44 protein-coding genes, 1 tRNA gene and 1 rRNA gene are annotated in these 54,571 nt (G+C 70.9%); 29 read left to right on the plus strand and 17 right to left on the minus strand.

Annotated elements, in window-relative coordinates; genetic code table 11:
- Together rrf and ACFT9I_RS31025 are read left to right on the plus strand one after the other, a co-directional pair.
- Window positions 1-88: ribosomal RNA gene (gene rrf, locus ACFT9I_RS31020) — 5S ribosomal RNA — on the plus strand; the annotation flags it as partial.
- A gap of 111 nt (window positions 89-199) precedes the next feature.
- Window positions 200-275: transfer RNA gene (locus ACFT9I_RS31025), tRNA-Thr, on the plus strand.
- Between the two features lie 64 nt (window positions 276-339).
- On the opposite strand, the gene ACFT9I_RS31030 is transcribed toward ACFT9I_RS31025, so the two are convergent.
- On the minus strand, window positions 340-2,991 hold the full coding sequence (locus ACFT9I_RS31030) for a SpoIIE family protein phosphatase (RefSeq protein WP_382569724.1): 2,652 nt from the start codon (window positions 2,989-2,991) through the stop codon (window positions 340-342).
- A 287-nt stretch (window positions 2,992-3,278) separates the two neighbouring features.
- Between ACFT9I_RS31030 and ACFT9I_RS31035 the strand changes: the two genes are divergently transcribed.
- From ACFT9I_RS31035 to ACFT9I_RS31080, 10 genes are all read left to right on the plus strand, one after another.
- Window positions 3,279-8,828, plus strand: a complete 5,550-nt coding sequence (locus tag ACFT9I_RS31035) for a HAMP domain-containing protein (protein WP_382569725.1) — start codon at window positions 3,279-3,281, stop codon at window positions 8,826-8,828.
- A gap of 279 nt (window positions 8,829-9,107) precedes the next feature.
- On the plus strand, window positions 9,108-9,773 hold the full coding sequence (locus ACFT9I_RS31040) for a two-component system response regulator (RefSeq protein WP_382569726.1): 666 nt from the start codon (window positions 9,108-9,110) through the stop codon (window positions 9,771-9,773).
- 219 nt (window positions 9,774-9,992) lie between these two features.
- On the plus strand, window positions 9,993-12,881 hold the full coding sequence (locus ACFT9I_RS31045; RefSeq protein ID WP_382569727.1) for a DNA translocase FtsK: 2,889 nt from the start codon (window positions 9,993-9,995) through the stop codon (window positions 12,879-12,881).
- Window positions 12,882-13,091: 210 nt separating this feature from the next.
- Entirely contained in the window at window positions 13,092-13,946 is an 855-nt protein-coding gene (locus tag ACFT9I_RS31050; RefSeq protein WP_382569729.1) for a helix-turn-helix domain-containing protein, read from the plus strand.
- A gap of 163 nt (window positions 13,947-14,109) precedes the next feature.
- Window positions 14,110-15,648, plus strand: a complete 1,539-nt coding sequence (gene rimO, locus ACFT9I_RS31055; protein ID WP_382569731.1) for a 30S ribosomal protein S12 methylthiotransferase RimO — start codon at window positions 14,110-14,112, stop codon at window positions 15,646-15,648.
- Window positions 15,645-16,310 carry a CDP-diacylglycerol--glycerol-3-phosphate 3-phosphatidyltransferase gene (gene pgsA / locus ACFT9I_RS31060; RefSeq protein ID WP_382569733.1) on the plus strand — a complete coding sequence of 222 codons (666 nt, stop codon included), beginning with the start codon at window positions 15,645-15,647 and terminating at the stop codon, window positions 16,308-16,310. The genes rimO and pgsA overlap by 4 nt, the downstream gene beginning before the upstream one ends.
- Before the next feature lie 74 nt (window positions 16,311-16,384).
- Entirely contained in the window at window positions 16,385-16,939 is a 555-nt protein-coding gene (locus ACFT9I_RS31065; protein ID WP_382569793.1) for a CinA family protein, read from the plus strand.
- Window positions 16,940-17,048: 109 nt separating this feature from the next.
- The gene (locus tag ACFT9I_RS31070) at window positions 17,049-17,432 is read left to right on the plus strand and encodes a helix-turn-helix transcriptional regulator (RefSeq protein ID WP_354607356.1); all 384 of its coding nucleotides are present in this window, start codon (window positions 17,049-17,051) and stop codon (window positions 17,430-17,432) included.
- A 207-nt stretch (window positions 17,433-17,639) separates the two neighbouring features.
- Entirely contained in the window at window positions 17,640-18,110 is a 471-nt protein-coding gene (locus ACFT9I_RS31075; protein ID WP_382569735.1) for a Dps family protein, read from the plus strand.
- 143 nt (window positions 18,111-18,253) lie between these two features.
- On the plus strand, window positions 18,254-18,520 hold the full coding sequence (locus ACFT9I_RS31080) for a hypothetical protein (protein ID WP_382569737.1): 267 nt from the start codon (window positions 18,254-18,256) through the stop codon (window positions 18,518-18,520).
- Here the strand turns inward: ACFT9I_RS31080 and ACFT9I_RS31085 are convergent.
- A complete protein-coding gene (locus ACFT9I_RS31085) occupies window positions 18,481-19,233 on the minus strand; it encodes a DNA-formamidopyrimidine glycosylase family protein (protein ID WP_382569739.1) in 753 nt (250 codons plus the stop codon). The two genes, ACFT9I_RS31080 and ACFT9I_RS31085, sit on opposite strands and share 40 nt — an antisense overlap.
- A gap of 107 nt (window positions 19,234-19,340) precedes the next feature.
- A complete protein-coding gene (locus ACFT9I_RS31090) occupies window positions 19,341-24,038 on the minus strand; it encodes an ATP-dependent helicase (RefSeq protein ID WP_382569741.1) in 4,698 nt (1,565 codons plus the stop codon).
- A 168-nt stretch (window positions 24,039-24,206) separates the two neighbouring features.
- On the opposite strand from ACFT9I_RS31090, the gene ACFT9I_RS31095 reads away from it, so the two are divergent.
- Window positions 24,207-25,037 carry an AraC family transcriptional regulator gene (locus ACFT9I_RS31095; RefSeq protein WP_382569742.1) on the plus strand — a complete coding sequence of 277 codons (831 nt, stop codon included), beginning with the start codon at window positions 24,207-24,209 and terminating at the stop codon, window positions 25,035-25,037.
- A 77-nt stretch (window positions 25,038-25,114) separates the two neighbouring features.
- Here ACFT9I_RS31095 and ACFT9I_RS31100 read toward each other — a convergent pair whose 3' ends face one another.
- Window positions 25,115-26,269, minus strand: coding sequence for an aldo/keto reductase (locus ACFT9I_RS31100; RefSeq protein WP_382569744.1), 1,155 nt, complete (start codon window positions 26,267-26,269; stop codon window positions 25,115-25,117).
- Window positions 26,270-26,551: 282 nt separating this feature from the next.
- Here ACFT9I_RS31100 and ACFT9I_RS31105 point away from each other — a divergent pair, with 282 nt between their 5' ends.
- Genes ACFT9I_RS31105 through ACFT9I_RS31115 form a run of 3 tightly spaced genes read left to right on the plus strand, consistent with a single transcriptional unit; the run spans window position 26,552 to window position 28,720 of the window.
- Window positions 26,552-27,502, plus strand: a complete 951-nt coding sequence (locus ACFT9I_RS31105) for a LysR family transcriptional regulator (protein WP_382569745.1) — start codon at window positions 26,552-26,554, stop codon at window positions 27,500-27,502.
- Between the two features lie 55 nt (window positions 27,503-27,557).
- On the plus strand, window positions 27,558-28,412 hold the full coding sequence (locus tag ACFT9I_RS31110; RefSeq protein ID WP_382569795.1) for an AzlC family ABC transporter permease: 855 nt from the start codon (window positions 27,558-27,560) through the stop codon (window positions 28,410-28,412).
- Window positions 28,409-28,720: an AzlD domain-containing protein gene (locus ACFT9I_RS31115; RefSeq protein ID WP_382569747.1), complete on the plus strand. Its 312-nt coding sequence runs from the start codon at window positions 28,409-28,411 to the stop codon at window positions 28,718-28,720. Before ACFT9I_RS31110 ends, ACFT9I_RS31115 begins: the two co-directional genes overlap by 4 nt.
- A gap of 29 nt (window positions 28,721-28,749) precedes the next feature.
- Here ACFT9I_RS31115 and ACFT9I_RS31120 read toward each other — a convergent pair whose 3' ends face one another.
- On the minus strand, window positions 28,750-29,664 hold the full coding sequence (locus ACFT9I_RS31120) for a hypothetical protein (protein WP_382569748.1): 915 nt from the start codon (window positions 29,662-29,664) through the stop codon (window positions 28,750-28,752).
- A 79-nt stretch (window positions 29,665-29,743) separates the two neighbouring features.
- On the opposite strand from ACFT9I_RS31120, the gene ACFT9I_RS31125 reads away from it, so the two are divergent.
- Window positions 29,744-29,938 (plus strand): DUF3046 domain-containing protein, encoded by a 195-nt coding sequence (locus ACFT9I_RS31125; protein WP_078074743.1) that lies wholly within the window; start codon window positions 29,744-29,746, stop codon window positions 29,936-29,938.
- 25 nt (window positions 29,939-29,963) lie between these two features.
- The gene (locus tag ACFT9I_RS31130) at window positions 29,964-31,205 is read left to right on the plus strand and encodes an AI-2E family transporter (protein ID WP_382569750.1); all 1,242 of its coding nucleotides are present in this window, start codon (window positions 29,964-29,966) and stop codon (window positions 31,203-31,205) included.
- 64 nt (window positions 31,206-31,269) lie between these two features.
- On the opposite strand, the gene ACFT9I_RS31135 is transcribed toward ACFT9I_RS31130, so the two are convergent.
- Complete coding sequence (locus tag ACFT9I_RS31135) at window positions 31,270-31,914, minus strand: response regulator (RefSeq protein WP_382569753.1); 645 nt, start codon at window positions 31,912-31,914, stop codon at window positions 31,270-31,272.
- The gene (locus tag ACFT9I_RS31140; protein ID WP_382569755.1) at window positions 31,914-33,290 is read right to left on the minus strand and encodes a sensor histidine kinase; all 1,377 of its coding nucleotides are present in this window, start codon (window positions 33,288-33,290) and stop codon (window positions 31,914-31,916) included. The genes ACFT9I_RS31135 and ACFT9I_RS31140 overlap by 1 nt, the downstream gene beginning before the upstream one ends.
- 110 nt (window positions 33,291-33,400) lie before the next feature.
- Between ACFT9I_RS31140 and ACFT9I_RS31145 the strand changes: the two genes are divergently transcribed.
- From ACFT9I_RS31145 to recX, 5 genes are all read left to right on the plus strand, one after another.
- Entirely contained in the window at window positions 33,401-34,165 is a 765-nt protein-coding gene (locus ACFT9I_RS31145) for an ABC transporter ATP-binding protein (protein ID WP_382569757.1), read from the plus strand.
- Entirely contained in the window at window positions 34,159-36,729 is a 2,571-nt protein-coding gene (locus ACFT9I_RS31150) for an FtsX-like permease family protein (protein ID WP_382569758.1), read from the plus strand. Before ACFT9I_RS31145 ends, ACFT9I_RS31150 begins: the two co-directional genes overlap by 7 nt.
- A 119-nt stretch (window positions 36,730-36,848) precedes the next feature.
- Window positions 36,849-37,406, plus strand: a complete 558-nt coding sequence (locus tag ACFT9I_RS31155; protein ID WP_382569759.1) for a dihydrofolate reductase family protein — start codon at window positions 36,849-36,851, stop codon at window positions 37,404-37,406.
- Window positions 37,407-37,604: 198 nt separating this feature from the next.
- Entirely contained in the window at window positions 37,605-38,744 is a 1,140-nt protein-coding gene (recA, locus tag ACFT9I_RS31160; protein ID WP_382569760.1) for a recombinase RecA, read from the plus strand.
- Between the two features lie 9 nt (window positions 38,745-38,753).
- A complete protein-coding gene (gene recX / locus ACFT9I_RS31165) occupies window positions 38,754-39,335 on the plus strand; it encodes a recombination regulator RecX (protein WP_382569762.1) in 582 nt (193 codons plus the stop codon).
- Window positions 39,336-39,449: 114 nt separating this feature from the next.
- On the opposite strand, the gene ACFT9I_RS31170 is transcribed toward recX, so the two are convergent.
- The 8 genes from ACFT9I_RS31170 to ACFT9I_RS31205 form a co-directional block, all read right to left on the minus strand.
- Window positions 39,450-39,884 carry a rhodanese-like domain-containing protein gene (locus ACFT9I_RS31170; RefSeq protein ID WP_382569764.1) on the minus strand — a complete coding sequence of 145 codons (435 nt, stop codon included), beginning with the start codon at window positions 39,882-39,884 and terminating at the stop codon, window positions 39,450-39,452.
- The gene (locus ACFT9I_RS31175) at window positions 39,881-40,507 is read right to left on the minus strand and encodes a cysteine dioxygenase (protein WP_382569766.1); all 627 of its coding nucleotides are present in this window, start codon (window positions 40,505-40,507) and stop codon (window positions 39,881-39,883) included. Before ACFT9I_RS31175 ends, ACFT9I_RS31170 begins: the two co-directional genes overlap by 4 nt.
- Window positions 40,508-40,582: 75 nt before the next feature.
- The gene (locus ACFT9I_RS31180; protein ID WP_311307652.1) at window positions 40,583-40,669 is read right to left on the minus strand and encodes a putative leader peptide; all 87 of its coding nucleotides are present in this window, start codon (window positions 40,667-40,669) and stop codon (window positions 40,583-40,585) included.
- A gap of 33 nt (window positions 40,670-40,702) precedes the next feature.
- Window positions 40,703-42,391: an FAD-dependent monooxygenase gene (locus tag ACFT9I_RS31185; RefSeq protein WP_382569768.1), complete on the minus strand. Its 1,689-nt coding sequence runs from the start codon at window positions 42,389-42,391 to the stop codon at window positions 40,703-40,705.
- Between the two features lie 218 nt (window positions 42,392-42,609).
- The gene (locus tag ACFT9I_RS31190; RefSeq protein ID WP_382569770.1) at window positions 42,610-43,542 is read right to left on the minus strand and encodes an amino acid ABC transporter permease; all 933 of its coding nucleotides are present in this window, start codon (window positions 43,540-43,542) and stop codon (window positions 42,610-42,612) included.
- Window positions 43,539-44,207 carry an amino acid ABC transporter permease gene (locus tag ACFT9I_RS31195; protein ID WP_382569772.1) on the minus strand — a complete coding sequence of 223 codons (669 nt, stop codon included), beginning with the start codon at window positions 44,205-44,207 and terminating at the stop codon, window positions 43,539-43,541. Before ACFT9I_RS31195 ends, ACFT9I_RS31190 begins: the two co-directional genes overlap by 4 nt.
- A gap of 105 nt (window positions 44,208-44,312) precedes the next feature.
- The gene (locus ACFT9I_RS31200; protein WP_382569774.1) at window positions 44,313-45,155 is read right to left on the minus strand and encodes a glutamate ABC transporter substrate-binding protein; all 843 of its coding nucleotides are present in this window, start codon (window positions 45,153-45,155) and stop codon (window positions 44,313-44,315) included.
- Between the two features lie 38 nt (window positions 45,156-45,193).
- Entirely contained in the window at window positions 45,194-45,979 is a 786-nt protein-coding gene (locus ACFT9I_RS31205) for an amino acid ABC transporter ATP-binding protein (protein ID WP_354605626.1), read from the minus strand.
- Window positions 45,980-46,231: 252 nt separating this feature from the next.
- Here ACFT9I_RS31205 and ACFT9I_RS31210 point away from each other — a divergent pair, with 252 nt between their 5' ends.
- Both ACFT9I_RS31210 and ACFT9I_RS31215 read left to right on the plus strand, forming a co-directional pair.
- Entirely contained in the window at window positions 46,232-46,954 is a 723-nt protein-coding gene (locus tag ACFT9I_RS31210; protein WP_382569776.1) for a response regulator transcription factor, read from the plus strand.
- Between the two features lie 6 nt (window positions 46,955-46,960).
- The gene (locus ACFT9I_RS31215) at window positions 46,961-48,388 is read left to right on the plus strand and encodes an ATP-binding protein (protein WP_382569778.1); all 1,428 of its coding nucleotides are present in this window, start codon (window positions 46,961-46,963) and stop codon (window positions 48,386-48,388) included.
- Between the two features lie 63 nt (window positions 48,389-48,451).
- Here ACFT9I_RS31215 and ACFT9I_RS31220 read toward each other — a convergent pair whose 3' ends face one another.
- The gene (locus ACFT9I_RS31220) at window positions 48,452-49,453 is read right to left on the minus strand and encodes a TAXI family TRAP transporter solute-binding subunit (RefSeq protein ID WP_382569780.1); all 1,002 of its coding nucleotides are present in this window, start codon (window positions 49,451-49,453) and stop codon (window positions 48,452-48,454) included.
- A gap of 188 nt (window positions 49,454-49,641) precedes the next feature.
- On the opposite strand from ACFT9I_RS31220, the gene ACFT9I_RS31225 reads away from it, so the two are divergent.
- Window positions 49,642-50,931 carry a PP2C family protein-serine/threonine phosphatase gene (locus ACFT9I_RS31225; protein WP_382569783.1) on the plus strand — a complete coding sequence of 430 codons (1,290 nt, stop codon included), beginning with the start codon at window positions 49,642-49,644 and terminating at the stop codon, window positions 50,929-50,931.
- Complete coding sequence (locus ACFT9I_RS31230) at window positions 50,928-51,281, plus strand: STAS domain-containing protein (protein WP_382569785.1); 354 nt, start codon at window positions 50,928-50,930, stop codon at window positions 51,279-51,281. Before ACFT9I_RS31225 ends, ACFT9I_RS31230 begins: the two co-directional genes overlap by 4 nt.
- A 304-nt stretch (window positions 51,282-51,585) precedes the next feature.
- Here the strand turns inward: ACFT9I_RS31230 and ACFT9I_RS31235 are convergent, their stop codons facing one another.
- Window positions 51,586-52,101, minus strand: a complete 516-nt coding sequence (locus ACFT9I_RS31235; protein WP_382569787.1) for a cupin domain-containing protein — start codon at window positions 52,099-52,101, stop codon at window positions 51,586-51,588.
- Between the two features lie 139 nt (window positions 52,102-52,240).
- Here ACFT9I_RS31235 and miaB point away from each other — a divergent pair, with 139 nt between their 5' ends.
- Entirely contained in the window at window positions 52,241-53,767 is a 1,527-nt protein-coding gene (gene miaB, locus ACFT9I_RS31240) for a tRNA (N6-isopentenyl adenosine(37)-C2)-methylthiotransferase MiaB (RefSeq protein ID WP_382569789.1), read from the plus strand.
- Window positions 53,768-53,843: 76 nt separating this feature from the next.
- Entirely contained in the window at window positions 53,844-54,569 is a 726-nt protein-coding gene (locus tag ACFT9I_RS31245) for a class III extradiol dioxygenase subunit B-like domain-containing protein (RefSeq protein ID WP_382569791.1), read from the plus strand.
- Window positions 54,570-54,571: the final 2 nt, after the last annotated feature.

Consider the following 54,571-nt stretch of genomic DNA (forward strand, 5'->3'; position numbering starts at 1 on the left):
CGGTTACATTCCGAACCCGGAAGCTAAGCCTTTCAGCGCCGATGGTACTGCAGGGGGGACCCTGTGGGAGAGTAGGACGCCGCCGAACAATCTTTAGCCTCAGCCCCCGGACCTCACCGTCCAGGGGCTGAGGCATTTCTGCGTTCATGTCCAGGTTTTCAGCACGCGGCGCTTCGGGTATGCTTTCTCTCGTTGCCGCGCCCCAATAGCTCAGTCGGTAGAGCGTCTCCATGGTAAGGAGAAGGTCTACGGTTCGATTCCGTATTGGGGCTCCAGCACGAAAGAAGGGCCCCGCCTGATGGCGGGGCCCTTCTTCGTTGTCCGACGTCCGTCGATCCGTCAGTTCTTCTGCGGCTCCGGCACGCGCATCGCCAGGATCGCCATGTCGTCCGACGCCGGTTCCGCCGCGAACCTCTCCACCGCTCGCAGCACGCGGGACGCGACGGCGCCGGCCGTGAGGCCCGTACAGCCCGTCAGTACGTCGACGAGGCCGTCGTCGCCCAGCATCCGCGTTCCCTCGCGGCGTTCGGTGACGCCGTCGGTGACACAGAGGAGGACGTCGCCCGGGTCGAGGGTGACCATCTGCTCGTACAGCTCCAGGTCGTCCATGACGCCGAGCAGCGGCTGCGGGTCCGCCGCCGCCTCCACCGTGCCGTCCTGGCGCAGACGCAGCGGCAGCGGGTGGCCGGCGCAGACGACCTTGAGGACGGCGCTGCCGTCCTCCTGGGGCCACAACTCCCCGTACAGCAGCGTCAGGAAGCGGCTGCGCGCGCCCTCGTCGAGGATCGCCGCGTTCAGGCGCTCCAGCACCGCAGGCCCGCTGAATCCCTCGCGGGCGAGGAGCCGGAGCGCGTGCCGGGCGAGGCCCGTCACCGCCGCGGCCTCCGGGCCCGTACCGCAGACGTCGCCGATGGCGAAGCCGTACGCGCCGTCGCGGATGGGGAAGAGGTCGTAGAAGTCGCCGCCCACCTCGTTGCCTTCGCCCGCCGCGCGGTAGATGACCTCCACCTCGACATTGGGCACCTGCGGCAACTCCGGCGGCAGCAGGCTGCGTTGGAGGGACTGACTGATCGCCATGCGCTCCGAGTAGAGGCGCGCGTTGTCGAGCGCGAGTGCCGCTCGGCGGGACAGGTCCTCGGCCAGTTCCAGGATCTCCTGGCGGAAGTGGTCGTCGGACGGCTTGCCGAGGGTGAGCATCCCGATCACGCGGTTACGGGCGACCAGTGGCAGTACGACGGTCTCTCCGCCCACCGCGGCGGCCGTGGCGAGCGTGGTTCCGATTCCGGAGGAGACGGGCGTGGAGGCCCCTCCCAGCTCCCTCATGGACGTACGGAGCGCCGCCTGGTGCGCCGCGTCGGCCGGGCCGGTCCAGACGCGGGCGCCCGGAGTCGGGACCGGCTCGGGCGGGTCGATCTTGGAGAGCAGGGCCTTCAGGCCGTCGATGCGCTCCTCGTCCTCGTGCAGCACGTAGGAGAGGTACGGGTCCGACGCCTGGTCGGCGATGGTGTAAACGGCGCACCAGGTCGCGAGGGTCGGCACCGTCATCTGGGCCATCAGCGCGAGCGTCTGGTCCCGGTCGAGGGTGCCGGCCAGCAGGTCGGAGGCTTCGACGAGGAAGGAGAGCGAACCGCGCCGGAGGCGTTCGAGCTCGCCGAGCCGGGCCGACTCGACGGCCAGGGCGATGCGGTCGGCGGCGAACTGGAGGCGCAGCGCCTCCTCGTTGGAGTACCGGCCCGCCGATTCGGCAGCGACGCCGAGCGAGCCGGTGAGCCGGCCCTCGACCTTGAGCGGGACGGTGACGACGGAGCGCATGCCGGTGCCGTTGAGCAGCGGGACGGCGCCTGGGACGATCGCGAGGTCCTCGTGGACGGCGGGCATCCGGGCGGAGCCGTACCGCCCCGTGCCGGCCTCCACCGGGACACGGGCGAAGCGCTGCCGGGCCGAGGGGAGGCCGGTGGTGGCCCGTACCTCCAGCTCCGTCTCGTCGTCGGTGGCGAGCAGGAGGAACGCGGAGTCGCCTTCGAGCATGTCGCGTGCGCGCTCCACGGTGCGCTGGAGCAGGCCGTCGAGGTCCTCGGGCGCCGGTGAGCCGATGAAGACCTCGAAGGGGTCCACGGTGCGGCTCTCGGCGCCCGCCTCGGTGGCGGGGGCGCGCTGCGGGGTCTGGATGACGGCGCGTTCGTCGTCGCGTACGAGGAGGCAGACGGTGGACGGCTCGCCCTCGGTGTCGCGCACCCGGAGATGGGAGGCGTACACGGGGATGACTCTGCCGTCGCTGCCCCGGATTCCGTAACTGCCCTCCCAGCGCGACAGCAGCAGCGCCTCGGCGATGCCCGTGCCGATGCCCGGTGTGTGCGGCCAGGCGGCGAAGTCGGTGAGGGGTTTGCCGATGACCTGGTCGGCGGGGTAGCCGAAGAGGTGTTCCGCGTCCTCGTTCCAGGTCGAGACGGCGCCGGTCCTGTCGATCTGGACGACGGCGACCCTGACCCGTTCGTCGGTGACGGGGAGGAGCGCGTTCGGGATGACGGGGCCGGCGGACCGGGCGCCCACGGGGCGGTCGGGCAGGTCGAGCTGGAACCAGACCTGCTTGTGCGTCGGGGTGTAGTCGACGCCCCAGCTGGAGGCCAGCGCCGCGCAGAGGAGCAGTCCGCGGCCGTTCTCCCGGTCGGGGCTGCCCAGTGACAGCCCCGTGCCCTGCATGGGGACCTCGCGGTCGGGATAGCGGTCGGACACCTCGACGCGGACGCCGTCCTCCGTACGGAGGCAGAGCACATCCGCGGAGGTGCCGGCGTGGATGACGGCGTTGGTGACGAGTTCGCTGGTGAGAACGACGGCGTCGTCGACGACGTCGGAGTAGCCCCACCCCTGGAGCGTGTCACGGACAAAGGCACGGGCGGTCGCGACGGACCGCCCGACAGGGTCGAAGCTGGCAGCCGCCCGCGCGGTGATCACAAAACTCCTCGTACGCGTCTCGACGCCCGGCTCTGCCATGATGCGGCCCCGCCCTCCAGATGCCCGGTGGTAGTACGTTCGCCACACCGCCCCCGCCGGGCAGACCGGGACGGTTGGACAGCCGGATGCCAGGTTACTTACCTTCGCTGCGAGGGTGGATGCCGGTCACCACTGTTTCCACCCACCGGGGGTGGGGACGCTATGCGAAGCTGCCGAACTGTTATCGCCAGGTTCAGCCATGGTGAAACACTGGGCAGGATTCCAGAGACGGTTCGAGTAAACAGGTCTGAGCAGTCAGTACGGTCAACCCCCGCGGGAGGGACACGGTGGAGTCTGGCGTGGCGGCGCGTGGCAACAGCACGCGCGCAAAAGGCGGACGGTCCCGGAACAACGGGGCCATCGAGGTCGATGCGGCGGCTCTGAACAGACTGCTGACGGCCCTGGTGGCGATGCGCGACGGTAACTTCCGTAAACGCCTGACCGTCTCCGGTGACGATGTGATGGCGGAGATCTCCGCCGTGTTCAACGAGGTGGCGGACCGGAATCTGCATCTCACGGGCGAGCTGGCCCGTGTACGGCGCATGGTAGGCCGTGAGGGAAAGCTCACGGAGCGGCTGGAGACGGGCGCCTGTGAGGGGTCCTGGGCCACCGCCATCGACGCGTCGAACGCGCTGGTGGACGACCTGGCGCGCCCCGTGTCCGAGGTCGGACGGGTGCTGTCGGCGGTCGCCGAGGGTGACCTGGAGCAGCGGATGGAGCTGCGTTCGCACTTCGCCGAGGGTTCGGCGGGGACGGAGCGCCCGCTGCGCGGCGAGTTCCTGAAGGTGGCCAGGACCGTCAACAACCTGGTCGATCAGCTGTCCGCGTTCACCGACGAGGTGACGCGCGTGGCGCTGGAGGTCGGTACCGAGGGCAAGCTCGGCGGTCAGGCCAAGGTGCGGGGTATGTCGGGTTCGTGGAAGGACCTCACGGATTCCGTCAACACGATGGCGTACCGGCTCACGGCTCAGGTACGTGACATTGCTCTCGTTACGACGGCCGTCGCCAAGGGTGATCTGTCGCGCAAGGTCACCGTGCATGTGGCCGGCGAGATGCTTCAGCTGAAGAACACCGTGAACACGATGGTGGACCAGCTGTCGTCGTTCTCGTCCGAGGTGACACGGGTGGCCCGCGAGGTCGGCACCGAGGGCGAACTCGGCGGCCAGGCCACCGTGCCCGGCGTGGCCGGTGTGTGGAAGGACCTCACCGATTCGGTGAACACGATGGCCGGCAACCTGACCAGTCAGGTGCGTGGCATCGCCGAGGTCACCACCGCCGTCGCGAACGGCGATCTTTCCCAGAAGGTCACGGTCAGCGCGCGCGGCGAGGTCGCGCAGCTCGCCGAGACGATCAACCAGATGACCGAGACGCTGCGTACGTTCGCCGACGAGGTCACACGGGTGGCAAGCGAGGTCGGCGGCTCGGGTGTGCTGGGCGGTCAGGCGCAGGTGCCGGGCGCCGCGGGCACCTGGAAGGACCTGACGGACTCGGTCAACACCGTCTTCCGCAATCTGACCACCCAGGTGCGGGACATCGCCCAGGTGACGACGGCGGTCGCGAACGGTGACCTTTCTCAGAAGGTCACCGTCGACGTGGCCGGCGAGATGCTCGAACTGAAGAACACCGTCAACACGATGGTGCGGCAGCTCAATTCGTTCGGCTCCGAGGTGACGCGAGTCGCCCGCGAGGTCGGCGTCGAGGGCCAACTGGGCGGCCAGGCCGAGGTACCGGGCGCCGCGGGTACGTGGAAGGACCTCACCGACTCGGTCAACACCGCGTTCCGTAACCTCACCGGCCAGGTGCGGGACATCGCGCAGGTGACGACGGCGGTCGCGAACGGCGATCTTTCCCAGAAGGTGACCGTCGACGTCGCGGGCGAGATGCTCGAACTGAAGAACACCGTCAACACGATGGTGGCGCAGCTGTCGTCGTTCGCCGACCAGGTGACGCGGATGGCGCGTGACGTGGGTACGGAGGGCAGGCTGGGCGGCCAGGCGCGGGTGGACGGCGTCTCCGGTACGTGGAAGGAGCTGACCGACTCCGTCAACTTCATGGCCGGCAACCTGACGGACCAGGTGCGGCAGATCGCCCAGGTGACCACGGCGGTGGCGCGCGGTGATCTGTCGCAGAAGATCGACGTGGACGCCCGGGGCGAGATCCTGGAGCTGAAGAACACCATCAACACGATGGTCGACCAGCTCTCGGCCTTCGCCGAGCAGGTGACCCGCGTCGCCCGCGAGGTCGGTACGGACGGCAGGCTCGGCGGTCAGGCGCAGGTGCCGGGCGTCGCCGGTGTCTGGCGCGATCTGACGGACTCCGTGAACGGCATGGCGGGGAACCTGACCTCCCAGGTCCGCAACATCGCGCAGGTCGCCACGGCGGTGGCGCGCGGTGATCTGTCGCAGAAGATCGACGTGGACGCGCGCGGCGAGATCCTGGAGCTGAAGAACACCCTCAACACGATGGTCGACCAGTTGTCGAACTTCGCGGAGCAGGTGACCCGGGTCGCCCGCGAGGTCGGTACGGAGGGCATGCTCGGCGGTCAGGCCGAGGTGCAAGGTGTCTCGGGCACCTGGAAGGACCTCACCCAGTCCGTCAACTTCATGGCGGGCAATCTGACGGACCAGGTGCGGCAGATCGCCCAGGTCACGACGGCCGTCGCCAAGGGCGATCTGTCGAAGAAGATCACCGTCGACGCCAAGGGCGAGATCCTCGACCTCGTCACGACCGTCAACACGATGGTCGACCAGTTGTCGAACTTCGCCGACGAGGTGACCCGCGTGGCCCGCGAGGTGGGCACGGAGGGCATCCTCGGCGGCCAGGCGCGGGTGCGGGGCGTCACCGGCATCTGGAAGGACCTCAGCGACAACGTCAACACGATGGCCAACAACCTCACCAGTCAGGTGCGGAACATCTCGCGGGTCTCGTCGGCCGTCGCCAACGGCGACCTGACGAAGAAGGTCACCGTCGAGGCGCGCGGCGAGGTCGCCGAGCTCGCCGACACCGTCAACATCATGGTGACGACGTTGTCGTCGTTCGCCGACGAGGTGACGCGAGTCGCCCGCGAGGTGGGCACCGAGGGCGAGTTGGGCGGCCAGGCGCGCGTCCCGGGCGTCTCCGGGACATGGAAGGACCTGACCGAGTCGGTGAACTCGATGGCGTCCAACCTGACGGGTCAGGTGCGCCAGATCGCCACGGTCACCACCGCCATCGCGAAGGGCGATCTCACCAAGAAGATCGACATCGACGCCCGCGGTGAGATCCAGGAGCTGAAGAACACCATCAACACGATGGTCGACCAGCTCTCCTCGTTCGCCGACCAGGTCACCCGTGTGGCCCGCGAGGTGGGCACGGACGGGCAGTTGGGCGGCCAGGCCCGGGTCAGGGACGTCGACGGCACCTGGCGCGACCTCACCGAGTCGGTGAACGAGATGGCCGGCAACCTGACCCGTCAGGTGCGGGCGATCGCCGCCGTCGCCACCGCGGTGACCCGCGGTGATCTGAATCTGAAGATCGACGTCGACGCGGCGGGCGAGATCCAGGTCCTCCAGGACAACATCAACACCATGATCGCCAACCTGCGTGACACCACCCTCGCCAACGAGGAGCAGGACTGGCTCAAGGGCAACCTGGCCCGTATCTCCGGTCTGATGCAGGGCCGCCGCGACCTGGACGACGTGGCCTCGCTGATCATGAGCGAGCTGACGCCGGTGGTCGCGGCGCAGCACGGCGCGTTCTTCCTCGCCATGCCGACCGGCACCGGCTCCGAGCTGGGGACGGGCGGCGGGCGCGACGGCTCGTACGAGCTGTGCATGCGCGGCAGTTACGGCTACTCGGCCGGTTCCATGCCGACCTCCTTCCGGCCCGGCGAGACCCTCATCGGTACGGCCGCCGAGGAGAAGCGCACGATCCAGGTCAACGTGCCGCCGGGCTATCTCAAGATCTCCTCGGGGCTCGGTGAGGCGTCACCGGCGTACGTGATCGTGCTGCCGGTGCTGTTCGAGGGCAAGGTCCTCGGTGTGATCGAGCTGGCGTCGTTCCAGCCGTTCACCCAGATCCAGCGCGACTTCCTCAACCAGATCGCCGAGATGATCGCGACGAGCGTCAACACCATCAGCGTCAACACCAAGACCGAGGTGCTGCTCAAGCAGTCGCAGGAGCTGACGGAGCAGCTGCGGGAGCGCTCGGCGGAGCTGGAGAACCGGCAGAAGGCCCTCCAGTCCTCCAACGCGGAGCTGGAGGAGAAGGCGGAGCTGCTGGCCCGTCAGAACCGCGACATCGAGGTGAAGAACACCGAGATCGAAGAGGCGCGGCAGGTGCTGGAGGAGCGCGCCGAGCAGCTCGCGGTGTCGATGCGCTACAAGTCCGAGTTCCTGGCGAACATGTCGCACGAGTTGCGTACGCCGCTGAACTCGCTGCTGATCCTGGCGAAGCTGCTCGCGGACAACGCGGAGATGAATCTCTCGCCGAAGCAGGTGGAGTTCGCCGAGACGATCCATGGCGCGGGCTCGGACCTGCTCCAGCTCATCAACGACATCCTCGATCTGTCGAAGGTCGAAGCGGGCAAGATGGACGTCAGCCCGACACGGATCGCGCTCGTGCAGCTCGTCGACTATGTCGAGGCGACGTTCCGGCCGCTGACGGCGGAGAAGGGGCTCGATTTCTCCGTACGGGTCTCACCGGAGCTGCCGGCGACGCTGCACACCGACGAGCAGCGGCTGCTCCAGGTGCTGCGCAACCTGCTGTCCAACGCGGTGAAGTTCACCGACACGGGCGCCGTGGAGCTGGTGATCCGGCCCGCCGGGGCGGATGTGCCCAACGCGATCAGGGAGCAGCTGCTGGAGGCCGGTTCGCTGCGTGACGCGGACGCCGATCTGATCGCCTTCTCGGTCACCGACACCGGTATCGGAATCGCGGCGAGCAAGATGCGGGTGATTTTCGAGGCGTTCAAGCAGGCGGACGGTACGACGAGCCGTAAGTACGGAGGTACGGGTCTGGGCCTGTCCATCAGCCGGGAGATCGCCCGGCTGCTCGGCGGCGAGATCCACGCGGCGAGCGAGCCGGGCCGCGGCTCGACGTTCACGCTGTACCTGCCGCTGCACGCCAGTGAACTGCCCCCGCAGGGCTACCCGCAGCTGGCTCCGGGCATCGACCCGCAGCGCGGCAACAGCGACTCCGCGGCCCTGTCGCCGGAACAGGCGCGGCTGGACCGGCCCGCGGCCCCCTCGGAGGCCCGTACGGGGCCCGCGGCGCTGTTCCGGCGCCGACGCAAGGCCCTGGGCGGTCCCGAGCAGCTGAACTCGCTGTCCGGGCGCCCAGGGGGTCCGTCCGGGTTGTCGGGCACCGGGAACGGCTCGGCCGGCACGGCCAACGGCTCGCGGCCGTCGGGTGGTTCGGGGGTGGACGAGTCCTGGGCGGCCGACGCGCAGGACGCTCCGGAGGAGCGGCGTACGTTCTCGTTCGGCGGTGAGAAGGTGCTGATCGTGGACGACGACATCCGCAACGTCTTCGCGCTGACCAGCGTCCTCGAACAGCACGGTCTGTCGGTGCTGTACGCCGAGAACGGCCGTGAGGGCATCGAGGTGTTGGAGCAGCACGACGATGTGACGCTGGTGCTGATGGACATCATGATGCCGGAGATGGACGGATACGCGACGACGACGGCGATCCGCAGGATGCCGCAGTTCGCCGGGCTGCCGATCATCGCGCTCACCGCGAAGGCGATGAAGGGCGACCGGGAGAAGGCGATCGACTCGGGCGCATCTGACTATGTGACAAAGCCGGTCGATCCCGATCACCTTCTGTCGGTGATGGAGCAGTGGATGCAGCAGAAGTGACACGGAAGTGATGTCGGGTGCGGCTTCAGAAGTGAGTGGCGGCTGTGCGAACCTGTGGGAGAAGGTGAGTTCTTGTGGCCGATCACGTGTGGGCCACAGGTAATCGGGGAACTTTCCGAGCTCCTGTGACGTTTTTGCTACGTGCACAGTGACATCGCGGTGACAGGGTGTGGCGACAGGCGGGGTGCGGCTACCATGACCGGCACAAGGACGGACGGCGTAAGGGAGTCGTCCCCTGGGGCGGCGCCCGGTGCACAGCCGGGGCGAGGAGGGCGGGCCATGGTGCAGAAGGCCAAGATCCTCCTGGTCGATGACCGGCCGGAGAATCTGCTGGCGCTGGAGGCCATTCTCTCCGCGCTCGATCAGACGCTGGTGCGGGCATCGTCAGGGGAGGAAGCGCTCAAGGCGCTGCTGACGGACGACTTCGCGGTCATTCTGCTGGACGTCCAGATGCCCGGGATGGACGGTTTCGAGACAGCCGCGCACATCAAGAGGCGTGAGCGGACGCGGGACATCCCGATCATCTTCCTCACGGCCATCAACCACGGTCCGCACCACACCTTCCGGGGCTACGCCGCCGGCGCGGTGGACTACATCTCCAAGCCGTTCGACCCGTGGGTGCTGCGCGCGAAGGTCTCGGTCTTCGTCGAGCTGTACATGAAGAACTGCCAGTTGAAGGAGCAGGCCGAACTGCTCAGGCTGCAACTGGCGGGAGCGGGCGAGGTCAAGGAGCCGGCGGGTCTTCTCGCCGAACTGTCCGCCAGACTCGCCGCAGTTGAGGAGCAGGCCGAGGCGCTCTCCAAGCAGCTGGACGACGAGTCCGCCGACGCGGTGGCCGTCGCCACGGCCGCACATCTGGAGCGCAAACTGACCGGACTCCGCCGGGCGCTGGACGCCCTGGAGCCGGGCAGCGGAGGCGGCTCCCCGCTTCCCTCACCGAACTGACCGGGTACGTCCCGGGCTCCAACGGGCCCGTGGGCGGCCCGTTTCGGTCTGTCCTGAGGTCCGGCCGAAGTTCGGCCCGAGGTCCGGCCTGAAGTCCGCCCCGGGGTCCGGCTCGAAGGGCTGAGGGCGCGTCAGTTTCGGGCCGACGGTGGGCGACACGAACGGGTGAAGCGGTGGGCACACGTGTCCGTCGCCTTTCACACCGGTAACCTCACCCCCATGGCCTCACGTACGTCCGGCAAGGGTTCCCAGGGCACGGCGGGCACCGCGAAACCGCGTGCCGGCCGTCCGAGCGGTGCCGCGAAGAAGGCGGCCCCCGCCGCCAAGGCCGCGGCGAAGAAGACAGCACCTACGAAGAAGGCACCGGCCAAGAAGGCTCCCGCGAAGAAGTCCGCGGCCAAACCGGCACCCAAGCCCGCACCGTCCCCGACGAACGGCGTCTACCGCCTCGTACGCGCCCTCTGGCTGGGTCTCGCGCACGCGGTCGGCGCGATGTTCCGCGGCATAGGACGGGGCGCGAAGGGGCTCGACCCGGCGCACCGCAAGGACGGCATCGCGCTGCTGCTGCTCGCGCTGGCCCTGATCGTCGCCGCCGGTACGTGGTCGAACCTGCGAGGCCCGGTCGGCGATCTCGTCGAGATGCTGATCACCGGCGCCTTCGGCCGGCTCGACCTGCTCGTCCCGATACTGCTGGGCGCCGTCGCCGTCCGGCTCATTCTGTATCCGCAGCGGCCCGAGGCCAACGGACGCATCGTCATCGGCCTCTCCGCGCTGGTGATCGGTGTCCTCGGGCTCGTGCACATCGCCTGTGGCTCGCCGGGCCGGGACGCGGGTACGGAGGCGATGCAGGACGCCGGCGGACTCATCGGCTGGGCCGCCTCCATGCCGCTGATCTTCGCCATGGGCGAGGTGCTCGCCGTACCGATGCTGGTCCTGCTCACCGTCTTCGGACTGCTCGTCGTCACGGCGACGCCCGTCAACGCCATCCCGCAGCGGCTGCGCCAGCTCGGTGTCCGGCTCGGCATCCTCGATCCCGCCCCGGCCGACCGCGACGACGAGGAGCACGAGCGGGAGTACGACGGCGACGACGAGCGGTACGACGACCAGTGGCGTGAGGCCCTGCCCGCACGCGCGCGCCGCTCCGGGGCGCGGCGTAGCGAGGCGCCCGACGAGTACGACCCCGACCGGGCCGAGGCCGAGGCGCTGGTACGCCGCCGGCGCCCGCGCAGGCAGTCGGTGCAGCCCGGCCACGACCGGCCCATGGACGCCGTCGACGTGGCCGCGGCCGCCGCCGCGGCGCTGGACGGAGCCGTACTCAACGGGATGCCGCCCTCGCCGATCGTCGCCGACCTCACCCAGGGCGTCTCGGCCGACCGCACGCGCGACGCCGCGAAGGCACGGCCGGGGGAGCGTACGCGCGGGCCCGGCAGCCGGTCGGGCGCGGGGTCACCGGCCGGGCCGGGGGAGCGCTCCGTACCCACGGCGCGCGAGCCGGAGCCACGTGGCGCCGCGGCGGCGCAGTCGCTGCCCGGTGCCGTGGCCGACCTGACCAAGCCGCCGCCCGCGCAGGACCGGCCGCTGCCCCCGCGCGCCGAGCAGCTCCAGCTCGCCGGCGACATCACCTACTCCCTGCCGTCCCTGGACCTGCTGGAACGGGGCGGCCCCGGCAAGACCCGCAGCGCCGCCAACGACGCGGTCGTCGACTCGCTGACCAACGTCTTCATGGAGTTCAAGGTCGACGCGACCGTCACCGGCTTCACCCGGGGACCGACCGTCACGCGCTACGAGGTCCAGCTCGGCCCGGCCGTGAAGGTCGAGCGCATCACCGCCCTCACCAAGAACATCGCCTACGCCGTGGCCAGCCCCGACGTCCGGATCATCAGCCCCATCCCCGGCAAGTCCGCCGTCGGCATCGAGATCCCGAACTCCGACCGGGAGATGGTCAACCTCGGCGACGTACTGCGGCTCGCCGACGCCGCCGAGGACGACCACCCGATGCTGGTCGCGCTCGGCAAGAACGTCGAGGGCGGCTACGAGATGGCCAACCTCTCCAAGATGCCGCACCTGCTGGTCGCCGGTGCCACCGGATCCGGCAAGTCCTCCTGCATCAACTGTCTGATCACCTCGGTGATGGCCAGGGCGACCCCGGAGGACGTCCGGATGGTCCTCGTCGACCCCAAGCGGGTCGAGCTCACGGCGTACGAGGGCATCCCGCACCTGATCACGCCCATCATCACCAACCCCAAGCGGGCCGCCGAGGCGCTCCAGTGGGTCGTGCGGGAGATGGACCTGCGGTACGACGACCTCGCGGCGTACGGCTACCGCCACATCGACGACTTCAACCAGGCGGTACGCAAGGGCAAGGTCAAGGCCCCCGAGGGCAGCGAGCGCGAGCTGACGCCCTATCCGTACCTGCTGGTGATCGTGGACGAGCTGGCCGACCTGATGATGGTCGCGCCGCGCGACGTCGAGGACGCGATCGTCCGCATCACCCAGTTGGCCCGCGCCGCCGGTATCCATCTGGTGCTCGCCACCCAGCGCCCGTCGGTCGACGTCGTCACCGGTCTGATCAAGGCGAATGTGCCCTCCCGGCTCGCCTTCGCGACCTCCTCGCTCGCCGACAGCCGGGTCATCCTCGACCAGCCCGGCGCCGAGAAGCTGATCGGCAAGGGCGATGGACTGTTCCTCCCCATGGGGGCCAGCAAGCCGACCCGTATGCAGGGCGCCTTCGTCACGGAGGAGGAGGTCGCGGCCGTCGTCCAGCACTGCAAGGATCAGATGGCGCCGGTCTTCCGGGAGGACGTCGTCGTCGGCGCGGCCAAGAAGAAGCAGATCGACGAGGACATCGGCGACGATCTCGATCTGCTGTGCCAGGCGGCCGAGTTGGTGGTCTCCACGCAATTCGGTTCGACATCCATGCTTCAGCGCAAGTTGCGCGTGGGTTTCGCCAAAGCGGGCAGGCTCATGGATCTGATGGAATCGCGGAACATCGTCGGTCCCAGCGAGGGTTCCAAGGCGCGTGATGTGCTGGTGAAGGCAGACGAGCTGGACGGAGTCATCGCCGTCATCCGCGGTGAGCCCGCTCCCGAAGGAGCTGACGGAAATTGACGGAACCTGAAGCGATCCGAGGGATATCTGGAGCAACCCTTTCCCCCGGTCGGACGTCAACGTGGAGAGAGAGACACCTCGGTGTCCCGCCGACACGCCGTCCGGCCATTCAGATGGCGTACAAAGTGCGTCCGCCCGGTTGCCCCACCCTTTCGTACCACCCATAGACTGAACTTCCAGCAGGTGGCTACACGCTCGAAAGGCACTCCCGTGTCCATCGGCAACTCCCCCGAAGACGACCAGCCTTCCGCCGTCGACCCCGCTGAGGACGAGCGGCCCGCGACCGAAGAGGACAAGCCTTCGGTCGGTCACGTCCTCCAGCAAGCACGCACCGCCGCAGGTCTGACCATCGAAGAGGTCAGCGCCTCCACCCGGGTGCGCGTTCCCATCGTGCAAGCGATCGAGCAGGACGACTTCTCGCGCTGCGGCGGCGACGTCTACGCGCGCGGCCACATCCGCACGCTCGCGCGCTCCGTCGGGATCGACCCCGAACCTCTTGTCGGGCAGTACGACTCCGAGCACGGCGGGCGCCCCGCGCCGACGCCCGCGGCCCCGCTCTTCGAGGCCGAGCGCATCCGTCCGGAGCGGCGCCGTCCCAACTGGACGGCGGCCATGGTCGCCGCGATCGTCGCGGTGATCGGCTTCGTCGGCTTCACCATGTTCAACGGCACCGAGGAGGAGGGCCAGGGCAAGCAGATCGCCGAAGGCCCGGCGCCCGAGAAGACGACCTCCGAGCCGAGCACCACGAAGCCCGCCGACCCGAAGCCCGACCCGTCGGACAGCGCCATCGCCGCGGCCCCGGCCGACAAGGTGACCGTCAAGCTCTCCGCTGTCGAGGACAAGAGCTGGATCTCCGCCAAGTCCCCCAACGGTGAACTGATCTTCGACGGACTGCTTCTCAAGGGTGAGTCCAAGACCTTCCAGGACGACGAGCAGATCGACTTCATCCTCGGCAACGCCGGGGTCATCGACATCTTCGTCAACGGCAAGCAGGTCGACAAGGACTTCAAGCCCGGCCAGGTCGAGCGGCCGTCGTACACGAAGGGCGACCCCGAGGCGGGCTGATGCCGCGGCCGGCGCCGGGCGGGATCCGAAGGCGTCGGCGGGCATCGGGTGAGTAGTCGTCGGGAGACGCGCGGGGGCCGTCGGGGAGCGGCCCGCGGTCCCCGGACGGGCCGGACAACCCTGCACGGCAGGAGGGCGGCCAGGACAAAGTAGTCTTGAGCCCATGCCCGAACGCCGCACCGTCGCCCTTGTCACGCTTGGCTGCGCCCGTAACGAGGTGGACTCGGAGGAGCTTGCAGGCCGCTTGGCAGCGGACGGCTGGGAGCTCGTCGAGGAAGCCGCCGACGCGGACGTCGCCGTCGTCAACACCTGCGGCTTCGTCGAAGCCGCCAAGAAGGACTCCGTCGACGCCCTGCTGGAAGCCAACGATCTGAAGGATCACGGCAGAACCCAGGCCGTCGTCGCCGTCGGCTGCATGGCCGAGCGCTACGGCAAGGAACTCGCGGAATCGCTCCCCGAAGCGGACGGCGTACTCGGATTCGACGACTACGCCGACATCTCGGACCGCCTCCAGACCATCCTCAACGGCGGTATCCACGCCTCGCACACGCCCCGCGACCGGCGCAAGCTGCTCCCGCTGAGCCCGGCCGACCGCCAGGGCGCCACCGGTGTGGCCCTGCCCGGACACGGTGCCGAGGCGACGCCTCCTCCTACCGAGGTGGTCATCCCCGCTCCCGCCGACCTGCCCCAGGGGCTCGCGCCGGCCTCCGGTCCGCGCGCCCCGCTGCGCCGGCGTCTCGACAACAGCCCCGTCGCCTCCGTGAAGCTGGCCTCCGGCTGCGACCGGCGCTGCACCTTCTGCGCCATCCCCTCCTTCCGCGGCTCCTTCATCTCGCGCCGCCCCTCCGACGTACTGGGTGAGACGCGCTGGCTGGCCGAGCAGGGCGTCAAGGAGGTCATGCTCGTCTCCGAGAACAACACCTCCTACGGAAAAGACCTCGGCGACATCCGCCTCCTGGAGACGCTGCTGCCCGAACTCGCGGCGGTCGACGGGATCGAGCGCGTACGGGTCAGCTACCTCCAGCCCGCCGAGATGCGCCCCGGACTCATCGACGTCCTGACGTCGACGCCGGGCGTCGCCCCGTACTTCGACCTGTCCTTCCAGCACTCCGCGCCCTCCGTGCTACGCGCGATGCGTCGCTTCGGGGACACCGACCGCTTCCTGGAACTGCTGGAGACGATCCGGGGCAAGGCCCCGCAGGCGGGTGTGCGCTCCAACTTCATCGTGGGCTTCCCGGGCGAGACCGAGGCGGACTTCGCCGAGCTGGAACGGTTCCTCACCGGCGCGCGGCTCGACGCCATCGGTGTGTTCGGCTACTCGGACGAGGACGGCACCGAGGCGGCGACGTACGAGCACAAGCTGGACGAGGACGTCGTGGCCGAGCGGCTGGCGCATCTGTCGCGGCTGGCCGACGAGCTGACCTCGCAGCGGGCCGAGGAGCGCCTGGGGGAGACCCTGACGGTGCTCGTGGAGTCCGTCTCCGACTCCTCGGACGACGATGAGGAGCCCGCCGTGGGCCGGGCGGCCCACCAGGCGCCCGAGACCGACGGCCAGGTGATCTTCACGTCGAGCGAGGGCCTGCGTCCCGGTCGTATGGTCGAGGCAAAGGTGGTCGGCACCGAGGGCGTGGACCTGGTGGCCGAGTACTGCGGCTTCACCGGGGACGAGCCCCGGAGCGCCGGCGAGGAGGCAGCCAGATGACCGGAGTCCCGGCATCGGCCGAGGGCGGCCAGGGTAGGCCGGTGCCCGGCGGCAAGCTGGGGGCTGCGGCCGTCAATCAGGCCAGCGTGTGGAACATCGCCAACATCCTCACCATGATGCGGCTGGTGCTCGTACCGGCCTTCGTTGCGCTGCTGTTCCAGGACGGCGGGTACGACCCGGCCTGGCGCGCCTGGGCGTGGGCCGCGTTCGCCGTGGCCATGATCACCGACATCTTCGACGGGCATCTGGCCCGTACGTACAACCTGGTCACCGACTTCGGGAAGATCGCCGACCCGATCGCCGACAAGGCGATCATGGCGGCGGGACTGGTCAGTCTCTCCGTGCTGGGGGATCTGCCGTGGTGGGTGACCGGGGTCATTCTCTTCCGCGAGCTCGGGATCACGCTGATGCGGTTCTGGGTGATCCGGCTCGGGGTCATTCCGGCCAGCCGCGGCGGCAAGATGAAGACGCTGGCGCAGGGCGTGGCGGTCGGCATGTACGTGCTGGCGCTGACGGGGCCGCTGGCGACGCTGCGGTTCTGGGTGATGGCGGTCGCGGTCGTGCTGACCGTACTGACCGGCCTGGACTATGTGCGCCAGGCGATCGTCCTACGGAGGTCGGGCCTGGCGGCCGAGACCGACCGGGCGGAGCGCGCTTCGTGACCTTCGGGAGGGTCGGGACGTCCGGGAGTTCCGGGAGTTCCGGGACGTTCGGGACGGAGGGCGGTGCGGGGGCCGTGCCGGACGCCGGGAAGGATGCGGCCGCCTCCGACGTTGTACTAAGGGACGTCGCAGCCCGGGTACTGGATCTGCTCGTACGGCGAGGAACGACTCTGGCGGTCGCCGAATCGTTGACCGGCGGTCTCGTGGCCGCGGAACTGACCTCCGTCCCCGGCGCCTCAAGGGTGCTTCGCGGGGGAATCACGGCCTACGCGACGGACGTCAAGCGCGACGTCCTCGGCGTGGACGGAACACTTCTGGCCGAGCGTGGCGCGGTGGATCCCGAGGTCGCACGGCAGATGGCCGTCGGCGTACGGGGCGTACTGGCCGCCGGCTGGGGCATCGCGACCACCGGGGTCGCGGGCCCCGACCCACAGGACGGACAGTCCGTGGGCACCGTCTACGTGGCGGTGAGCGGTCCGGACGGCGCCGAGAAAGTGGCCGCACTGCGGTTGAACGGTGACCGGGCGGAAATCCGTAGAGAGAGTGTACGGAGCGTGCTGGAACTGCTCTCCGGCGAACTGACCGGGAACGGGCGGACACAGGATACGGAACGGAACGGGGGGACTTGATGTTTGCAGCCCTGAGTGAACACGACATCGCTCCCCGCACGGCCGCGGCGCGAGGCGGTACGGTGGGGCGAGAAGGATGCGGCTACGCGGTCCGAGGAGGGAGCCACCGATGATTCTGCTCCGTCGCCTGCTTGGTGACGTACTGCGTCGGCAGCGCCAGCGCCAGGGCCGTACTCTGCGCGAAGTCTCCTCGTCCGCCCGAGTCTCGCTCGGCTATCTCTCCGAGGTGGAGCGGGGGCAGAAGGAGGCTTCTTCCGAGCTGCTCTCCGCTATCTGCGACGCGCTTGACGTACGGATGTCCGAGCTCATGCGCGAAGTGAGCGACGAACTGTCGTTGGCCGAGCTGGCCGCGTCCGCAGCGGCCAGTGAGCCGGTGCCCGCGGCGGTACGTCCGATGCTCAATTCCGTCTCCGTGACGTCGGTGGCAGGTGTGCCGACGGAGCGGGTAACCATCAAGGCGCCTGCGGAAGCGGTGGATGTCGTCGCCGCTTGATCCGTACGGCGTGACCGAGGCCTGAGCCCCGGACGGTCCCAGTGACCGGCCGGGGCTTCTGCTTTGCCTGTTTCCGCCTGTTTCCGCCCGTTTCCGCTCGACGGGGCGATGGTCCGGTTCTGAATTTCACCGATTTCCCCGAAATGATCCTTTTGGGGTCTTGTGCCATGGTGGGCTTACGTGTGAATGGAACTGGAGGACGCCCCCATGTCTGTCGTCAAGAGCTCACTGCCCGAGGCGGATCTGAAGCTGGTCGGCGAGGCCCTGCAGGGCGCGCTAGTGGATCTGCTCGATCTCTCGCTGGTGGCCAAACAGGTGCACTGGAACATCGTCGGGCCGCGCTTCCGGTCCGTACACCTCCAGCTCGACGAGGTCGTCACCACGGCCCGGCAGCACTCCGACACCGTGGCGGAACGGGCCTCGGCGATCGGCGTGACCCCGGACGGCCGCGCGGCGACGGTCGCGGCGCAGAGCGCCATCGGCACCGTCCCCAGCGGCTGGATCAAGGACACGGACGCCGTACGGACGCTGGTGGACGGTCTCAGCGCGGTGATCGTTCGCATGCGTGAGCGGATCAGCGTGACCGACAAGCCCGACCCGATCACCCAGGACATCCTGATCGGACTGACGGCCGATCTCGAAAAGCATGCCTGGATGTTCCAGGCGGAGAGCGCGTAGGGCGCGTGAGCTGGGTGCGGGGACAGGTGCGGGTGTTTTACGCGGTGTGCCGAGGCGAGGGTCGGACGCGCGCGGTGCACTGCTTCGATGCGCCCTTTCGCCGGATACGCGGGCCGGTCTAGCGTCGGTCTGAGGAGGCGGCCATGGCACGGCGACGGATCCTTCTGCCGGTTCTCGCTCTGGGCGGGCTCTGGTGGTGGGCCGTACTGCGGCTCGCGCTGGCGCCCGAGCACGCCGGGGTCATCGAGGGGGCGGTGGCCGCGGGCGGCTGGGGGCTGAGCCTGCTGCCGGTGCACGCGGCGGCCCGTACGTCGGTGAGGTCCGCGAAGGGCGCCGTCGCGGCGGTCGAGGGGGACGACCCGGGCGGTTCTCAGGGCACGGGGCCCAACTGGCAGCGGGGGCACCAGTAGACGGGGCGCTCGTCGTCGGTCGTCTTGCTGATGGGGGTGCCGCAGCGGCGGCAGGGGAGCCCGCCGCGGCCGTATACGTACAGATGGCGGCGTGACCGCTCCCGGTTCGCCTCCAGGAGCTTCTTCGCGGCCGTCACCAGCCGCTCGGGGGCCGGCAGGTCCCCGATGGGCAGCCAGGGGGTGGCGCGGGTGAGGAAACAGGTCTCGCACCGAAAAACGTTGCCGATGCCCGCGAGATTGCGCTGGTCCAGCAGTGCTTCCCCGATGGTGCGCGCCGGGTCGGTGAGCAGATTGCGCAGGGCGGTCTCCGGGTCCCAGTCCGGCCCGAGGATGTCCGGGCCCAGGTGGCCCACCACACTCTCCTCGTCCGCCGTGCGGAGGAGTTCCAGTACGGGGAGCCGGTAGCCGACGGCGACGCGTTCGGCGTTGCCGAGGATCGCCCGGATCTGGTGGCCGGGGCCGCCGCGCCAGCGCTCGTCGGGGCCGTACACCCGCCAGGCTCCGTCCATTCGCAGATGTGAGTGGAGGGTGAGGCCGCCTTCGACGCGGGTCAGGAGATGCTTGCCGCGCGGGGTGACGTCCAGGACCGTCCGGCCGGTGAGGTCGGAGGTCGCGAACCGGGGGACGCGGAGGTCGGACCGGGTCAGGACCCGCCCGGCGAGGGCGGTGTGCAGGCGCTGGGCGGTCTGCAGGACGGTGTCACCTTCGGGCATGTTTCCATCATGCGCGAGATGCTCCCCGTGACGGGCGGCGTACGGGGTGTGGCGTGCGGAGATGTACGGCGACGGGCCCCGCGGGCGCGCGGGATTCCGGGACGGTGTCAGGCCCGCAGACGCAGGCCTCTCGGGGTGGCGTGGAAGCCCGCCGACTCCAGGACGCGGCCCACGGGTGAGGTCAGCGCCTGCTCCCCGTTGGCCCGCTCCACCGTGACCGTACCGAGCGCGCCGGCGCGGGCGGCCGCTGCCAGGGCCTCGGCCGCCGAACGCAGCGCCAGGTCGTCGGCGGCGTCCGGATGCGCCGGGTCGGACCCGGTGGCCGGGTCACCCGGCCAGGCGAGGAGGGTCTTGCCGCCGCGCTCCATGTACAGCGTCAGCGCGCCGTCGACGAGGACGACCAGGGAGCCCGCCTTGCGGCCCGGCTTGTGGCCGGCGCCCGCCGGCGGATCCGGCCAGGGCAGCGCCGCTCCGTACGCGTTGGCGGGGTCGGCGGCGGCCAGGACCACGGCGCGGGGCGAGGGGTCGGCGGCGGCGCGGTCCCGGGCCGTGGAGGCCGCGCGGAGACGGTCCACCGCGCCGTCCATGGCGAACTGGGCCGCGCCGAGGCCCTCGACGACATAGCCGCGGCGGGCCTGCCCGCTGTCCTCGAAGACGGACAGCACCCGGTACACGGCCGAGAAGCCGCCCTCGATGCCTTCGGAGGCGACGGCGCCTCGGGTCACCACGCCGTGCCGGTCGAGCAGTGTGCGGGCCAGGGCGTGGGCGCGGCGCGTGGTGTCCGGATCGGCGGCCGGGAGCAGCGACCAGCGTCCGCTCACGGTCGGTGGCCCCGTACGGGAGGCGGGCCGGGCCGCGGCGGTGAGGGTGCCGTAACGGCCGCGTGGGACGGCCCGTTTGGCGCGGTGGGCCGTCGAGCCCGCCGTACGCCCGGAGCCGAGGAGGGAGCGCAGCGGCGCCAGGGTGTCGTTCGTCAGCCGCCCCGACCAGGCCAGATCCCAGACGGCGTCGGCCAGTTGGGGGTCGGTGACATCGGGGTGGGTGGTGGCCCGGACCTGCTCGGTGATCTGACGGAAGAACAGGCCGTAGCCGCCGGACAGGGTGGTGAGGACCGATTCGTGCAGTGCCGTCAGCTCAAGGGGGTGCGGCGGCGGGAGCAACAGCGGTGCGGAGTCCGCGAGATAGAGGGAGATCCAGCCGTCCTTGCCGGGGAGGGCACCGGCTCCGGCCCAGACGACCTCGCCCGTGGTGGTCAGCTCGTCCAGGAGCGTCGGGGCGTACCCCGTGACCCGGGACGGGAGCACCAGCTTCTCCAGTGCGGAGGCCGGGATGGGCGCGCCCTGCAACTGCTCGATCGCGCGGGCCAGTCCGTCGATGCCGCGCAGACTGTGGCTGCCCAGATGCTGCCACTGAGGCAGGAACGTGGCGAGCGCGGCGGGCGGCACCGGCTCCAGCTCGTGCCGCAGCGCGGCGAGCGACCTGCGGCGCAGTCGGCGCAGGACCGTGGCGTCGCACCACTCCTGGCCGATCCCCGACGGATGGAACTCCCCCTGCACGACACGGCCGCCGCCGGCCATCCGTTGCAGCGCGCCTTCGGTGACGGCGGGGCCGAGCCCGAAGCGCTCGGCGGCCGCCGAGGAGGTGAACGGGCCGTGCGTGCGGGCGTAACGGGCCAGGAGATCGCCCAGGGGGTCCTTCACCGGCTCGGTGAACGCCTCGGGGACGCCGACGGGCAGGGCCGTGCCGAGCGCGTCACGCAGCCTTCCCGCGTCCTCGATCGCCGCCCAGTACTCGGCGCCGCCGATCCGGACCCGGATGGCGCGTCGGGACGCGGCGAGATCCGCCGGCCACGCCGGCTCGGACCCGCGCTTCGCCAACTCGGCCTCGGTGAGCGGTCCGAGGACCCGCAGCAGGTCGGCGACGCCCTCCACGTCCTTGATGCGGCGGTCGTCGGTGAGCCACTGCAGCTCGCGCTCCAGCTCCGCCAGGACGTCGGCGTCCAGCAGCTCACGCAGCTCCGCCTGGCCGAGGAGTTCGGCCAGCAGCCGAGAGTCGAGGGACAGGGCGGCGGCGCGCCGCTCTGCGAGGGGGGAGTCACCCTCGTACAGAAACTGCGCCACATATCCGAAGAGGAGCGAACGGGCGAACGGGGACGGCTCGGTGGTCGTGACCTCGACCAGCCGGACCCGGCGGGACTCGATGTCGCCCATCAGCTCGGTGAGACCGGGCACGTCGAAGACGTCCTGCAGACATTCCCGGACGGCCTCCAGGACGATCGGGAACGAACCGAACTCGCTCGCCACCTGCAGCAGTTGGGACGCCCGCTGGCGCTGCTGCCACAGCGGTGTGCGCTTGCCGGGACTGCGGCGCGGCAGCAGCAGGGCGCGCGCCGCGCACTCACGGAAACGGGCGGCGAACAGCGCGGAGCCGCCCACCTGATCGGTGACGATCTGCCCGATCTCGCCCCGCTCGAAGGCGACATCACCGGCGCCGACCGGCGCCTGCTCGTTGTCGTACGTCGCGTCGAGCGACATCGGGTCCTGGTCGAGGAGGTCCAGACTCATCAGATCGGCGTCGGGCAGCCGCAGCACGATGCCGTCGTCGGCGTGCATGACCTGGGCGTCCATGCCGTACCGCTCGGCGAGCCGGGCGCCGAGCGCCAGCGCCCACGGGGCGTGCACCTGGGCACCGAACGGGGAGTGGATCACGACCCGCCAGTCGCCCAGATCGTCCCGGAACCGCTCCACGAGGATCGTCCGGTCGTCGGGGACATGACCGCAGGCGCGGCGCTGCTCGTCCAGATACGCCAGGACGTTGTTCGCCGCCCAGGCGTCGAGGCCGGCGGCCACCAGCCGAAGCCGGCCGTCCTCCGGGGACAGCGCCCCCACCTCGCGCAGGAACGCCCCTACCGCGCGGCCCAGTTCGAGCGGCCGGCCCAGCTGGTCGCCCTTCCAGAAAGGCAGCCGGCCCGGCACCCCGGGGGCGGGGGAGACCAGCACCTGGTCGCGGGTGATGTCCTCGATACGCCACGAGGTCGTGCCGAGCGTGAAGACGTCGCCGACCCGCGACTCGTACACCATCTCCTCGTCCAGCTCGCCCACCCGGCCGCCGCCCTTGCGGCCCTTGCCGTCGCCGGAACCGGCACCCGAGGCCCCGGCCAGGAACACACCGAACAGGCCGCGGTCGGGGATCGTGCCGCCCGAGGTGACGGCGAGACGCTGCGCACCGGGGCGGCCCGTGACCGTACCCGTCACGCGGTCCCACACCACGCGGGGGCGCAGCTCGGCGAACGCGTCCGACGGATAGCGGCCCGCGAGCATGTCGAGGACGGCGGTGAACGCCGACTCGGGGAGCGAGGCGAACGGCGCCGCGCGGCGGGCGAGAGCGAGCAGGTCGTCGGCCTGCCAGGTGTCGAGCGCGACGGTCGCGACGAGCTGCTGGGCCAGCACGTCCAGCGGATTGGTGGGGATCCGCAGGGCCTCGATGGAGCCGGTGCGCATCCGCTCGGTGACGACGGCGGCCTGCACCAGATCGCCGCGGTACTTGGGGAAGACGACGCCTGTGGAGACCGCGCCCACCTGGTGGCCGGCCCGGCCCACGCGCTGGAGGCCGGACGCCACGGACGGGGGTGACTCGACCTGGATGACGAGGTCCACCGCGCCCATGTCGATCCCCAGCTCCAGGCTGGACGTGGCCACGACGGCGGGCAGGCGGCCCGCCTTGAGGTCCTCCTCGACCCGGGCGCGCTGCTCCTTGGAGACGGAGCCGTGGTGGGCTCGGGCCATCAGGGGCGGGGCGCCCTTGGCGGCGCCCGACTCGGCCATGATCTCGGCGGGGGAGTGCGCCTCGGGCATGGCCTCGCCCGTGGCCCGTTCGTACGCGATCTCGTTGAGCCTGTTGCACAGGCGCTCCGCGAGGCGGCGGGAGTTGGCGAAGACGATCGTCGAACGGTGCGCCTGGACGAGATCGGCGATCCGCTCCTCGACGTGCGGCCAGATCGACGGCTTGTCGCCGTCGCCGGTGCCGCCGCCGCTCCCGCTGTCGGCCGCCGGGGAGCCGCCCAGCTCGCCCAGATCCTCGACGGGGACGACCACCGACAGATCGAACTCCTTCCCGGAAGGAGGCTGCACGATCTCGACCCGGCGTTGGGGGGAGAGATAGCGGGCGACCTCGTCCACCGGGCGCACCGTGGCCGACAGGCCGATACGGCGGGCCGGGCGTGGGAGCAGCTCGTCGAGCCGCTCCAGGGAGACCGCGAGATGGGCGCCGCGCTTCGTCCCCGCGACGGCGTGGACCTCGTCCAGGATCACCGTCTCGACGCCCGCCAGCGCGTCGCGCGCCGACGACGTGAGCATCAGGAAGAGCGACTCGGGGGTGGTGATCAGGATGTCCGGCGGCTTGGTGGACATCGAGCGGCGCTCGGCGGCCGGGGTGTCGCCGGAACGGATGCCGACCCGGATCTCCGGCTCGGGCTGCCCGAGGCGGACGGACTCCTGCCGGATGCCGGTGAGGGGGCTGCGCAGATTGCGCTCCACGTCCACCGCGAGGGCCTTGAGCGGGGACACGTACAGCACGCGACAGCGCTTCCGCGCCTCGGCGGGCGGGGGCACCGAGGCCAGCCGGTCGAGGGCGGCGAGGAAGGCGGCCAGGGTCTTGCCGGAGCCGGTCGGGGCCACGACCAGCACGTCCGAGCCCTCGGCGATGGCACGCCAGGCACCCTCCTGCGCGGCGGTGGGCGCGGAGAAGGCCCCCGAGAACCAGCTGCGGGTCGCGGGGGAGAACGAGTGGAGTGCGGAACCGGCCATCACACCATCGTGCACCCGACCACTGACAATCGCCCGGACCTGCGGAAACAGGTGGGTGGACGCGGCGCGGAGGGTGGGTTCCGGGCGGGCCGCGGCGCGGGGGCGCGATGCGCGGTGCGGGGCGGAACCGGGAGGTGGGACGGGGCGTGGCCGGTGCAGACTGGGAGCATGGCGGCTCGGGAGCAGGCACGGCACTGGCGCTACCCGGAGCTGCCCGGCGTCGACCTTCTGCGCGCCAAGTACATCGACAAGACCTTCGTCAGGCACACCCACGAGACGTTCGTCATCGCCGCGATCACCGACGGTGTGGAGGTGTTCCACCACGGCGGCGGCGACCAGTACGCGGGTCCTGGCTCACTCGCGCTGGTCAACCCCGACACTCCGCACACCGGGCACGCGCAGGGTCCCGAGGGCTGGCAGTACGGGGCCGTCTACCCGTCGCCCGACCTTGTCGCGGAGATCGCCGCCGAGACGACCCTCATCCGCGGTACCCCGGGCTTCGTCGCTCCTGTCGTCGACGACCCGTACGCCGTCCGCCTCGTCCACCAGGTGCTGCGCGCCGCCGACGAGGGGAACGCCCTCGCCGCCGACACGCTGCTGCGGGTCGCCGTCACCCGCCTCCTGCGGCTGAGCGGGGGCACGCTGCCGCACCGTACGGCGCGCGGCGCGGGTGCCAGGACGGCGGCACGCGCGCGTGCCGTGCTGGAGCGGCGGATGGCCGACCCACCGTCGCTGGAGCGGCTCGCCGCCGAGCTGGGCACCGGCCCGTTCGCCCTGCTGCGGGCCTTCCGGGACACGTACGGCATGCCGCCGCACACCTGGCTCACCGACGCGCGGGTGCGCCGGGCCCGGCATCTGCTGGACGCCGGGACGGCCCCCGCCGAAGTGGCCGGCCTCGTCGGCTTCACCGACCAGCCGCACCTCAACCGGCACTTCAGCCGGATCGTGGGGGTGCCGCCGGGCGCGTACCGCAGGGAGCGGACGCCGGGCGGTGCCTGAACGCGCGGTGGTTCTGCGCGGCGGGTCGGTCGGTGAGACAGGTCAGCGGGGCTACGAGGGCGGGCCGCCCGGTGCGGTCAGGAGGGCCACCAGGGGCTGCGTTCGCGCAGCTCGCGCTGGGCCTTACCCATGACGCCCGGGTAGCTCTTGCCGGGATACCACGGCACGGTGGCGAGCCGCCCGAAGGCCGGGATCGTCTCCATGTGGCGCACCATGCGCTCGCGTGTGTCCGGGTCGGGCAGCGGGCCACGCATGGCGGCGAGATTCTCCAGGACGTGGTCGGGGTCGGACGTGGCCGGGAGCGCCACGGTCACGGCGGGGTGCGAGACGACCCACTTCAGGAAGAAGGCAGACCAGGTCTCGATCCCGAACTCCGCGGCGAACGCGGGCAGTTCGTGGCCCTCCACGGCGTGGTGCAGCCGCGCCTTCTCCAGAGGCATGTTCACCAGGACGGCCACACCGCGCTCGGCGGCGGCCCGCAGCACGGTCTCCTCGGCGGCCCTGGTGTGGATCGAATAGTGCACCTGGACGAAGTCCAGATCGCCGCGCTCCACCCAGCCCGTCATGAGGTCGTAGTAGGCGGGGTCGTGGTGCGAGACGCCGAGATGGCGGATCTTGCCCTCCGCCTTCAGCGCGTGCAGGAGCGGCAGCACCACATCGATGTTGACGAGGCTGTGGCACTGGAGGACGTCGATCGGCCGGTCGCGGCGCAGGCGCTTCCGCGACCGCTTGAGGATGTCCTCGGCCTGCCTCGTCTCCCACAGGTACTCGCCCGTCGTCCACACCTTGTCCGTGACGAACATCCGCTCACCGACACCGAGGGACTCCGTCGCGGCGCCGAGGGTCGACTCGGCCATGCCGTAGAGGGGCGAGCAGTCGAAGACCCGGCCGCCGCCCTCCCAGTGTCCGCGGACGACTTCGCGCACCCTGCGGGACGCGCGCGGCGTGTGGGCGTCGAACGTCATGAACGAGCCCAGCCCGATCGACGGCAGCCGCTCCCCGGTGCGGGGCACCGTCTTGAGGATGAGGCCGTCGGGCGACGTACCGAGAGAGGCCACGGCGGGCGCGCCGTTCGACGCGACCGCGCCCTCGCTCCGTCCGTGCGCCGCGGCGTGGGCCGAAAGCCCGGTCGCCGGCAGGAGCCCGGCCGCGCCGGCCAGGGCGCCTGCGGCTCCCGCGACGACGGTGCGGCGGCTCGGTGCCGATGAGGTGCGTGTCTGCTGGTGGTCCATGAGGAACTCCGTCCTTCGCGGCGCGTGCGTCGTCGGCCGCGCTTCTTTACGGATGCGGTCCTGAGGGAGGTTCAGGTCGGTCCAGGGAGTTTCGGGGTGCGCCGATGTACGCGTCGGCGCGTGTGGCGCCGACGCGTACGTCCGTCCAAGGGAGTGCGGGGCGAATGAGCCGTGGATGGTTCGAGACCGGCCCGGGGCCCTTGATCACACCCTGACAGCCGGGCCTCGGGGCTGTCGACGGACTGTGCCCACCCGTCGGGAATGCTCGGATACCCTCCGGGTATGTCCGTCGATCTGCGGCTCATGCGGTACGTGATCGCGATCGCCGACGCGGGGGGTTTCGAGGGCGCGGCCGAGGCGCTGCACATGACGCAGCCACCGCTGAGCCGCCAGATCGGCGCCCTTGAGCGGGAGTTGGGGGTTCAGCTGTTCCACCGGCGGCCCACCAGGCCGACCGAGGCGGGCCTCGTGTTCATCGAGTCGTGCCGCCGGATCGTGCGGGAGGCGGAGCAGGCCGTCGAGCGGGTACGGCTGGTCGGTGGCGTGGGCAGGGGCACCGTCCGGATCGGCTACACGGTGACGACGGCGTTCGACGAGATGCCCAAGCTCTTCGCCGCGATGCGTGAGCACCACCCGGGGATCCGGGTCGAAGCCAGAGAAGCCTGGGACACCGAGCTGACCGCCGCCCTGCGCGACCGCGAGATCGATGTGCTCCTCGGCCGGCTGGTGCGGATACCGTCCGGCCACCGCACGGCGACGATCCGACGCGATCCGCTGACCGCCGTGCTCGATGTCGGGCATCCGCTCGCGGGGCGCGCCGCGGTGGCGCTCCGGGAGTTACGGGGCGAGACGCTCCGGTTCTTTCCACGCGCCGTGGCGCCGCGCTACTACGACGGCGTCCTGGCCGCCCTGCGTACGTCGGGGGAGACCCTGGACGTATGGGAGAACCGGCTGCCCGGGCTGCGCAATCTGGCGTCGGCCCTGAGCGGCCGGGACTTCATGATTCTGCCGAGTCCGCTGCGCGAGCATCTGCCCGCGAGCATGGTCGCCGTCCCCCTGCTCGACGACCTGCCGACCGTCGACCTCCAATTGGCCTGGCCACGTGATGCCCCGGCGGCGGTGGCCGGGCTCGTCGACACGGCGCGGCGGCTCGCCCGCGAGGAAGGCTGGCTGCCCGCACGTCGCACGGGGCGCGCAAGAACGTACAAGACGGGGCCCGAGCCCGCCCCGTAGCGTCTCCGACGTGGCAGAACAGACAGCATCAGCAGACAGACCCGACACGGCGGGGATACCCGCCCGGTCGGCCCCGGAGACCAGGGACGAGGCGGGGACGGCCGCACCGGGCGCGACCGACCGCACGGAGCCGGGAGCGGGGCCGGGCGGCGAGCCCGACGACGGGGCGAGCGGTGAGCCGGAGGGGAAGCCGGACTCGGCCGTCATACGCGACGCGCTCGGCGTCGGCATCGCCGTGGGCCTCTCCGGCTTCGCCTTCGGCGCGACATCCGCCGGGGCGGGCCTCACCCTCCTACAGAGCTGCGCGCTCAGCCTGCTGGTCTTCACCGGCGCCTCGCAGTTCGCCCTCGTCGGTGCGCTCGCCGCCGGCGGCAACCCCCTGACCGCCGCGGCCGGAGCCTTCTTCCTCGGCGTACGGAACACCTTCTACGGCCTGCGCCTGTCCCAACTCCTGGCGCTGCCACGCTTCGTACGCCCCTTCGCCGCCCAGTGGGTCATCGACGAGACGACGGCCGTCGCGCTCGCGCAGCCCACGCGGCGCAGCGTGCGCCTCGGCTTCACCGTCACCGGACTCACCCTCTACGTGCTGTGGAACCTCACCACGCTGCTCGGCGCGCTCGGCGCCGACGCCATCGGCGACACCGACGCCTGGGGGCTCGACGCGGCCGGCCCCGCCGTCTTCCTGGCCCTGCTCGCCCCCATGCTGCGGACCACGACGGAGCGCGCGGTCGCCGCCATCGCCGTCGTCCTCGGGCTCGGCTTCCTGCCGGTGCTGCCCGCCGGCGTGCCGGTGCTGGTCGCCGCGCTCGCCGCCCCCGCCGTGCTCTGGTTCGAGGGGCGCGGCAGCGGCCGCGGGACCGATCTCAAGACCGGCCGTGGGTCCACCGACCGGAAGGGGACGGACCGTTGAGCATCTGGATCGCCATCGGACTGACCGCCGTCGGCTGCTACCTCGTCAAGCTGCTCGGGCTGCTCGTACCGGCGGGAGCGCTGGAGCGCCCCCTCGTCCAGCGGCTGTCCGCACTGCTGCCCGTCGCGCTGCTCGCCGCTCTCACGGCGCAGCAGGCATTCAGCGGCGCCGACGGTGCGCTGGTCGTCGACGCCAGGGCGGCCGGGCTCGCCGCGGCGGGGCTCGCGCTGGTGCTGCGCGCCCCGTTCCTGGTCGTCATCGCCGCGGCCGTCGCGGTGACCGCCGGAGTACGAGCCCTCGGCGGCTGACACCGCGCGCCCCGCCGCCCCGCAGGGGCTCAGCCGATGTCCCGGCCGTACGCGCGCAGCGTCCGCAGGGCCTCGATCGTCGCGAGGGGACGCCGCTCCAAGGTCGCGACGGGCTCCCCCGGAGGGCGGCCGGGCGGCCAGCCGCCGTCCTCGCACTGCGCCCGCGCGAGAAAGCCGAGAGAGCCGTCCATCTCCTCGTCGGTGAACCACCGGCGGGCCACCGACTCGGGCACGCGCGCGTAGTCGTGCGGGAAGAGGCGTTCGCCGCCGGGCAGGTCTCCGGCGGCGTGCACGGCCGCGCCCGGATACGCGTCGGGGCGGCCAGGATCCAGAACCGCCATCCGCCGCTCCCGTACGAGCCGTCCGAGCCGGTCGGCGGCGCCGGCTGCGCGCGCCCGGTCCGGCACACCGTTCAGAAAGGCGACCGCCGAGACGACCTCATAAGGATGCGGCTTCTGCAGCGCGTCCACGGCGGCCCAGCAGAAGTCGGTGGCCCGGAACAGCCAGGCGTGCCACACCTGATTGCGGTGCAGCACTCCCACCACGGGGCCGGTGGCGAGCAGCTCCCCTCGGCCAAGCGCCCCGTCGGTCTCCGTCGGCGGGTTCGCCGCGGGCAGCGCCCCGTCCGCCGCCGACACCAGCGTGAGATACCGGCACACCCGCTCCACCCGGGACCCGCCGCAGCGCCCGACGGAGTCCAGTACGTACAGCGCGTGCGCCGTGTGCGACGTGCGGCTCACGGGGCCGCGCTGATCGGGCTCCAGGCCGTGACCGTAACCACCGTCCTCGTTGCGGTACGCGGCGAGCGCGGTCTCGACGGCCTCCGCCCCGCCGCCCGTGAAGTGATGGGCGAACCGTCGCTGTTCGAGGACCCGCGCCGTCAGCCACACGAAGCGTTCCGCGCGGGCGAGGGGAGTCGGCTGGGATGCTGCGGTCGCGGCCATTCACCGACCGTAGGACGCGAGGCGTCCCGTGCGGGGCGGACGGCCGCGGCTGCACTCTCAGGAGCGGGATACTGGCGTCATGCGGTTGACGATTTTCTGGGAACGGATGGCGGACCACTTCGGGGCCGCGTACGCGGACTCCTTCGCTCGCGACCATGTGATGGCGGAGCTGGGCGGCCGTACGGTGCACGAGGCCCTCGCCGCCGGCTGGGAGGCCAAGGACGTCTGGAGGGCGGTCTGCACCGCCATGGGTGTGCCCGCCGACAAACGGTGACGTCCGCGTACGCGAGACTGGCTCCGTGGCACTGACCGACGAAACAGCCCAGGAACCTCAGCCGTCCACCCCACCGCCGCCGCCCGCCGCGGCGGGGGACGGCGGTGCGTCCGCCCGTATGCCCCGCTGGCTGCCGCGCGCCATGGTGCTCGCGCTGACGCTCGTCGCCTGCTTCCAGCTGGGCAGTTGGGCGTTCCACCAGCTCATCGGGCTGTTGATCAACATCCTGATCGCCTTCTTCCTGGCCCTGGCGGTGGAGCCGGCCGTCAGCCGGATGGCATCGCGCGGCGTACGGCGCGGACTCGCCACCTTCCTGGTTTTCATCGCGGTGCTGATAGCGAGCGTCGGTTTCGTGGTGCTGCTCGGCTCGATGCTCGCGGGGCAGATCATCGAGATCGTCGAGGACTTCCCCAAGTACCTCGACTCCCTGATCAACTGGATCAACCAGAACTTCCGTACCGAGCTGTCACGGGTGGCCGTCCAGGACAGCCTGCTCCACTCCGACTGGCTCCAGAGATACGTCCAGAACAGCGCGAGCGGTGTGCTCGACATCTCGACCACCGTGCTCGGCGGCCTCTTCCGGCTCCCGACGATCTTCCTGTTCTCGTTCTACTTCGCCGCCGACGGGCCGCGGCTGCGGCGCACCGTGTGCTCCGTCCTGCCCCCGGCCAAGCAGGCCGAGGTGCTGCGCGCCTGGGAGATCGCGGTCGACAAGACCGGCGGCTACATCTACTCGCGCGGACTGATGGCGCTCATCTCCGGCATCGCGCACTACATCCTGCTGGAAATCCTCGGGATCCCGTACGCGCCGGTGCTGGCGGTGTGGGTGGGCCTCGTCTCGCAGTTCCTGCCGACCATCGGCACCTATCTGGCCGGCGCCCTGCCGATGCTGATCGCCTTCACCGTGGATCCCTGGTACGCGGTGTGGGTCCTCGGATTCGTCGTGATCTACCAGCAGTTCGAGAACTACGTCCTCCAGCCCAAACTCACCGCCAGGACCGTCGACATCCATCCCGCCGTGGCCTTCGGCTCGGTCATCGCCGGTACGGCGCTGCTCGGGGCCGTCGGCGCGCTGATCGCCATCCCCGCGGTCGCGACGCTGCAGGCGTTCCTCGGGGCGTACGTGAAGCGCTACGACGTGACGGACGACCCGCGCGTGCACGGGCACCGGCGCCGCGGCAGCGGGCGCACCCTGGCACGGATACGCCGGACACTGCGACGCGCCACCGCGCGCGTGAGGCCGCCCCGCGCGGAGGGCGGCGCCTGACGGCCGCGAACGCCTCTTCGTGTGAGGGGCCTCTCTTCGCGGAGGCCTCCTTGGAAGGCGGATCTCAGCCGCGCAGATAGGCGAGCACGGCCAGCACGCGGCGGTTCGTCGCGTCGGTCAGTGAGAGGTCGAGTTTGGTGAGGATGCTGCCGAAGTGCTTGCTCACCGTCCCCTCGCTGACATGCAGCGCCGCGGCGACGGCCGCGTTCGACCTGCCCTCCGCCATCAGCGCCAGTACTTCCTGTTCGCGGGGTGTCAGCCTCGACAGAGGGTCGCGCCGGTGCCTGAGCAGTTGCCGTACGACCTCGGGGTCCACCACCGTGGCTCCCTCGGCGACGCGGCGGACGGCGTCGACGAACTCCTCGACGTGCCCGATCCGTTCCTTCAGCAGATAGCCGACGCCGGTGCCGTCCGAGGAGTCGAGCAGCTCTTCGGCGTACGCGCGCTGCACGTACTGGCTCAGCACGAGGATGGGCAGCCCCGGCTGCCGCTCGCGCAGTTCCAGCGCGGCCCGCAGCCCTTCGTCGGAGAATCCCGGCGGCATGCGCACGTCGGTCACCACGATGTCGGGCCGGTGCTCGGCCACCGCCGCGGTCAGTTCGTCGGCGGTGCCTGCCTCGGCGACGACCTTGTGCCCGAACCGTTCGAGCAGGCCGGTGAGTCCGTCCCGCAGGAGCACGCTGTCCTCGGCCAGCACGATGCGCGACATCAGGTCCTCGTTCGGGTGGGAGTGCGGGAGGAGGTGGCGGCCATGGGCGCCGTGTTCGTCGGCGCGGTCGCGGGCGTCGTGGCCGTGCCGGTGGGGGCGTCGCCGGGCGGGCAGGGAATCCGTACGCGGAACACGGTGGGGCCGCCGGCCGGGCTGGAGACCAGCAGCCGCCCGTCGAGCACCGAGATACGGTCCGCCACCCCCTGCAGGCCGGTGCCCCCGGAGAAGTCCGCGCCGCCCGCCCCGTCGTCCCTGACCTCCATGACCAGCTCGCCGTCGGCGATCGTGCCACACACCTCCGCGCGGTCGGCCCCGCTGTGCTTGGCGACGTTCGCGAGCGCCTCGGAGACCGCGAAGTACGCCGCCGTCTCGACCGGTTCGGGCAGCCGCCCCGGCAGGTCGAAATGTACGTCGACCGGCACCGTCGACCGGTCGGCGACGTCCTCGACCGCGTCCTTCAGTCCCCGGTCGGTGAGCACCTGGGGGTGGATGCCGCGGATCAGTTCCCGGATCTCCACCAGCGCGGTGCCCGCCTCGTCGTGCGCCTTGGCCAGGAGGCCGCCCAGCGGCTCACCGGGGCTCTCCAGCCTCGCCAGGCCGAGCGTCATCGACAGGGCCACCAGCCGCTGCTGCGCGCCGTCGTGGAGATCACGCTCGATCCGGCGGCGTTCCGCCTCGAAGGCGTCCACCAGCCGCATCCGGGACCGGCCCAGCTCCTGGATCCGGGAATTGACGGCGGCGTCACGGGAGGACAGCAACACTCCGGCCAGAGCCGCGCGCCCGGCGGCCACCAAACCGAGCGGATAGGCGAGGACGGGCAGCAGGAGCGCACCGGCCAGCGCCGCCGCGAAGGCCTGCGGATACGAGTCGGCCAGCCAGATCTTCAGTACGCGGACCTCCTCGCCGCCGCCGACCGTGGCCATGACGACGGGCGTGGCCAGCAGACCGCCGCAGACGACGAGCACTGTTCCCAGGACCAGCGCCTCCAGGGGCCACAGCACGAACGCGAACAGCAGCGCGTAGCCCAACTCCCGCCACGTGGCTGGCTCCTTGAGACGGAGCCGGACCCAGGCGGCCAGGCCCGTGCCGTCCGGCTCGCGGTGCGGATCGGCCAGTACGACGGGGTCGACCAGCCGCAGTCGGCGACGCTCCAGCGCGGCCAGCGGGATGCCCGCGAGCGCGAACATCAGCAGCAGTGGAACGCCGATGAGGACCACCGCCAGGGCGCCTCCCGTGACCGCCAGCAGGAGCAGTGAGACCAGGGTCGCGAGACCGACCAGGACGCCGCTCAGCAGGTACGCCGCGGAGCGCCACGGCCAGCTGCCGAGGAGGTAGTGGGGCGACCGGAGCGCCTGCCGGAGGCTGGGGGAGTGCATGGACGCACGGTAGGCGGGCGCCGTACGGGGCGGCCACCCAGCCAGCTCCACCTTTCGCCCCGTACGCAGCTGTGATGTGCGCGGCGTGCGGCGCGGCTTGAGTGATCGCCATGAACAACGCGGCAACGAACGGCATCGCCAGGGGCGACACAGCGGTCCGGCTCAGTTCGGTCACCCGTTCCTACGGCAAGGGCGCGGCGGCGGTGACCGCGCTCGACCGGGTCACTCTCGACATACCCAAGGGCACCTTCGCCGCCGTCATGGGGCCTTCCGGTTCCGGCAAGTCCACCCTGCTCCAGTGCACGGCCGGACTGGACCGGCCCACCAGCGGCACCGTGATGCTCGGGGACCGCGACCTGACCTCGCTCAGCGAGCACAAGTTGACCCTGCTGCGGCGCCGGCACATCGGCTTCGTCTTCCAGGCGTTCAACCTGCTGCCCTCGCTCACCGCCGAACAGAACGTGGCGCTCCCGCTGCGCCTGGCCGGCCGCAGACCGAAACGGGGCGCCGTTCTCGACGTACTGGAGCAGGTGGGGCTGCGGGACCGCGCGGGGCACCGGCCCAGCGAGCTCTCCGGCGGCCAGCAGCAGCGGGTGGCGCTCGCCAGGGCGCTGGTCACCCGCCCCGACGTGCTCTTCGGGGACGAGCCGACCGGGGCGCTGGACTCCCGGACGGGCCGGGAGGTACTGGCCTTGCTGCGGGGCATGGTCGACGGGGGCCAGACCGTGATCATGGTGACGCACGACCCCATGGCGGCGTCGTACGCGGACCGTGTGCTGTTCCTGGCGGACGGCAGGGTGCGGGACGCGCTCGACTCCCCGACCGCCGACCGGGTCGCCGAGCGGATGACCGCACTGGCGGTGGCCCCGTGCTGAGGCTGCTGGTCCAAGGCATGCGAGCCCGCTGGGTCACCTTCACCGGGTCGTTCGTCGCCCTCGCCCTCGGGGTGGGGCTCATCGCCGCCACCGGGCTCGCGCTGGCGGCCACGTTCCAGGCCCCGCACCGGGGGCCCGAGCGGTTCGCCGCGGCCCCGGTGGTCGTCAGGGTCTCCGACACCCTGCGGGTCTCCACACCGATCGGCGAGCGTACGCAGCGCCTCGCCGATCCACGGGCGGTGCCCGCCGAGTTGGCCGCCGAACTCGCGCGGCTCGGCCGGACGGTCGAGGACCGGACGTTCCCCGTGTCCTTCGCCGACGCCTCCTTGGGAGACGGCGCCGACCGTGCGGACACTGAGGCGGACGGTGAGGCGGACGGTGCGGGTGACGGGGCGGTCGGGCATCCGTGGTCGGTCGCGGCGGCCACGCCGTACCGGCTCACGGGCGGTCGCGCGCCCGCGGCGCCCGGCGAGATCGTCGTCGCCGTGGCGCCCCCTGCGCAGGACCGGTCCGGTGGCGCGGCGATCGGCGACCGCGTGCGGGTCGTCACCCCGGCGGGGGCCGGGAGCCGCACCGTCGTCGGCACCGTGGCCGCGACGGACTTCGAGACAGCCGTGTTCTTCACCGAAGCCGAAGCCGCCCAACTCTCGCCCCGTATCGACGCGTTGATGGTGCACGCGGACGCGACCGCCGTACGAAAGGCGGTACGAAAGGCCGTACGCGGCACCGGATCCGGGATCGATGTCCTGACCGGTGACGAACGCCGCAGGGCCGATCCGGACCCCGACCGGGACAGCGAAGCACTGGTCTCGGTCAACGCGCTGCTGGGTACGGCGGCGGGCATCACCTGCTTCGTCTCCGTCTTCGTGGTGGCGTCGACCTTCGCCTTCGCCGTGGCCCAGCGCAGACGCGAGTTCGGTCTGCTCCGTACGGCGGGCGCCACTCCGCGACAGATACGGCGGACGGTGCTCGCCGAGGCGGTCCTCGTCGCCGTACCGGCCTCGGCCGCCGGCTGCCTGCTCGGCGATCTCGGCGCGCCGCCGCTCGCCGCGTGGATGGTCGACAGCGGCATCGCACCGTCCTGGTTCGCGATCGGCGACCAGACCTGGCCGCTGCACACGGCCTTCTGGACGGGCCTGTGCGTGGCGACGGCGGGCGTCCTGACGTCCTCCTGGCGGGCGGGACGAATCAAGCCCACAGAGGCGCTGCGCGAGGCCGCGCTCGACAGCCGCGCCATGCCCCCGAGCCGCCGGCTGCTCGGAGCCCTCGTCCTGCTGGCCGGTCTGGGACTGCTCGTGTGGTCGCTGGCCACCGATCCCGGCGAGGCGCTCAAGAGGAAGACCTACCTGACCCGGCCGATGCTGCTGATCGTCGGCTTCGCCCTGTACGCGCCGGTGCTGGTGCCGCCGCTGGTCAGGCTCGTCACCTGGCTGCCCGCCCGACTGCCGGGCGCCACCGGCCTGCTGGCGCGGGAGAACGCGGCCACCGGGGTGCGCCGTACGGCGGCCGTCGCCGCCCCCGTACTGATCACCGTCGCGCTCGCCGCCTCCCTCCTGGGCACGACGGCGACGATCAACGAGGCCAAGGCCACCGAGGCCGCGACACAGACGGCCGCCGACTACGTCGTGGCGGCGCCGGGCGAGGAGGGCGCGCTGCCCGCCCCGTTCGTGGCACGGGCGCGGAGCATCCCCGGCGCGGCCGTGAGCGCCTCCCGCTCCACCGCCGTGACCGTGCTCGAAGAGGGTGTCGCGCTCGTCAGGTCCGAGGCCAGAGCCGTGGACCCGGCCGATCTCGCGGCGGTGTCCCGGTTGCCGGTGGCGTCCGGGCGGGTGGCCGACCTCGACGACGGCGGCATCATCGTCAACGAGGAGTGGCTGACACGGACGGTCGGGCAGCGGGTCAGGGTCTGGCTGGGCGACGGCCGCGAGGTGACTCTGCGGATCGTGGCGGTGCTCCGGACCGGCACCGGCGGCAACGGTGCGTACGTGACCCCGCGCAACGCCCCCGGTGCCACGGTCGACCGCGTGGACGTCAAGCTGCGTGACGGCGCGGACGCCACCGCTGTCGACGCCGCACTGCGCGAGGCGGGACGGACGACGGGGACGACCGTCCTCACGAAGGACGAGTGGCTGACGCGAAGCCATCCCCGTTCCAGCGAGAGCACCCGTCTGGGGCTGCTGCTGATTCTGGGGATCGCCCTGCTGTACACCGGGATCGCGCTGGCGAACACCCTGGTCATGGCGACGTCCGACCGGGTCGGCGACCTCGCCGTGCTCCGGCTGACCGGGGCGACCAAACCCCAGGTGCTGCGCCTGGTCGCGGCCGAGGCCCTGGTGGTCGTGGCCGTGGGCTCCCTCCTCGGCGCCGCCGTCGCGGGCCTGAATCTCCTCGGCCTACGGGGCGCCCTCGCGCTGCTCTCCGTCCGGTCGCCCCTCGTCGTGCCCTGGGGGAGCCTGGGGGCGATGGTGGCGGCGAGCGCCGTACTGGCGGTGGTGGCCGCCGTCGTACCCGCGCTGACGGCGCTGCGCACGAGGCCGGTCGAGTACGCGGGGACGCGCGAGTAGCCGCACCTCCGCACCATCGTGGTGCCGCGCCGCCTCATCGCCGTGCCGCCGCGATGAGTTCCGCCGGGCGCGGGAGTCGTCAGTGGTGGACGACGACAACCGACCGCGGAGGTCCGGACATGCGTGACTTGATCGTCACCGAGAACATCACCGTCGACGGCGTCATCGACGCGTCGGACGGATGGTTCGCCCCGGCGGAGGAGACGGTGGACCAGTCCGACATCAACGAGGAACTCCGGAAGCAGATGGCCGCCGCCGACGCCTTCCTCGTCGGGCGGGTGACCTTCGAGGAGATGCGGGGCTACTGGCCGGAGCGGACCGACGACGCCACGGGCGTCGGCGCGTACCTCGACTCGGTGTCGAAGTATGTGGTCTCCCGCACGCTCGGGGATCCCGGCTGGCGGCACACCAGGGTGCTGCGGGGCGATGTCCGTGACGAGGTGCGGGAGTTGAAGGCCGGGCCGGGCGGAGACATCGTGACGACGGGCAGCGTGACGCTGACCCGGGAACTCGTCGCGGCCGGACTGGTCGACGAGTACCGGCTGTTCGTGTATCCGGTGGTCCTCGGGCACGGCCGGCGGCTGTTCGCCGACGCGTCCGACGTGCCGAGGCTGCGGCTGGTCCAGAGCCTGCCGTTCACCTCCGGCGTCGTGCTGCTGCGCTACCGCCCGGCGTAACTCCCGCCCGCGACACACCGGCGGGATGCGCTTGACACCAAAATCGAACAAGCATTCTCATGGACTTCGGGCCGGTTGGCCGGGGTCCCGGGAGCCGGAGTTTTCCACAGGCCGGGAGGACGTCGAGGCCCATTGTCAGTGGCAGGGGATAGCGTCTTCGATGTGAAGCGATCGACACAAGCAAATCGGGTGGAACCCATGGCAGGATCCGACCGCGAGAAGGCGCTGGACGCCGCTCTCGCCCAAATTGAACGGCAATTCGGCAAGGGCGCGGTGATGCGCCTAGGCGAGCGGCCGAACGAGCCCATCGAGGTCATCCACACCGGGTCGACCGCGCTCGACGTCGCGCTCGGCGTCGGTGGTCTCCCGCGCGGCCGTGTGGTGGAGGTGTACGGGCCGGAGTCCTCCGGCAAGACGACACTGACGCTGCACGCGGTGGCGAACGCCCAGAAGGCGGGCGGCACGGTGGCCTTCGTGGACGCCGAGCACGCGCTCGACCCGGAGTACGCGCAGAAGCTCGGCGTCGACATCGACAATCTGCTGCTGTCCCAGCCGGACAACGGCGAGCAGGCCCTGGAGATCGTGGACATGCTGGTCCGCTCCGGGGCGCTCGACCTCATCGTCATCGACTCCGTCGCGGCCCTGGTGCCGCGCGCGGAGATCGAGGGCGAGATGGGCGACTCGCACGTGGGTCTTCAGGCGCGGCTGATGAGCCAGGCGCTCCGGAAGATCACCAGTGCGCTCAACCAGTCCAAGACCACGGCCATCTTCATCAACCAGCTCCGCGAGAAGATCGGCGTGATGTTCGGCTCGCCGGAGACCACGACCGGTGGCCGGGCGCTCAAGTTCTACGCCTCGGTGCGGCTCGACATCCGTCGTATCGAGACGCTGAAGGACGGCACCGACGCCGTCGGCAACCGCACCCGCGTCAAGGTCGTCAAGAACAAGGTCGCGCCGCCCTTCAAGCAGGCCGAGTTCGACATCCTCTACGGTCACGGGATCAGCCGCGAGGGCGGTCTGATCGACATGGGCGTGGACGAGGGCTTCGTCCGCAAGGCCGGCGCCTGGTACACGTACGAGGGCGACCAGCTCGGTCAGGGCAAGGAGAACGCCCGTAACTTCCTCAAGGACAACCCCGATCTCGCCGACGAGATCGAGAAGAAGATCCTGGTGAAGCTGGGTATCGGCGTGAAGCCGGAGGAGCCCGCCGCCGAGCCCGCGGCGGACGCGGCCGGTGGTGCTGTCGCGACCGGTGCCCCGGCCGACGACACGGCCAAGACGGTGCCCGCTCCTGCCACCAAGGCCAAGTCGGCCAAGGCGGCGGCGGCAAAGAGCTAGTTCGGCGCCGTGCCTTACGCGAAGAGGCGGCGAACTGAGCGGCAGGGCGGCAGCCCCGACTCGTCGAGGGCCGAGAAGGAGCTGCCGCCCCAGGACCCGGCGGAGCGGGCGCGGGCGATCTGTCTGCGCCTGCTCACCGGGAACCCCCGCACCCGGAAACAACTGGCGGACGCGCTGGAGAAGCGCGACATCCCCGAGGATGTCGCGGCGGAAGTCCTCTCCCGCTTCGAAGACGTGGGACTGATCAACGACGCGGCGTTCGCCGACGCGTGGGTGGAGTCCCGGCATCACGGCCGGGGCCTGGCCCGCCGTGCCCTGGCGCGTGAACTGCGCACCAAGGGTGTGGACTCCGAGCTGATCGACGAGGCGGTCGGACAGCTCGACTCCGAACAGGAGGAGGCGACCGCACGGGAGTTGGTCGCCCGCAAGCTCCGCTCCACGCGCGGCATGGAACGGGACAGACGGGTGCGCAGACTCGCGGGGATGCTGGCACGCAAGGGATATCCGCAGGGCGTGGCCCTGAGGGTGGTCAAGCAGGCACTGGAGGCGGAGGGCGAGGACACGGAGGGACTCGACGAGGACATCTACTGAGGTCCGGGAAGCCGGAGAACCGGGGAGCCGGGAACACACGGCGGCCGAGAGAACGATGAACGAAACCCGGCCCGCGCGGGGGCGGCCGGGCTCGGGTCGACGTGACCGACCGGCTCAGCGCGAGACCGGCAGTCCTTCCGCTCTCCACGCCTGGAAGCCGCCGACGAGGTCCGTCGCGCGGTGCAGCCCCAACTGGCGCAGCGAGACAGCCGCGAGACTCGACGCGTACCCCTCGTTGCAGATCACCACGACGCGCAGATCGTGACTCGTGGCCTCCACGGCCCGATGGCTGCCCTGCGGGTCGAGGCGCCACTCCAGTTCGTTGCGCTCGACGACCAGCGCACCGGGGATCAGCCCGTCGCGGTCCCGCAGTTCCGCGTACCGGATGTCGACCAGCAGCGCACCGTCCTCGGCTGCGGCGAAGGCCTCGTGGGCTTCGATCCGGTCGAGTCCCTCGCGGACCCGGTCGAGCAGTTCATCTATCCCCACAGGCGCCTCGGACCCCGCCGGCCGGAGCTGTCCCGCCTGCCCGCCCGGTCCGCCGGTCACTGCCACTCCTGCGGACGCTCGACCTGCTCGAGGCGGAGCACCGCGCCGGTGCGGCTGTAGCGGCGCATCAGCGGCAGCGGCGGATAGTAGGCGTGCACCGAAACGGCGTGCTCCGAGTCCGACTCGTTGCGCACCTCGTGCACATGGTGGCTGCCGAACGCCCTGGCGTCGCCCTTCGCCAACTTCCGCTCCCGGTCGACCCCTTCGGCCAGCTCCAGCGTCTTCCAGCCCTCGGTGGGCAGCCGAGCGGCCAGCGAGTCCTCCTGGAGCGCGCCGCCCGCCGTGGCGAACGCGCCGTACGAGCCACCGTGGTCGTGCCAGCCGGTCCCCGTGCCGGGCGGCCAGCTGATGATCCACGCCTCGCTGCCGGCGGGGCCTTCGAGACGGATCCAGGTACGGCCCTCGGGGTCGAGGGGGAGGGTGGAGACAAGCTCGGTGTCGGCCGCCGTACGACGGACGAAGGCGAGCAACTCGGCCTGTGTGGGAACGGCGGAGGGCGCGGGCGTCGCGCCCTCGACGGGTGCGACGGGCTGAGAGGCGACAGTCGCGGAGGCAACAGCCCCGGACGCGAGGGCAGTTGACGCCGAGGCGGCGGGCGCGGGGGTGTCGAGAGAAGGAGACATGAGGACCGTCCTGGAAGTTCGCGGGGGCGCGCCGTCATGTGCCGACACGACGAGCGCTACGAGAAGGGGGCGAATTCAGCAGGACGGACGACACACGCAGCCCGCATAGCGGAGCAGGTCCATATGGACCCTCCGCCACAGGCGCACATCGGTGTCAGTCACGCTCCGGAGTACACCATGTGATCACGACGACGGTCAATTGATGTTCGCGGTTCGATCCGATCGGTCGGAGCGATCTTTCGCCGGAGAGGCCTCGGGCGCGCCCCCACGTGCGGCGTCGGCCGCCGCGTACAGCTCGTCGGGACGTACTCCGCCGAAGGCCGCGACGAGGTGCCCGTCGGGCCGTACGAGCAGCACCGAGTGCGCGGACGCCCCGGGATAGCTCTCGGTGACCAGCAGCTCGGCCGGTGACGGCAGCGCCGCCACGGCCTCGGCGAGCCTCGGCATCACGCCCGCGGTCAGCCAGTGCCGCCGGTCCCACACACCTGTCCCCGGCGCGACCAGCACCACCAGGACCTTGCCCCTGCCGAGCCGGTCCCGCAGCCGTACGGTCATTCCGTCGGGCGCCGTCACGAGCACGTCGTCGACGGGCGCCCCCGTCCGGGTGTCGACCGTCGTGTGCGCCTCGGCGTACGGAGGCGCGAGGGGGGAGTGGGGGTACGCGGGGGGCGCGCCCAGCGGCCCGTTCCCCAGGTGGCCGTCGGCGAGCAGGGTGTCATGGCCGCGCGCGGTGCCCGGAAGGTACGTGCGCAGCCCTCCGCCGCTCCGAAGTATCGTCAGCGACTGGTCGGCCGCGCGCAGGCGTGCGGCGACGGCCGTACGGCGTTCCGCCTGATAGCTGTCCAGCAGTGTCTCCGACGCCCCGTGGTGCCAGGCGTGCGCCAGCTTCCAGCCCAGGTTCTCGGCGTCCCGCAGCCCCTCGTCCAGGCCTTGCGTGCCCAGCGCGCCCAGCAGATGCGCGGCGTCCCCGGCGAGGTACGCGCGGCCGACGCGCCAGCGCCGCGCGAGCCGGTGGTGCAGCGTGTACACACCGGTGTCGAGCAGGTCGTACGGCGGTGTCTCGCCGCACCAGCCGGCCAGGGTGTCCCGTACCCGCGCCACCAGCGCCTCCGGCGTGACCAGGTCACCCCGGGCCGGCAGCAGCCAGTCCAGCCGCCACACGCCGTCGGCGAGCGGCCTGGCGGACACCTCCTGGCCGCCGCCCCGCCACGGCGGCTGACGGTGCAGCACGGCCTCACCGGGCCAGGGGAGTTCGACCCGGAGCGCGGCGACCGCGTGCCGTTCCACCGCCGTACGGCCCGGGAAACGGACGCCCAGGAGCTTGCGGACGGTGGACCTGGCGCCGTCGCAGCCCACCACATGACTGCCGCGCCACCAGGTCGCCCCGGGGCCGCGTGTGTGCACCGTGACGCCCCGCGCGTCCTGCTCCAGCGAGTCCAGCCGGCTGCCTGTCACCAGCCGCACCAGCTCATGGCGCGCGACGGCGTCCCTGAGCCCACGGGTCAGGGCGTGCTGGGGGAGGTGTAAGGGCGAGGGGAACACCGCGTCGGCACGATCCCCGTCGGCGACGGCGTCTCCCGCACCGCCGGTTCCACCCGCGCCACCGACCTCGTCGGCATCACCGAGCGGCAGCTGCCGCATCTGCTGCTTGCGCCGCAGCTGTCGCCAACCGACCCACCGGGCCCCTTCGTCACGGAGTGTGGAGCAGCCCAGCCGCGCCATCAGAGCGGCGGTGTCGGGCCGCAGCACCGCCGTACGAGCCGGGCGCGGGTCGTCGTTGCCCGCCCCCTCGTCCAGCACGACGGAGGGAACGCCCTGGGTGGCGAGGCAGAGGGAGAGCGCGAGCCCCACGGGGCCCGCGCCGACGACGATCACCGGGTCCACGGCGCGACCCCTCCGGCCCGTACGGTCATGTGGCGATTGGCGGTTGGAAGCCGCAGAGCGATCACAGAACGTATGCAACCTACTGCGGGTGCTTGCGTCAAGTGACGGAGGCAGCGACGCCGCGCGCCGCTGCCTCCGTCGGGTCCATCGGCCCCGTTTCCGGGACCGTCGGGTCTAGGTCCTGTCCGGGCTATCCGACAAGATCGCCCGGACAGGACCTAGCCGCCCCCGCCTTGGCCGCTGGCGTGGTCCGTCTTGTTCACCGGGTCCAGCCCCGCCGGCGTACCCGTGGCACCCAGATCGTCCATGGTCGCGCCCGTCAGGACGGCCCCGGTGCTCCGCTTGGCACGGCGCAGCCGCTTCTCCAGCCAGGACGCGAACGTCGTGAGCAGAAGATTCAGCAGGATGAAGATCACCGCGACGACGATGAAGCTCGGGATGACGTTCCCGTAGTTCGCGGCGAGCGTCTTCCGGGCGCTGAGCAGCTCGGTGAAGCTGAGCAGTGCGCCACCGAGCGCGGTGTCCTTCACGATGACGACGAGCTGGCTCACCAGCGCGGGCAGCATCGCCGTCACCGACTGCGGCAGCAGGATGGTGCGCATCGTCTGGCCCTTGCGCAGACCGATGGCCTTGGCGGCCTCCGTCTGACCCCTGGGCAGGGACAGGATGCCCGCGCGGACGACCTCGGCCAGTACGGACGAGTTGTAGAGCACGAGGCCGGTGACGACCGCGTACAGCGGACGCATGTCCGTACTGATGTCGGTGTATTCCGCGTAGAGCTGGTTGGCGAACACCATCAGGATCAGGACGGGGATCGCGCGGAAGAACTCGACGACCACGCCGGCCGGGATCCTGACCCACCGGTGGTCGGAGAGCCGCGCGATGCCGAAGAGGGCTCCGAGAGGCAGCGCGATGACCAGCGCGAGACCCGCGGCCTTGAGGGTGTTGACGAGGCCCGGCAGCAGATACGTCGTCCACGCCTGGGACTCGGTGAAGGGGCTCCACTTCGCCCACTCCAGCTGTCCCTTGTCCGACATGGCGGAGTAGATCCACCACACGCCGAGGGCCAGGACGACCACGAACAGTGCCGAGTAGATGATGTTGCGCCGCTTGGCGCCGGGACCCGGCGCGTCGTACAGAACGGAAGTCATCGCTTCACCGCCACTCGCTTGCCGACCCAGCCGAGGATGAGGCCGGTCGGCAGTGTCAGGACCACGAACCCGAAGGCGAAGATCGCCGAGATCAGGACGAGTTGCGACTCGTTCTCGATCATCTCCTTCATAAGGAGGGCCGCTTCGGCCACGCCGATGGCCGCGGCCACCGTCGTGTTCTTCGTCAGCGCGATCAGCACGTTGGTCAGCGGCCCGATGACGGAGCGGAACGCCTGCGGAAGGACTATGAGGGACAGGACCTGGGTGAAGTTCAGCCCGATGGCCCGCGCCGCCTCCGCCTGCCCGACAGGCACCGTGTTGATGCCGGACCGGATGGCCTCACAGACGAACGCGGCCGTATAGGCGGTCAGTCCGAGAATGGCCAGCCGGAAACTCAGGGCGTCGAAGTCGTCGGCCGCGCCCAGAGTGATACCGAAGACATCGGCGAGACCGAGGGAGGAGAAGACGATGATGACGGTGAGCGGAATGTTCCGGACCACGTTCACGTAGACCGTGCCGAAACCGCGCATCAGCGGAACCGGGCTCACCCGCATCGCGGCAAGTATGGTGCCCAGAATGAGGGAGCCGATACCGGAGAAGACGGCGAGCTGCACCGTCACCCAGAACGCTCCGAGCAGGTCGTAACCTTCAAGAAAGTCGAACACGATCTCCCGCGCTCTCGCGTTTGTTGATGGCGTGGCGCGCCACCCTCACGGGGCGGCGCGCCACATCTGCGCCGAATGAGCCGAACGGACCGACGGCCCGCTGATTCAGCTGACGATGTTGCCGATCTTCGGGGCGGGCTCGTTCTTGTAGTCGGCCGGGCCGAAGTTGTCGGTGACGGCCTTGTCCCAGGCCTTGTCCGCGACCATCTTCTCGAGGGCGGCGTTGATGTCGTCGACCAGCTTGGTGTCGCCCTTCTTGACACCGATGCCGTAGTTCTCGTTGCTCAGGCTGAGGCCGGCGAGCTTGAACTTGCCCTTGTTCTGCTCCTGCGAGGCGTAACCGGCCAGGATCGAGTCGTCCGTGGTCAGCGCGTCGACGGCGCCGCTGGCGAGTCCGTCGATGCACTCCGAGTACGTGGCGTTCTGCTTCAGCTGGGCGTCCGGCGCGAAGTCGTCCTTCACGTTCTGCGCGGACGTGGAGCCCGTCACGGAGCAGAGCTTCTTGCCGTTGAGGTCCGCGCCCTTGCTGATGTTGTCGTCGGCGCGGATCAACAGGTCCTGGTGCGCGAGCAGATATGGGCCGGCGAAGTCGACCTTCTCCTTGCGCTCGTCGTTGATCGAGTAGGAGGCCGCGATGAACTTCACGTCGCCGCGCTCGAGCGCGGTCTCACGGTCGGCGCTCGGGGTCTCCTTCCACTCGATGTCCTTCGCCTCGTAGCCGAGCTCCTTGGCGACGTACGTCGCGACGTCGACGTCGAAGCCGGTGAAGGAGCCGTCCGGGGTCTTCAGACCGATACCGGGCTGGTCGAACTTGATACCGATGGTGATCTTCTTGCCACCACCGTCACCCTCGTCGGCCGAGTCGCTGTCGTCGGAACCACACGCGGTCGCGGTCAGGGAAAGGGCCAGTACGGCGGCGGCAGCAGCGCTTGCTTTACGGAGATTCATGGTCAACATCCTTCGTTGTCTCGAAAGTTACGGGCAGCTCAGTGGTGCAGGATCTTCGACAGGAAGTCCTTGGCCCGGTCGCTGCGAGGATTGGTGAAGAACTGCTCCGGCGTCGCCTCTTCGACGATCTGGCCGTCCGCCATGAAGACGACCCGATTCGCGGCGGACCGCGCGAAGCCCATCTCGTGGGTGACTACGACCATGGTCATGCCGTCACGTGCGAGCTGCTGCATGACTTCGAGCACCTCGTTGATCATCTCCGGGTCGAGCGCCGAGGTCGGCTCGTCGAAGAGCATGACCTTGGGCTCCATGGCCAGCGCGCGGGCGATCGCGACGCGCTGCTGCTGGCCACCGGAGAGCTGCGCAGGGTACTTGTCCGCCTGGTTGGCCACACCGACGCGGTCGAGCAGGGTCCGGGCGAACTCGTCCGCGGCACCCTTGTCCTTCTTGCGGACCTTGATCTGTCCCAGAGTGACGTTCTCCAGGACGGTCTTGTGCGCGAAGAGGTTGAAGGACTGGAAGACCATGCCGACATCGGCGCGCAGTCGGGCCAGCTCCTTGCCTTCGGCGGGCAGCGGCTTCCCGTCGAGCGAAATGCTGCCGGAGTCGATCGGCTCCAGACGGTTGATGGCGCGGCACAGTGTGGACTTGCCGGACCCGGAGGGCCCGATCACGACGACGACCTCGCCACGGGCGATGGTCAGATCGATGTCCTGGAGCACATGCAGCGCGCCGAAGTGCTTGTTGACGTTGCTCAGCACGACCAGGTCGCCCGACGCCGGCCCGGCGCCCTCGGTTTCCTTGGTCACTGAAACTCCGCTCATCGGCTTCTTGCTCCGTCCTCCTCGGTTGGGGAGGACCTTAGTCACGCACTGCGACCAGCGTCATTACATCTGAGGGGAAATTGAGCATAACGATCCGGCCGCAACCGGACACACCGTGTGAAGATGGCCGGTTCGGCGTACCGGGTGGGTAACGGAAACCGTCCCTTAACGGGAAGTGACTTGACTGGTGCGGCAGCCATGGGCGTGGATGCCCTGGTACGTACTGTGACGGACACACCACGGAGGAGGGCCATGAGGCTGCTGCTCGTCGAGGACGACGACCATGTCGCAGCGGCCCTCGCCGCGGTACTGGCGAGGCACGGATTCGATGTGACGCACGCGCGCAGCGGCGAAGAGGCCCTGCAGGCGCTGCTTCCGGTGACCGACGGGACGAAGTCTCCTTACGGAGTCGTACTCCTCGACCTCGGGCTGCCCGACCAGGACGGCTACGCGGTCTGCGGCAAGATCCGCAAACTCTGCGCGACCCCGGTGATCATGGTGACGGCGCGTGCCGATGTCCGGTCCCGGATCCACGGGTTGAACCTCGGCGCGGACGACTACGTCACCAAGCCGTACGACACCGGGGAGTTGCTCGCCCGGATCCACGCCGTCAGCCGGCGCAGCGTCGGCGGTGAGGAGGCCGGAGCGGTCGGCGGGGACTCGCTGCGCCTGGGACCGGTCACCATCGAACTGTCCACCCGCCGCGTCACCGTGGACGACGCCCCCGTCCAGCTGACCCGCAAGGAGTTCGACCTGCTCGCCCTCCTCGCGCAGCGTCCGGGTGTCGTCTTCCGGCGTGAGCAGATCATCAGCGAGGTCTGGCGCACCAGTTGGGAGGGGACCGGCCGCACGCTCGAAGTGCATGTGGCGTCCCTGCGTTCCAAGCTCCGGATGCCGGCGCTGATCGAGACCGTGCGCGGCGTCGGCTACCGCCTTGTCGCCCCCGCCGCCCCTGCCGCTCATCAAGGACCGTAGTAACCGGTGAGTACCCGACTTCTCCCCCTGCTCATCGTCCTCATGGCGGGCGTGCTCCTCGCGCTCGGCTTCCCGCTCGCCGTGAGTCTCGCCTCGGCCCAGCAGCAGGACGTGGTCGTGGACCGGATCGACGACACCGCACGCGTCGCCGCGCTCGCGCAGTTCGTCAGCGAGGGCGACGCGGGGAGCGGGGGCTCCGATGCGGGCACCGGCTCCGACGAACGCGGATCCATGCTGGAGGAGGAGCTCACCCGCTACTTCGACGTGTACGGCATCCGGGCGGGTGTCTTCCACCGCGACGGAGAGGCCATGGCGCGGGCCCCGGAGGGCTGGACGGTGCCCCGGACGGGGGAGGGGCGCCTGGCCTTCCAGGAGGCCCTCCTGGGGCGACGTAGCGACGATCCTCAGCAGGTGTGGCCCTGGCAGGGGGACGGCCGGCTGATCGTCGCGTCGCCGGTCGTACGGGACGGGGACGTCGTCGCCGTCGTCGTGACCGACTCGCCCACCGGGCAGATGCGGTCGCGGATCCTCGAAGGCTGGCTCTACATCGCCGCGGGCGAGGCCGCGGCGATGCTGCTCGCCGTGGGGGCGGCGTTCCGGCTGACCGGCTGGGTACTGCGTCCGGTACGCGTCCTGGACGCGGCCACGCACGACATCGCCACCGGCCGGATGAAGTCCCGCGTCGCCGCCGCCGGAGGCCCGCCGGAACTCAGACGGCTCGCCCACTCCTTCAACGAGATGGCCGACAACGTCGAGGACGTGCTCGAACAGCAGCGCGCCTTCGTCGCCGACGCCTCCCACCAACTGCGCAACCCGCTCGCCGCCCTGCTTCTGCGGATCGAACTGCTCGCACTCGAACTGCCCGCCGGGAACGAGGAGATCGCCTCCGTCCGTACGGAGGGCAAGCGGCTCGGGCAGGTCCTCGACGACCTGCTGGACCTGGCGCTGGCCGAACACGCCCCCGCGGACCTGCGGCTCACGGACGTCGGGGCGCTGGCGTCCGAGCGCGTCGCGGCATGGCGGGCGTACGCGGACGAGAAGGGCGTACGGCTGACCGGGAACACCGGCGCCGTCACCGGCTGGGCGGACCCGGTCGCGCTCTCCAGCGCGCTCGACGCGGTCGTGGACAACGCCCTGAAGTTCACGCCGGAGGGCGGCGAGGTGGATGTACGGGTCGCGCGGGGTGCGAGCGACCGCGCCACCATCACCGTCACCGACGGCGGCCCCGGACTCTCCGACGACGAGATGGACCGGATCGGCGACCGCTTCTGGCGCAGCAACCGCCACCAGAACGTCAAGGGGTCGGGGCTGGGTCTGTCCATCTCGCGGGCGCTGCTCGCGGCGGGCGGCGGGACGATCGCGTACCAGCACGGTGAACCGCGCGGGCTGCGGGTGACGCTCACCGTCCCGAGGTCGTCACCGACCTCTTCCTGAGGACGGCACGGCCTCTTCCTGAGGACGGTCCGATTCTTGAGGACGGTCCGACGACGCGGCCTTCTACGGCTTGACCGACCGGTAGTAGCGCAGCGCGCCCTCGTGCAGGCGCAGCGGATCGGTGTAGATCGCCGTCCGCAGATCCACGAGCTGCGCCGGGTGGACCTTCTTGCCGATCCGGTCGCGGCTCTTGATCACGGTGCGGGTGAAGCCCTCGGTCAGTTCGGCGTCCATCCGGTCCGTGGTGACCAGCAGATTCGCCACGGCCACCGTCGGCACCGCCGTACCGTCCTGTGCCTTCTTGTACGCGTCCGCCGGCATCACCGCGGAGCGGTAGTAGCGGGTGGCCTCCCGCGCCGTGTGGTGCAGCTTGTCGACGAGTGCGTCATCGAGGGGCACCAGCCGTATGTCGAAGCGCTTGGACAGCTCCTGTACGGAGGCGGTGGGCAGCCCGCCGGACCAGAAGAACGCGTCGAGGTCGCCCGACTCCAGACGGCTGGGCATGGTGTCGATGCCCGCCGAGACCGCCGTGACGTCCTTCTTGGGATGCAGCCCGGCCACGGCCAGCAACTGGTCGGCGATCAGCCGCACGCCCGAGCCCTCCTGGCCCACGCCCACGCGCTTGTCACGCAGGTCCTTCACCGACTCGATGCCGGAGTCCTTCGCCACGATCAGCTGTACGTAGTCGTCGTAGAGCCGTGCGCAGCCGCGCAGCCGGTCGGCGCCGGGCCCGTTGTCCCGCTGGTACTTCGCGACGGCGTCCGCCGTGGCGATGGTGAAGTCCGCTTTGCCGGTGGCCACGCGCGAGATGTTCTCCTGCGAGCCCTCGCTGGTCAGCAGCTCTATGGACACGTTGGGCAGATCCTTGGCGAGATCCTCCTTGAGAAGCTCCCCGTAGCGTTCGTAGACGCCGCTCGTCACACCCGTACTGAACTTGACGGACCCGCTCGGTGCCTTCTCCCCGAGCGGCACCAGCCACCACGACAGCAGCCCGGCCACCACCAGGGCGGCCACGCCTCCTACGAAGGCGGTGCGACGGCTCATACGGGGCGGAAGGGGGAACATGCGGTGATCCTGCCAGCTCACTCGCCGTAATGGCCAGGCCTTGCCTTCCCGGCCCGGGTCCCGCACTCCCCGGGCCCGGGTCCCGCACCGGTCGGGCGTGCCTCCCGCGCGGACGCCACCGCGCACCCGGCGGTATCCCTGAACGGGGAGGCGTCCGCGAACGGGGCGGATGGTGGGAGGATGCGCGCATGGACGCCTGGAGTCCGGAGAGCCACGCCCCGCCGGACGGCGACGCCGACGCCGAACAGCCGCTGTTCTCCGCCCTGTTGGAGGACAGCGCCGAGGACCTGTACGAGAACGCACCGTGCGGCTACCTCTCCACCCTCCCCGACGGCCGGATCGCCAAGGTCAACGCGACGCTCCTCGGCTGGCTCGGCTACGACCGCGACGACCTGGTGGGACGCCGAAGGTTCGCCGACCTGCTCACCGTCGGCGGCAGACACCACCACGAGACCCACGTCGCACCGCTGCTCAAGACGCGGGGCGAGGTGACCGACGCCGCGCTCGACCTCACCGCCGCGGACGGCACCCGGCTGCCGGTCCTCGTCACCTCCACCGTCAAGACCGACGGCGACGGCGAGCCCCTGTTGATCCGCACCACCCTCGTCGACGCCCGCGACCGCCACGCGTACGAGAAGGAGCTGCTGCGCGCCCGCCAGGAGGCCGATCAGGCGAGGGAGGAGGCCGACCGCGAACGCGACCGCCTCCAGCGGCTCGCCACCACCCTGCAACGCACCCTGCTGCCCCCGACACTCGTCCCCGTGCCCGGCCTCGACGTCGCCGCGCACTACCACATCGCCTCCATCGACCAGGTCGGCGGCGACTTCTACGACCTGTTCCCGCTCGCCGCCGGCAGCTGGGGCCTGTTCCTGGGCGACGTGTGCGGCAAAGGCAGCGCGGCGGCGGCCCTGACCTCGCTCGCCCGCTACACGCTGCGCGCCGCCGCCGTCTACAACTCCGACCCGGCGACCACGCTGGGCAACCTCAACACCGTCCTCAACCACGAGTACCACGGCGACGACCCGCGCTTCTGCACCGTCATCTTCGGACTGCTCACCCCGGTCGGCGACGAAGGCGCCGGCTTCCACGTCACCCTCGCCAGCGGCGGCCACCCCCCGGCCCTGCTGCTGCGCGCCGACGGGTCCGCCGACTACCTGCCCACTCCCGGCGGCCAGCTCATCGGCGCACTGCCCGACGCCCGGGTCGAGACCGTCACCGTGCTCCTGGAGCCCGGCGACACCCTCCTCCTCTACACCGACGGGCTCACCGAGGCCCACACCGCACTCGTCGACCACACCGACGGTCGCTACGGCGACGAAGCGCTCCTCGAATTCGCCGGGACTCTGGCACCCACCACCGCCAGGAGCACGGTCGCCGCACTCACAGAACTGCTCGACACCTTCGGCACGGGCGTCGACGACGACACCGCCATCCTGGCCATCAGCGTGCCCGCCCCCACCAGTGAAGAGCCGCAGTGAACGCACTGACCGTCCACATCCACGCCATCCCGACCGGCCCCGTGGTCGTACTGACAGGGGACCTCGACCACCAGAGCGCGCCCCACGTACGGCAGGCCCTGCGCGGACTGGACCCGCGGCCCGGCCAACAGGTCGTCATCGACCTGGCGGGCCTCACCTTCTGCGACTCCACCGGGATCACCGTGCTCATCGCCGCCCGCAACCAGGCGCTCGCCGCGGACGCGGGGATCGCCCTGGCCCGCGTGCCCGAGCGGGTCGCCCGCGTCTTCCGTGTCATCGGTCTGGAACAGGCCTTCCCCACGCACGCCTCGGTGGACGAGGCGGCGGCGGCCTGGCTGCGGGCCGGCTGAGACGGCATCCGTAACCGGGGCCGGACGCGGGGATGGCCCGGAACGACGGTTCCGGGCCATCCACTCGGCTGTCAGCTGGTCCCGCGACGCGGGCACTGCGCCCCGGTCCCACGTCCTTCGCAGGTCCGGGGACCGGGTTGACCAGCGCCTCAGACCTCCCCAGGTCCGGCGCCGGGCGCAGCCCAGAGCCCGTACCCGCGACTTCGGCAGTCAAACCACCCCGTACATAGCTGACTTGAATTGGCCAGCCGCTCGGCCAGCCGCTCGGCCGGCCACCGGGGCGGCGGACCGCAGGCGGCCGTCCTCAGGCGCGTTCCTCCCACGCCTGGCTGCGCGCGTAGTGGTTGTCGTACGTCTCAGAGGAATCCTTGATGTCCTGCACGGTCGCCTCGCCGTCGTGCACGCGGCCGAGCAGCCGGTAGTAGTCGAACCGGTCCATGCCCGGTGTGAAGCCGACCAGGACCTCCGCGGTCGCGTCCGGGGCGGGCGCGAAGGCGTGCGGCGTGTGCGGCGGTACGGCGACGAAGTCGCCCTTCTCCAGCGTCAGCACCTCCTCACCGACCAGCACCTGGAGCGTGCCGTCGACGACGAAGAAGAATTCGGTCGCGCGGGTGTGGAAGTGCACGGGCGCCCCGGCCGCCCCCTTCTCGAAGCGGGCGGTGTTGACGGTGAGAGCACCGCCCGTCGTGTCCGAGTCGGCGAACAGCGTGATCACGCTGCCCGGAGCGTCGGCCAGGGCCTCGGCGGTGCCGCCACGGGTGAGGAGCGGCTGGTGGGCGCGGTTCGCGGGGTTCGTCGCCGGGTTCGTCGTCGTGTTCATGAGTACGAATCTAGAGTCACGAGTGACCGCTCGACAGGTGCATTCGGGGGCCGAATCGATGGGTCAATCGCGGACGGGATTCACCGGCCACAGCACTCCGTCGGCGGGGCCACCTCAAGCACCCCCTTACCCTTGGCGGGTGACCATCAGCAGTGACCGGACCGGAGCAGTGGGCGAAGTGGGCGTTGACCGGACCTACGAGGTACGCACCTACGGGTGCCAGATGAACGTCCACGATTCCGAACGATTGTCCGGTCTGCTGGAGGACGCGGGCTATGTGCGGGCCCCCGAGGGCTCCGACGGCGACGCCGACGTCGTCGTCTTCAACACCTGCGCGGTACGCGAGAACGCCGACAACAAGCTGTACGGCAACCTCGGCCGGCTCGCCCCGATGAAGACCCGGCGCCCCGGCATGCAGATCGCCGTCGGCGGCTGCCTGGCCCAGAAGGACCGCGACACCATCGTCAAGAGGGCGCCCTGGGTCGATGTCGTCTTCGGTACGCACAACATCGGCAAGCTCCCCGTACTGCTGGAGCGTGCCCGCGTACAGGAAGAGGCGCAGATCGAGATCGCCGAGTCGCTGGAGGCGTTCCCCTCCACGCTGCCGACGCGCCGCGAGTCCGCCTACGCCGCGTGGGTCTCCATCTCCGTGGGCTGCAACAACACCTGCACCTTCTGCATCGTCCCGGCCCTGCGCGGCAAGGAGAAGGACCGCCGCCCCGGCGACATCCTCGCCGAGGTCGAGGCGCTCGTCGCCGAAGGCGTCTCGGAGATCACGCTGCTCGGCCAGAACGTCAACGCGTACGGCTCCGACATCGGCGACCGCGAGGCCTTCTCCAAGCTCCTGCGGGCCTGCGGGCGGATCGAGGGCCTGGAGCGCGTCCGCTTCACCTCGCCGCACCCGCGCGACTTCACGGACGACGTCATCGCCGCGATGGCCGAGACGCCCAACGTGATGCCGCAGTTGCACATGCCGCTCCAGTCCGGCTCGGACACCGTCCTGAAGGCGATGCGACGCTCGTACCGGCAGGAGCGTTTCCTCGGGATCATCGACAAGGTGCGCGCGGCCATCCCGCACGCCGCCATTTCCACCGACATCATCGTGGGCTTCCCCGGCGAGACCGAGGAGGACTTCCAGCAGACGCTTCACACGGTGCGCGAGGCGCGCTTCGCGAACGCCTTCACCTTCCAGTACTCCAAGCGCCCCGGAACGCCCGCCGCCGACATGGACGGGCAGATTCCCAAGGAGGTCGTGCAGGAGCGCTACCTGCGCCTCGTCGCCGTCCAGGAGGAGATCTCCTGGGACGAGAACAAGACGCAGGTCGGCCGCACGCTCGAGGTCATGGTCGCCGAAGGCGAGGGCCGCAAGGACGGCGCAACCCGCCGGCTCTCCGGCCGCGCGCCCGACAGCCGGCTGGTGCACTTCACCGCGCCCGACGAGGAGGTGCGGCCCGGCGACGTGGTGACCGTCGACATCACGTACGCCGCTCCGCACCATCTGCTCGCCGAGGGGCCGACGACACGGATACGGCGCACCCGCGCCGGTGACGCGTGGGAGAGGCGCAACGCGGCTCCGCCCGCGCCCGCCGGCGTACTGCTCGGCCTGCCGTCGATCGGCGTCCCGCCGCCACTGCCGGCCGCGACGGGTGGCTGCTCGGTGGTGTGACCCGCCGGTCGCTCCGCGTGCGGGTACGGCATCCGCGCGCGGACGTCCCGCGCGGCCGTGACCTAGTCTGCGCAGCATGCTCGTATCCGCGGCCGTGTGCCCTTGTCCGCCCCTGCTCGTCCCCGCGCTGGCCGCCGGTGCCGTTTCGGAACTCGACGCCGCGCGGGACGCGTGCGCCGACGCCCTCGGCGTGCTCGCCGCATCCCGGCCCGACCGGCTGATCGTCGTCGGACCGGCGCCGGGGCCGCGGGACCTGGAGCCGTACCCGCAGGGCGCGCACGGCTCCTTCCGGGGGTACGGGGTGGATGTCGACGTCACGCTCGGCGGCGACTTGACCTCGCCGAACCCGCCGAACCCGCCGCCCTTGCCGACCTCGCTGGCCGTCGCCGCCTGGCTGCTCGCGAACGTCGGCTGGTCCGCCTCGCCGATCCACGGTCTCGGCGTGCGGGAACCACTCGACGCCGAGCGGTGTATCAAAACCGGTAGGGACATCGCGGCGGAGGACGAGCGGGTGGCACTGCTGGCGATGGGCGACGCCAGCGCGTGCCGCACGCTCAAGGCGCCCGGCTATCTCGACAACCGCGCCGCCGCGTTCGACGCCGAGGTCGCACGGGCGCTGTCCACGGCGGACGTCGCGGCACTCGCGGCACTGGACGAGACGCTGGCGGCCGAGCTGAAGGCGGCGGGCCGCCCCTGCTGGCAGATCCTCGCGGGCGCGGCCGAGGGGGCGAACCTGGACGGCGCTCTGCTCTACGAGGCCGCGCCGTACGGCGTGGGCTACTTCGTGGCGGCCTGGTCGTAGCG

This window comes from Streptomyces sp. NPDC057137 (assembly GCF_042670825.1).
GTDB lineage: Bacteria > Actinomycetota > Actinomycetes > Streptomycetales > Streptomycetaceae > Streptomyces.

What these genes read in the sequence shown, in the direction of transcription:
- ACFT9I_RS31030 (WP_382569724.1), bottom strand. Translation starts at nt 2,991, where the DNA reads ATGGCAGAGCCGGGCGTCGAGACGCGTACGAGGAGTTTTGTGATCACC.
- ACFT9I_RS31040 (WP_382569726.1), top strand. Translation starts at nt 9,108, where the DNA reads ATGGTGCAGAAGGCCAAGATCCTCCTGGTCGATGACCGGCCGGAGAAT.
- ACFT9I_RS31045 (WP_382569727.1), top strand. Translation starts at nt 9,993, where the DNA reads ATGGCCTCACGTACGTCCGGCAAGGGTTCCCAGGGCACGGCGGGCACC.
- rimO (WP_382569731.1), top strand. Translation starts at nt 14,110, where the DNA reads ATGCCCGAACGCCGCACCGTCGCCCTTGTCACGCTTGGCTGCGCCCGT.
- pgsA (WP_382569733.1), top strand. Translation starts at nt 15,645, where the DNA reads ATGACCGGAGTCCCGGCATCGGCCGAGGGCGGCCAGGGTAGGCCGGTG.
- ACFT9I_RS31070 (WP_354607356.1), top strand. Translation starts at nt 17,049, where the DNA reads ATGATTCTGCTCCGTCGCCTGCTTGGTGACGTACTGCGTCGGCAGCGC.
- ACFT9I_RS31075 (WP_382569735.1), top strand. Translation starts at nt 17,640, where the DNA reads ATGTCTGTCGTCAAGAGCTCACTGCCCGAGGCGGATCTGAAGCTGGTC.
- ACFT9I_RS31080 (WP_382569737.1), top strand. Translation starts at nt 18,254, where the DNA reads ATGGCACGGCGACGGATCCTTCTGCCGGTTCTCGCTCTGGGCGGGCTC.
- ACFT9I_RS31085 (WP_382569739.1), bottom strand. Translation starts at nt 19,233, where the DNA reads ATGCCCGAAGGTGACACCGTCCTGCAGACCGCCCAGCGCCTGCACACC.
- ACFT9I_RS31090 (WP_382569741.1), bottom strand. Translation starts at nt 24,038, where the DNA reads ATGGCCGGTTCCGCACTCCACTCGTTCTCCCCCGCGACCCGCAGCTGG.
- ACFT9I_RS31095 (WP_382569742.1), top strand. Translation starts at nt 24,207, where the DNA reads ATGGCGGCTCGGGAGCAGGCACGGCACTGGCGCTACCCGGAGCTGCCC.
- ACFT9I_RS31100 (WP_382569744.1), bottom strand. Translation starts at nt 26,269, where the DNA reads ATGGACCACCAGCAGACACGCACCTCATCGGCACCGAGCCGCCGCACC.
- ACFT9I_RS31105 (WP_382569745.1), top strand. Translation starts at nt 26,552, where the DNA reads ATGTCCGTCGATCTGCGGCTCATGCGGTACGTGATCGCGATCGCCGAC.
- ACFT9I_RS31120 (WP_382569748.1), bottom strand. Translation starts at nt 29,664, where the DNA reads ATGGCCGCGACCGCAGCATCCCAGCCGACTCCCCTCGCCCGCGCGGAA.
- ACFT9I_RS31125 (WP_078074743.1), top strand. Translation starts at nt 29,744, where the DNA reads ATGCGGTTGACGATTTTCTGGGAACGGATGGCGGACCACTTCGGGGCC.
- ACFT9I_RS31135 (WP_382569753.1), bottom strand. Translation starts at nt 31,914, where the DNA reads ATGTCGCGCATCGTGCTGGCCGAGGACAGCGTGCTCCTGCGGGACGGA.
- ACFT9I_RS31140 (WP_382569755.1), bottom strand. Translation starts at nt 33,290, where the DNA reads ATGCACTCCCCCAGCCTCCGGCAGGCGCTCCGGTCGCCCCACTACCTC.
- ACFT9I_RS31145 (WP_382569757.1), top strand. Translation starts at nt 33,401, where the DNA reads ATGAACAACGCGGCAACGAACGGCATCGCCAGGGGCGACACAGCGGTC.
- ACFT9I_RS31155 (WP_382569759.1), top strand. Translation starts at nt 36,849, where the DNA reads ATGCGTGACTTGATCGTCACCGAGAACATCACCGTCGACGGCGTCATC.
- recA (WP_382569760.1), top strand. Translation starts at nt 37,605, where the DNA reads ATGGCAGGATCCGACCGCGAGAAGGCGCTGGACGCCGCTCTCGCCCAA.
- ACFT9I_RS31175 (WP_382569766.1), bottom strand. Translation starts at nt 40,507, where the DNA reads ATGTCTCCTTCTCTCGACACCCCCGCGCCCGCCGCCTCGGCGTCAACT.
- ACFT9I_RS31190 (WP_382569770.1), bottom strand. Translation starts at nt 43,542, where the DNA reads ATGACTTCCGTTCTGTACGACGCGCCGGGTCCCGGCGCCAAGCGGCGC.
- ACFT9I_RS31200 (WP_382569774.1), bottom strand. Translation starts at nt 45,155, where the DNA reads ATGAATCTCCGTAAAGCAAGCGCTGCTGCCGCCGCCGTACTGGCCCTT.
- ACFT9I_RS31205 (WP_354605626.1), bottom strand. Translation starts at nt 45,979, where the DNA reads ATGAGCGGAGTTTCAGTGACCAAGGAAACCGAGGGCGCCGGGCCGGCG.
- ACFT9I_RS31210 (WP_382569776.1), top strand. Translation starts at nt 46,232, where the DNA reads ATGAGGCTGCTGCTCGTCGAGGACGACGACCATGTCGCAGCGGCCCTC.
- ACFT9I_RS31220 (WP_382569780.1), bottom strand. Translation starts at nt 49,453, where the DNA reads ATGTTCCCCCTTCCGCCCCGTATGAGCCGTCGCACCGCCTTCGTAGGA.
- ACFT9I_RS31225 (WP_382569783.1), top strand. Translation starts at nt 49,642, where the DNA reads ATGGACGCCTGGAGTCCGGAGAGCCACGCCCCGCCGGACGGCGACGCC.
- ACFT9I_RS31235 (WP_382569787.1), bottom strand. Translation starts at nt 52,101, where the DNA reads ATGAACACGACGACGAACCCGGCGACGAACCCCGCGAACCGCGCCCAC.
- ACFT9I_RS31245 (WP_382569791.1), top strand. Translation starts at nt 53,844, where the DNA reads ATGCTCGTATCCGCGGCCGTGTGCCCTTGTCCGCCCCTGCTCGTCCCC.